Source organism: Sphingomonas kaistensis (assembly GCF_011927725.1).
In the GTDB taxonomy this organism is placed as follows: domain Bacteria; phylum Pseudomonadota; class Alphaproteobacteria; order Sphingomonadales; family Sphingomonadaceae; genus Sphingomicrobium; species Sphingomicrobium kaistense.
In genome coordinates this window covers 503921-560052 of record NZ_JAATJC010000001.1, presented here as the reverse complement: position 1 = coordinate 560052, position 56132 = coordinate 503921, and the positions used below count along the sequence as shown (strand labels likewise).

53 protein-coding genes, 1 tRNA gene and 2 rRNA genes (2 of these 56 running past the window's edge) are annotated in these 56132 nt (G+C 67.9%); 32 read left to right on the top strand and 24 right to left on the bottom strand.

Translation table 11 applies throughout. The annotated features are described in order from the left end of the window. The 3 genes from GGQ97_RS02660 to GGQ97_RS02650 form a co-directional block, all read left to right on the top strand. Positions 1-364: ribosomal RNA gene (locus GGQ97_RS02660) — 23S ribosomal RNA — on the top strand; it begins 2429 nt to the left of the window's first position. Positions 365-479: 115 nt separating this feature from the next. Next, positions 480-594 (top strand): 5S ribosomal RNA (gene rrf, locus GGQ97_RS02655). A 123-nt stretch (positions 595-717) separates the two neighbouring features. Continuing rightward, positions 718-794 (top strand) — tRNA-Met (locus GGQ97_RS02650). Between the two features lie 499 nt (positions 795-1293). Here GGQ97_RS02650 and GGQ97_RS02645 read toward each other — a convergent pair. Beyond that, complete coding sequence (locus tag GGQ97_RS02645; protein ID WP_168067510.1) at positions 1294-2637, bottom strand: MFS transporter; 1344 nt, start codon at positions 2635-2637, stop codon at positions 1294-1296. A 118-nt stretch (positions 2638-2755) separates the two neighbouring features. Between GGQ97_RS02645 and xth the strand changes: the two genes are divergently transcribed. From xth to GGQ97_RS02630, 3 genes are all read left to right on the top strand, one after another. Further along, positions 2756-3526, top strand: a complete 771-nt coding sequence (gene xth, locus GGQ97_RS02640) for an exodeoxyribonuclease III (protein WP_168067509.1) — start codon at positions 2756-2758, stop codon at positions 3524-3526. Next, the gene (locus tag GGQ97_RS02635; protein ID WP_209022780.1) at positions 3523-4539 is read left to right on the top strand and encodes an ATP-dependent DNA ligase; all 1017 of its coding nucleotides are present in this window, start codon (positions 3523-3525) and stop codon (positions 4537-4539) included. Before xth ends, GGQ97_RS02635 begins: the two co-directional genes overlap by 4 nt. Before the next feature lie 82 nt (positions 4540-4621). Next, positions 4622-6193 carry a response regulator gene (locus tag GGQ97_RS02630; RefSeq protein WP_168067508.1) on the top strand — a complete coding sequence of 524 codons (1572 nt, stop codon included), beginning with the start codon at positions 4622-4624 and terminating at the stop codon, positions 6191-6193. Here GGQ97_RS02630 and GGQ97_RS02625 read toward each other — a convergent pair. Next, entirely contained in the window at positions 6190-7089 is a 900-nt protein-coding gene (locus tag GGQ97_RS02625; protein ID WP_168067507.1) for an arginase family protein, read from the bottom strand. The two genes, GGQ97_RS02630 and GGQ97_RS02625, sit on opposite strands and share 4 nt — an antisense overlap. A 36-nt stretch (positions 7090-7125) precedes the next feature. On the opposite strand from GGQ97_RS02625, the gene hutI reads away from it, so the two are divergent. Together hutI and hutU are read left to right on the top strand one after the other, a co-directional pair. Next, on the top strand, positions 7126-8328 hold the full coding sequence (hutI, locus tag GGQ97_RS02620) for an imidazolonepropionase (RefSeq protein ID WP_168067506.1): 1203 nt from the start codon (positions 7126-7128) through the stop codon (positions 8326-8328). Further along, complete coding sequence (gene hutU, locus GGQ97_RS02615) at positions 8325-9983, top strand: urocanate hydratase (protein WP_168067505.1); 1659 nt, start codon at positions 8325-8327, stop codon at positions 9981-9983. The genes hutI and hutU overlap by 4 nt, the downstream gene beginning before the upstream one ends. 132 nt (positions 9984-10115) lie before the next feature. Here the strand turns inward: hutU and GGQ97_RS02610 are convergent, their stop codons facing one another. Next, positions 10116-10832: a M50 family metallopeptidase gene (locus GGQ97_RS02610; protein WP_168067504.1), complete on the bottom strand. Its 717-nt coding sequence runs from the start codon at positions 10830-10832 to the stop codon at positions 10116-10118. 138 nt (positions 10833-10970) lie between these two features. On the opposite strand from GGQ97_RS02610, the gene hutH reads away from it, so the two are divergent. Genes hutH through gpmA form a run of 3 tightly spaced genes read left to right on the top strand, consistent with a single transcriptional unit; the run spans position 10971 to position 14333 of the window. Beyond that, positions 10971-12485: a histidine ammonia-lyase gene (gene hutH, locus GGQ97_RS02605; protein WP_168067503.1), complete on the top strand. Its 1515-nt coding sequence runs from the start codon at positions 10971-10973 to the stop codon at positions 12483-12485. A gap of 26 nt (positions 12486-12511) precedes the next feature. After that, positions 12512-13639, top strand: coding sequence for a M14 family metallopeptidase (locus tag GGQ97_RS02600; RefSeq protein ID WP_168067502.1), 1128 nt, complete (start codon positions 12512-12514; stop codon positions 13637-13639). A gap of 4 nt (positions 13640-13643) precedes the next feature. Beyond that, complete coding sequence (gpmA, locus tag GGQ97_RS02595; RefSeq protein WP_168067501.1) at positions 13644-14333, top strand: 2,3-diphosphoglycerate-dependent phosphoglycerate mutase; 690 nt, start codon at positions 13644-13646, stop codon at positions 14331-14333. 16 nt (positions 14334-14349) lie between these two features. Here the strand turns inward: gpmA and GGQ97_RS02590 are convergent, their stop codons facing one another. The 4 genes from GGQ97_RS02590 to lepA form a co-directional block, all read right to left on the bottom strand. Continuing rightward, the gene (locus GGQ97_RS02590) at positions 14350-15357 is read right to left on the bottom strand and encodes an outer membrane beta-barrel protein (protein WP_168067500.1); all 1008 of its coding nucleotides are present in this window, start codon (positions 15355-15357) and stop codon (positions 14350-14352) included. Between the two features lie 65 nt (positions 15358-15422). Next, positions 15423-16439, bottom strand: coding sequence for a ferritin-like domain-containing protein (locus tag GGQ97_RS02585; protein WP_168067499.1), 1017 nt, complete (start codon positions 16437-16439; stop codon positions 15423-15425). A gap of 40 nt (positions 16440-16479) precedes the next feature. After that, on the bottom strand, positions 16480-17424 hold the full coding sequence (locus GGQ97_RS02580; RefSeq protein WP_168067498.1) for a ferritin-like domain-containing protein: 945 nt from the start codon (positions 17422-17424) through the stop codon (positions 16480-16482). A gap of 354 nt (positions 17425-17778) precedes the next feature. Then, positions 17779-19602 (bottom strand): translation elongation factor 4, encoded by a 1824-nt coding sequence (gene lepA / locus GGQ97_RS02575; RefSeq protein WP_168067497.1) that lies wholly within the window; start codon positions 19600-19602, stop codon positions 17779-17781. 78 nt (positions 19603-19680) lie between these two features. On the opposite strand from lepA, the gene GGQ97_RS02570 reads away from it, so the two are divergent. Further along, positions 19681-20151, top strand: coding sequence for a TspO/MBR family protein (locus tag GGQ97_RS02570; RefSeq protein ID WP_168067496.1), 471 nt, complete (start codon positions 19681-19683; stop codon positions 20149-20151). A gap of 128 nt (positions 20152-20279) precedes the next feature. After that, positions 20280-23078 (top strand): M16 family metallopeptidase, encoded by a 2799-nt coding sequence (locus GGQ97_RS02565; RefSeq protein ID WP_168067495.1) that lies wholly within the window; start codon positions 20280-20282, stop codon positions 23076-23078. 67 nt (positions 23079-23145) lie between these two features. On the opposite strand, the gene GGQ97_RS02560 is transcribed toward GGQ97_RS02565, so the two are convergent. Both GGQ97_RS02560 and purE read right to left on the bottom strand, forming a co-directional pair. Next, positions 23146-24201, bottom strand: coding sequence for a 5-(carboxyamino)imidazole ribonucleotide synthase (locus GGQ97_RS02560; RefSeq protein ID WP_342448429.1), 1056 nt, complete (start codon positions 24199-24201; stop codon positions 23146-23148). After that, positions 24198-24671, bottom strand: a complete 474-nt coding sequence (gene purE / locus GGQ97_RS02555; RefSeq protein WP_168067493.1) for a 5-(carboxyamino)imidazole ribonucleotide mutase — start codon at positions 24669-24671, stop codon at positions 24198-24200. Before purE ends, GGQ97_RS02560 begins: the two co-directional genes overlap by 4 nt. Before the next feature lie 126 nt (positions 24672-24797). Between purE and GGQ97_RS02550 the strand changes: the two genes are divergently transcribed. After that, entirely contained in the window at positions 24798-25379 is a 582-nt protein-coding gene (locus GGQ97_RS02550; RefSeq protein ID WP_168067492.1) for a GGDEF domain-containing protein, read from the top strand. Here the strand turns inward: GGQ97_RS02550 and GGQ97_RS02545 are convergent. Next, positions 25376-26590 (bottom strand): ABC transporter permease, encoded by a 1215-nt coding sequence (locus tag GGQ97_RS02545; RefSeq protein WP_168067491.1) that lies wholly within the window; start codon positions 26588-26590, stop codon positions 25376-25378. The genes GGQ97_RS02550 and GGQ97_RS02545 overlap by 4 nt on opposite strands. Further along, positions 26587-27525, bottom strand: a complete 939-nt coding sequence (locus tag GGQ97_RS02540; RefSeq protein ID WP_168067490.1) for an ATP-binding cassette domain-containing protein — start codon at positions 27523-27525, stop codon at positions 26587-26589. The genes GGQ97_RS02545 and GGQ97_RS02540 overlap by 4 nt, the downstream gene beginning before the upstream one ends. Before the next feature lie 40 nt (positions 27526-27565). Between GGQ97_RS02540 and queG the strand changes: the two genes are divergently transcribed. Beyond that, on the top strand, positions 27566-28618 hold the full coding sequence (queG, locus tag GGQ97_RS02535) for a tRNA epoxyqueuosine(34) reductase QueG (RefSeq protein WP_168067489.1): 1053 nt from the start codon (positions 27566-27568) through the stop codon (positions 28616-28618). Here queG and GGQ97_RS02530 read toward each other — a convergent pair. Beyond that, a complete protein-coding gene (locus tag GGQ97_RS02530) occupies positions 28602-28952 on the bottom strand; it encodes a hypothetical protein (RefSeq protein ID WP_168067488.1) in 351 nt (116 codons plus the stop codon). The genes queG and GGQ97_RS02530 overlap by 17 nt on opposite strands. Before the next feature lie 119 nt (positions 28953-29071). Between GGQ97_RS02530 and GGQ97_RS02525 the strand changes: the two genes are divergently transcribed. Next, positions 29072-30064 carry an adenosine kinase gene (locus GGQ97_RS02525; RefSeq protein ID WP_168067487.1) on the top strand — a complete coding sequence of 331 codons (993 nt, stop codon included), beginning with the start codon at positions 29072-29074 and terminating at the stop codon, positions 30062-30064. A gap of 79 nt (positions 30065-30143) precedes the next feature. Here the strand turns inward: GGQ97_RS02525 and GGQ97_RS02520 are convergent, their stop codons facing one another. Further along, positions 30144-31727 (bottom strand): amino acid permease, encoded by a 1584-nt coding sequence (locus GGQ97_RS02520; protein ID WP_168067486.1) that lies wholly within the window; start codon positions 31725-31727, stop codon positions 30144-30146. Positions 31728-31829: 102 nt separating this feature from the next. Beyond that, positions 31830-32207: an HIT domain-containing protein gene (locus tag GGQ97_RS02515; protein ID WP_168067485.1), complete on the bottom strand. Its 378-nt coding sequence runs from the start codon at positions 32205-32207 to the stop codon at positions 31830-31832. A 51-nt stretch (positions 32208-32258) separates the two neighbouring features. Between GGQ97_RS02515 and GGQ97_RS02510 the strand changes: the two genes are divergently transcribed. The 11 genes from GGQ97_RS02510 (at position 32259) to GGQ97_RS02460 (ending at position 43954) form a co-directional block, all read left to right on the top strand. Further along, positions 32259-32744: an SspB family protein gene (locus tag GGQ97_RS02510; protein WP_168067484.1), complete on the top strand. Its 486-nt coding sequence runs from the start codon at positions 32259-32261 to the stop codon at positions 32742-32744. Positions 32745-32841: 97 nt separating this feature from the next. Beyond that, on the top strand, positions 32842-34233 hold the full coding sequence (gene fumC, locus GGQ97_RS02505; RefSeq protein ID WP_168067483.1) for a class II fumarate hydratase: 1392 nt from the start codon (positions 32842-32844) through the stop codon (positions 34231-34233). Between the two features lie 107 nt (positions 34234-34340). Next, the gene (locus GGQ97_RS02500; RefSeq protein ID WP_168067482.1) at positions 34341-35045 is read left to right on the top strand and encodes an ImuA family protein; all 705 of its coding nucleotides are present in this window, start codon (positions 34341-34343) and stop codon (positions 35043-35045) included. Then, a complete protein-coding gene (locus GGQ97_RS02495) occupies positions 34966-36501 on the top strand; it encodes a Y-family DNA polymerase (RefSeq protein WP_209022779.1) in 1536 nt (511 codons plus the stop codon). The genes GGQ97_RS02500 and GGQ97_RS02495 overlap by 80 nt, the downstream gene beginning before the upstream one ends. Next, entirely contained in the window at positions 36501-39932 is a 3432-nt protein-coding gene (locus GGQ97_RS02490) for an error-prone DNA polymerase (protein ID WP_168067481.1), read from the top strand. Before GGQ97_RS02495 ends, GGQ97_RS02490 begins: the two co-directional genes overlap by 1 nt. A 79-nt stretch (positions 39933-40011) precedes the next feature. Continuing rightward, positions 40012-40413, top strand: a complete 402-nt coding sequence (locus GGQ97_RS02485) for a DUF2147 domain-containing protein (protein ID WP_168067480.1) — start codon at positions 40012-40014, stop codon at positions 40411-40413. A 37-nt stretch (positions 40414-40450) separates the two neighbouring features. Then, entirely contained in the window at positions 40451-41440 is a 990-nt protein-coding gene (galE, locus tag GGQ97_RS02480) for a UDP-glucose 4-epimerase GalE (protein ID WP_168067479.1), read from the top strand. Positions 41441-41450: 10 nt separating this feature from the next. After that, positions 41451-43076: a M28 family peptidase gene (locus tag GGQ97_RS02475; protein WP_168067478.1), complete on the top strand. Its 1626-nt coding sequence runs from the start codon at positions 41451-41453 to the stop codon at positions 43074-43076. A 9-nt stretch (positions 43077-43085) separates the two neighbouring features. Continuing rightward, positions 43086-43358: a hypothetical protein gene (locus GGQ97_RS02470; RefSeq protein WP_168067477.1), complete on the top strand. Its 273-nt coding sequence runs from the start codon at positions 43086-43088 to the stop codon at positions 43356-43358. A gap of 67 nt (positions 43359-43425) precedes the next feature. Beyond that, entirely contained in the window at positions 43426-43551 is a 126-nt protein-coding gene (gene ykgO, locus GGQ97_RS02465) for a type B 50S ribosomal protein L36 (protein ID WP_029941846.1), read from the top strand. Between the two features lie 118 nt (positions 43552-43669). Further along, positions 43670-43954: a hypothetical protein gene (locus GGQ97_RS02460; protein WP_168067476.1), complete on the top strand. Its 285-nt coding sequence runs from the start codon at positions 43670-43672 to the stop codon at positions 43952-43954. A 32-nt stretch (positions 43955-43986) separates the two neighbouring features. Here the strand turns inward: GGQ97_RS02460 and GGQ97_RS02455 are convergent, their stop codons facing one another. Both GGQ97_RS02455 and purT read right to left on the bottom strand, forming a co-directional pair. Next, the gene (locus tag GGQ97_RS02455; protein ID WP_168067475.1) at positions 43987-44397 is read right to left on the bottom strand and encodes a hypothetical protein; all 411 of its coding nucleotides are present in this window, start codon (positions 44395-44397) and stop codon (positions 43987-43989) included. Positions 44398-44399: 2 nt separating this feature from the next. After that, positions 44400-45578, bottom strand: coding sequence for a formate-dependent phosphoribosylglycinamide formyltransferase (gene purT, locus GGQ97_RS02450; protein ID WP_168067474.1), 1179 nt, complete (start codon positions 45576-45578; stop codon positions 44400-44402). A gap of 47 nt (positions 45579-45625) precedes the next feature. Here purT and GGQ97_RS02445 point away from each other — a divergent pair, with 47 nt between their 5' ends. Continuing rightward, a complete protein-coding gene (locus tag GGQ97_RS02445) occupies positions 45626-46522 on the top strand; it encodes a peptidylprolyl isomerase (RefSeq protein WP_168067473.1) in 897 nt (298 codons plus the stop codon). 67 nt (positions 46523-46589) lie between these two features. On the opposite strand, the gene GGQ97_RS02440 is transcribed toward GGQ97_RS02445, so the two are convergent. From GGQ97_RS02440 to GGQ97_RS02430, 3 genes are all read right to left on the bottom strand, one after another. Then, a complete protein-coding gene (locus tag GGQ97_RS02440) occupies positions 46590-46850 on the bottom strand; it encodes a hypothetical protein (RefSeq protein ID WP_168067049.1) in 261 nt (86 codons plus the stop codon). Between the two features lie 80 nt (positions 46851-46930). Beyond that, the gene (locus GGQ97_RS02435) at positions 46931-49408 is read right to left on the bottom strand and encodes an FtsX-like permease family protein (protein ID WP_168067472.1); all 2478 of its coding nucleotides are present in this window, start codon (positions 49406-49408) and stop codon (positions 46931-46933) included. Beyond that, positions 49405-50076, bottom strand: coding sequence for an ABC transporter ATP-binding protein (locus tag GGQ97_RS02430; protein WP_168067471.1), 672 nt, complete (start codon positions 50074-50076; stop codon positions 49405-49407). Before GGQ97_RS02430 ends, GGQ97_RS02435 begins: the two co-directional genes overlap by 4 nt. 58 nt (positions 50077-50134) lie before the next feature. Between GGQ97_RS02430 and GGQ97_RS02425 the strand changes: the two genes are divergently transcribed. After that, on the top strand, positions 50135-50797 hold the full coding sequence (locus tag GGQ97_RS02425; RefSeq protein ID WP_168067470.1) for an arylesterase: 663 nt from the start codon (positions 50135-50137) through the stop codon (positions 50795-50797). Between the two features lie 4 nt (positions 50798-50801). On the opposite strand, the gene GGQ97_RS02420 is transcribed toward GGQ97_RS02425, so the two are convergent. Further along, positions 50802-51116, bottom strand: a complete 315-nt coding sequence (locus GGQ97_RS02420; RefSeq protein WP_168067469.1) for a PilZ domain-containing protein — start codon at positions 51114-51116, stop codon at positions 50802-50804. 233 nt (positions 51117-51349) lie between these two features. On the opposite strand from GGQ97_RS02420, the gene GGQ97_RS02415 reads away from it, so the two are divergent. After that, positions 51350-52711 (top strand): L,D-transpeptidase family protein, encoded by a 1362-nt coding sequence (locus GGQ97_RS02415; RefSeq protein WP_168067468.1) that lies wholly within the window; start codon positions 51350-51352, stop codon positions 52709-52711. A gap of 88 nt (positions 52712-52799) precedes the next feature. On the opposite strand, the gene GGQ97_RS02410 is transcribed toward GGQ97_RS02415, so the two are convergent. Next, complete coding sequence (locus GGQ97_RS02410; RefSeq protein WP_168067467.1) at positions 52800-53507, bottom strand: murein L,D-transpeptidase catalytic domain-containing protein; 708 nt, start codon at positions 53505-53507, stop codon at positions 52800-52802. A 299-nt stretch (positions 53508-53806) separates the two neighbouring features. Here GGQ97_RS02410 and rpsU point away from each other — a divergent pair, with 299 nt between their 5' ends. Beyond that, positions 53807-54013, top strand: coding sequence for a 30S ribosomal protein S21 (gene rpsU / locus GGQ97_RS02405; protein WP_029941857.1), 207 nt, complete (start codon positions 53807-53809; stop codon positions 54011-54013). Positions 54014-54106: 93 nt separating this feature from the next. Further along, a complete protein-coding gene (locus GGQ97_RS02400) occupies positions 54107-54655 on the top strand; it encodes an FKBP-type peptidyl-prolyl cis-trans isomerase (RefSeq protein ID WP_168067466.1) in 549 nt (182 codons plus the stop codon). Between the two features lie 59 nt (positions 54656-54714). Here GGQ97_RS02400 and lepB read toward each other — a convergent pair whose 3' ends face one another. The 3 genes in view from lepB to GGQ97_RS02385 are tightly spaced (at most 34 nt apart) and all read right to left on the bottom strand, a layout consistent with a single transcriptional unit that may run on beyond the window. Continuing rightward, entirely contained in the window at positions 54715-55593 is an 879-nt protein-coding gene (gene lepB / locus GGQ97_RS02395; protein ID WP_168067465.1) for a signal peptidase I, read from the bottom strand. Next, entirely contained in the window at positions 55594-56004 is a 411-nt protein-coding gene (gene acpS / locus GGQ97_RS02390; protein WP_168067464.1) for a holo-ACP synthase, read from the bottom strand. A 34-nt stretch (positions 56005-56038) separates the two neighbouring features. Continuing rightward, positions 56039-56132, bottom strand: the end of a protein-coding gene (locus tag GGQ97_RS02385; protein ID WP_168067463.1) for a pyridoxine 5'-phosphate synthase. Its footprint extends 635 nt past the window's final position; only the last 94 of its 729 coding nucleotides appear in the window; the start codon falls outside the window, past its right edge — the gene reads right to left on this strand; the stop codon is at positions 56039-56041.

Genomic DNA, 56132 nt, shown 5'->3' with positions numbered 1-56132 from the left:
TCCTGGGGCTGGAGCAGGTCCCAAGGGTTTGGCTGTTCGCCAATTAAAGTGGTACGTGAGCTGGGTTCAGAACGTCGCGAGACAGTTTGGTCCCTATCTGCCGTGGGCGTCGATAATTGAGAGGAGTTGCCCCTAGTACGAGAGGACCGGGGTGAACATGCCTCTGGTGCACCAGTCGTTCTGCCAAGAGCGCAGCTGGGTAGCTATGCATGGACGGGATAACCGCTGAAAGCATCTAAGCGGGAAGCCTCCCTCAAGATAAGTTATCATCGAGCCGTGGAAGACCACCACGTTGATAGGCCGGGTGTGGAAGTGCAGTAATGCATGGAGCTAACCGGTCCTAATTGCTCTGTTCGCGCTTGAGAGTCCCACCATCATCGACAGTTCTGCTGATCGATGGGTGTGTCTTTCAGCTAGATGACGCCAAGAATTTGGTCAGTATCGATTTCTAGAACTTCTCTTGCCCGCCGGCTTCATAGCTTGGTGACCATAGCGTCTGTGACCCACCCGATCCCATCCCGAACTCGGCCGTGAAACCAGACTGCGCCGATGGTACTTCAGCTTAAGCTGCGGAAGAGTAGGTCGTCGCCAGGCTTTGTAGCCGGCGGGCACGAGAAGAAACCCATTCACATGTTGAAGTACGCCGCCGCTTGCCCTTTGGGGTGGCGGCGGCGTTCTTGTCTCAACGGCGGTCGCCTGCGGTCGCTGCGATATTGGCGCGGGGTGGAGCAGCCCGGTAGCTCGTCAGGCTCATAACCTGAAGGTCGTAGGTTCAAATCCTACCCCCGCAACCACCGATACAGAACAGCCCCCGAGCGAAAGCCCGGGGGCTGTTCTCGTTTGCGGTCGCGAAAGCTGTGCGCAGCGTCAGGGCCGTCGAGCGAATTCGATGGCGGCGGAGCGCACCCTCGTGGTGAGGATCGGCCCAAGGAAGCGCCGCTGTTTCACATTCAAGAGTTCGAAAGAGTGGCGGTATTTGGTGGCGCTGAAGCGGTGATCGTCGATCTCGCCTCGAGACTTGCCTTGCTACAGCCTTTGTCTGCGCCTGGCTCGCTGCCCATTTGCGTGGAGCCGGGCTGCCGTGAGGTGTTCCGTTCGGCAACTTAATGGACGCGAGCAAACGCCGTGCGCATGGCCGAGCCGCGTCCTGTAGCTCAGTGCTTTCGTGCCCGGATCCCGGCCGCCGCTCTGCCGCCGCAAGACTTGCTGCGGGAGAGAGGTAATTTCGTAGCTCTTGCTCACGAGCCGAGCCGATAATGGGTAAGTCCCTGAAGCACTCCAAGCCCGCTTGGCTCAATCCTCGACGATCGCGCTGCTGTCCCTGGTGTCCTTCATCCGGATGTAGACGATCAGCGACACGGCGATCATCGCGGTGACGTACCAGTAGAAGCCGCGCTCCCAACCGGCGTCCTTGAAGCGCAGGGCGACATATTCGGCCGTGCCGCCAAAGACGGTGTTGGCAAGCGCGTAGGGCAGCGCAACGCCGAGCGCGCGGATGTGGGCTGGGAACAGCTCGGCTTTCACCACCGCGTTGATCGAGGTGTAGCCGGTGACGATGACGAGTCCGCCCATGACAAGCAGGAAGGCGGTCAGCGGATCGCGGGTCGTCTCGAGCTTCGAGAACAGCGGGTAGGTGCACAGCATTCCGGCGAGGCCGAAGCCGATCAGCAGCGGCTTGCGCCCGATCCGGTCCGACAGCGCCCCCGCCAGGGGCTGCAGCAGCATAAAGATGAAAAGGGTCGCACCGTTGATCTGCGACGCGGTCTCACGGGAAAAACCCGAGGTGTTGACCAGGAATTTCTGCATGTAGATCGAGTAGGCATAAAAGGCGAGCGTGCCGCCGGCGGTCAGCAGCATGACGGTCATGGCCTCGCGCGGATGATGGCGGAACAGCGCCAATGCCCCCGACCTGGGGACGTCGCTGTTCTGCTGGGCGTTCTTGAAGCTTTCGGTTTCGGCGAGCCCACGGCGGATCCAGAACACCACGACCGCCAGCACCGCCCCGATGGCGAACGGGATGCGCCATCCCCAGGCCTCGAGGTCGCTTTCGCTCATCACCGCCTGGAGGAGGAGGAGCACGCCGATCGCGACCAGCTGCCCGCCGATCAGGGTGACGTACTGGAACGAGGAGAAGAAGCCGCGCCGCTTCTTGCCCGCCATCTCCGACAGGTAGGTCGCGCTGGCGCCATATTCGCCGCCGACCGAGAGGCCCTGCAGCAGCCGGGCGACCAGCAGCACCGCCGGCGCAAAGAGTCCGACGCTTTCGTAGGTCGGCGCGACCGCAATCAGCAACGAGCCCGCGCACATGAGGGTGACCGACAAGGCGAGGCCGCTCTTGCGCCCCCTGCGGTCGGCATAGATGCCCATCATCCAGGCACCCAGCGGCCGCATGAAGAAGCCGACGGCGAAGACAGCGGCGGCGCCAAGCAGCTGCGCCGTCGGATCCGCCGAGGGGAAGAAATGCGGCGCAAAGTAGAGCGTGAAGGCCGCGTAGGCATACCAGTCGTACCATTCGACAAGGTTGCCGGTCGCCCCGCCGAGGATCGCCTTGGGGCGCGCCTTCGACGACAACTGGTCCTGGATGCTCGTCTCAGCGGAAGTGTCGATCGCCGTGTCGGCCGTTTGCAAAGGGGACATGCCCGTCCCTTAGAACGGGAAGTCCAGCGCGGCGAATGAAGAAGCGCGGTTGGACCCTACCTCGCCTGTCGGCCCGGTTCGCGGGGGAGCTTCGGCGGTCGCTGGCGGTTCAACCTTCGTGCGGATCGCGACCTACAATGTGAACGGCGTCAACGGACGGCTGCCGGTGCTGCTCGAATGGCTCGAGGCGACCCAGCCGGATGTCGTCTGCCTGCAGGAACTCAAGGCGCCGGACGAGAAGTTCCCGCTCAAGGCGCTGGAGGAGGCCGGCTACGGGGCGATCTGGCATGGGCAGAAAAGCTGGAACGGCGTCGCCATCATGGCCCGCGGCTGCACCCCGGTGGAGACGCGCCGAGGGCTTCCGGACGACCCCGATCCCACGCAAAGCCGGTATCTGGAGGCCGCGGTCAACGGGGTCCTGATCGGCTGCCTGTATCTCCCGAACGGCAATCCCCGGCCCGGTCCCAAGTTTGACTACAAGCTCCGGTGGATCGCCGCGTTCGAGGCGCTTGCCGCCGAAGTCCTTCCGCTCGACCAGCCGGTCGTGCTGGCCGGCGACTATAATATCATTCCGACTGAGCGCGACGTCTACAAGCCCGAGCGCTGGACCGAGGACGCGCTGTTCGTGCAGGACGTGCGGGACGCGTTCGAACGCCTCACGAACGCCGGCTGGACGGACGCCCTGCGCCGCCTCCACCCCGACGAGCAGGTGTTCACCTTTTGGGATTACTTTCGCAACGCGTTCGCGCGGGACGCCGGGCTGCGGATCGACCACCTGCTCCTGAACGCCGCCGCCGCCGGGCGCCTCAAGGCGGCGGGGGTCGACAAATCGGTCCGCGCCTTGCCCAAGACCAGTGACCATGCACCGGCGTGGATCGCATTCGAATGACCGCGCCCGCGACGATGGAAGCGCTGCTGGTCGACGAGCTGCCGGCTGGATCCGAGTGGCGTTACGAGCCCAAATGGGACGGCTTCCGCTGCCTTGCGCTGCGGACCGGGGGCGAGGTCGCCTTGTGGTCCCGCTCGGGAAAGCCGCTCGGGCGCTACTTCCCCGAAATCGAAACGCTGATCGCGGGATTGCCTGCGGGCGACCTGGCGCTGGACGGCGAACTAGTGATCGAAACCGCGGACGGCCTCAGCTTCGACGCCTTGTCGCAGCGCCTTCATCCGGCCGAGAGCCGAGTCCGCAAGCTCGCCGCCGAGAGGCCGGCCTTGTTCATCGCGTTCGATCTCCTGGGCTGGGGCAAGCAGCAACTGGAGCAAACACCGCTGGCGGAACGTCGCCAGTGGCTCGAGCGGCTCGTACAAAAGGCGAAGGCGCCGTCGCTCCTCCTGTCACCGCAAACCGGCGACATCGCGCAGGCCCGTGACTGGCTGAAACGGAGCGGCGGAGCGCTCGACGGCGTCATCGCCAAGCGCAGTGACGAACCCTATCGCGCGGGTGAACGCGCGATGCTGAAGATCAAGCACCATCGCAGCGCTGATTGCGTCGTCGGCGGCTACCGCAGCGCTGCCAGCGGCGGGGGCGTCGCTTCGCTTCTGCTCGGCCTCTACGGCGACGAGGGGCTGCTTCATCATGTCGGCTTCTGTTCCAGCTTCAAGGCGGCCGAGCGGCGAGAGTGGGCGGCCGAGCTCGCTCCGCTGGGTGGCGGAGAGGGCTTCACCGGCAACCGGCCGGACAAGCCCAGCCGCTGGTCGCGTGAACGGACGGCGGAGTGGGTCCCCTTGCGCCCGGAACTGGTGGTGGAAGTCCTCTACGATCAGGTCACCAATGGCCGCTTTCGCCACGGTACCAGGCTGCTGAGGAGACGACCCGACAAGCGCCCCGACCAGTGCCGCTGCGAGCAGCTCAGCCATCCCCTGACTCCCGCTGGCCTGGCCGACCTGCTCCGGAACGGCTGAACCATGATTGGCATGTCGTCTCGATGACTCTAGGCTGGCTGCCTCGGCGGGCATTCCTGCCTGCCCCGTGCAGGATGTCTTCATGCTCGACTCCGCCAAGGCTTTCTTCTCCGGCGACTATGCGCCGCACGGTTATTGCCTGCTGTGGCAGCCCGAGCTGATCTGGACCCATGTCGTGTCGGACGCCCTGATCGCGGCGTCCTATTTCTCGATCCCGGTGGCGCTGGTCACCTTTGTCCGCAAGCGGCCCGACATCGAATTCGGCAAGATGTTCTGGCTGTTCGCCCTGTTCATCATGTCGTGCGGCCTGACTCACATCATGGGGATCTGGAACCTCTGGAACGGCGATTATGCCGCCGAAGCGACGATCAAGGCGATCACCGCAATCGCCAGCGTACCCACCGCCATCCTGTTGTGGCCTTTGCTGCCAAAGGCCCTGGCAATCCCCAGCCCCTCGATGCTCCAGAAGAAGAATGACGAGCTTGCCGCCGCGCTAGCCGAACGTGACGCCGCGCTGGAGCAATTGCGCGGCGAAGTGGCGCAGCGCGAACGGGCCGAGGCTGCGCTGGTGCAGGCCAACAAAATGGAAGCGGTCGGCCAGTTGACGGGCGGCATCGCGCATGACTTCAACAATCTGTTGCAGGCGATTTCGGGCAACCTCGAACTGATCAAGCTCGCGCCCGACAACAAGGACAAGGTCCTGCGCTGGGCCGCCAATGCCGCGCTTGCCAGCGAGCGCGGAGCCAAGCTCACCGGCCAGTTGCTGACCTTCTCGCGTCGCCAGCGGCTGGAGGCGACCGACATCGATGTCGGCAAGCTGCTCCGGGACATGTCCGGCCTGCTCCGCAACTCGGTTGGCCCGACCGTCGACCTACAGGTCGATGTCGGGCCGGATCTCGGCACCGTCCGATCCGATGCGACCCAGCTGGAGCTTGCCATCATCAATCTCGCCATCAACGGCCGTGACGCCATGCCGTCGGGCGGCCGCTTGCTCGTCCGGGCAGAGGTCGATGCGGCGGACCGCGTCGCGGTTCGGATCGTCGATCAGGGTGTCGGCATGACCCCCGACATCGTGGCGCGCGCGCTCGAGCCTTTCTTCACCACCAAGGGGCCGGGGCGCGGTACCGGGCTCGGCCTTTCGATGGCCTATGGCGTCGCGCGCGCTGCCGGCGGCGACCTGCGCATCGACAGCGAGCCGGGCGAGGGGACGGCAGTGACCCTGCTCCTCCCGCGCACCCCCGCCGCCGAGGCTGCGGCTCCGGCGGTGCGAGGGGGCGGGCAATCGGCCTCGCCGGGGCGCAAGGTCAACGTGCTGCTGGTCGACGACGATCCGGAGGTTCGCCAGGCGGTGGCCGACATGCTTCGCGCGGATGGTCACCGGGTGACCGAGGCCGAGAATGGGCCGCAGGCGCTGCTCGAGCTCGAACGCATGACCCCGGATCTGGCGCTGTTCGATTACGCCATGCCCGGGATGAACGGCGCGCAGCTTGCCGCCCGGGTGCTGGAGCAGCACCCCGACCTCAAACTGCTGTTCCTGACGGGCTATGCCGACAGCGACGCGATCGACAAGGCGGTGAATGGCCGCGCCCGGATCCTCAAGAAGCCGATCAGCGCCGCGGCCCTGTCGGCCTCGCTTGACGAGCTGTTGAGCTAGGCGCGGGATTCGAAGCCGGCGACGACCTCCGCCAGCCAGCGTCCGGCGGTCAGCGCGCTGAGGTCGGTCTGGTCGAGCGGCGGGTCCCATTCGGTGAGGTCGATCGCGCGGACCTTACGATGCGCGGCGAACAGGCGAACGGCCTTGAAGAAGTCATGGACGCTCATGCCGCCTGCCCGCGCCCCCGGGGCCCCCGGGAACTGGCTTCGGTCGATGACGTCGATATCGCAGTCGAGCAGGATCGCCTCGACATGCTCGAGGCACTCGAAGGCGTGATCGACGGTCCACGTCACGCCCATGCCGTGGAAATTGCCAAGGCTCACCGTGGCGGCGCCCTCGCCCTGGGCGAATTCGTGCATCTCGCGGCTGTTCGCCCAAGGCGCCAGCCCGATCTGCACAATGTTGCGTCCGGGCAGGCCGTCCTCGATCAGCGCCCGGACCGGATTGCCGTTCGACAAGCCGTTCTCAAGCCCGCGCATGTCGAAATGGGCATCGAGCGTGATCAGACCGACCTTGTCGAGCGGGAGCCCGAGCGCCTCCGCCATGCCCAGCACCCCCGGGCGGGTGACGGCATTATTGCCACCGATCAGCACAGTCAGCGAATGGCGCCGGACCGCATCCTTCACGGCCGACCGGATCGGCCCGGTCGCCGCCTCGATATCGAGGTCGCCGATCGCAGCATCGCCATGGTCGGCGATTGCGGAGCCGAGCTCGCGACCGGTGTCGATGTCGTACAGCCCGATCCGCTTCATCACCGCCCGAAGCCTCGCCGGGGCGAGGTCGCAGCGGCCCGGGGTGACCGATCCCGCGCCGAGCGGCGCCCCGACCAGTCCGATCGGGGCCGCCGCATCGGTGGCAAGCAAGAGGTCGGAGAGATTGGGCCATGCGCTGGTCATTGCCGCTGCTCTAGCACCCGCCTACAGGCTTGTCGCATGTGGGACCGCCTGCTGACCGACTGCCATGTCCTGACGATGATCCCGTCGCCCGGCAATCCGCTCGGCCTCATCAACAATGCCGCGATCGGCATCCACGACGGCCGGATCGTGCGGGTCGGCCGCCGGACCGAGCTGGCGGGAACCCGTGCCGGCGAAGTAGTGCCGCTCGGCGGTGCGTTCGTGACGCCGGGCCTGATCGACTGCCACACCCACCTCGTGTTCGGCGGCACCCGCGCGGGCGAGCACGCCCGGCGCCGCGCCGGCGCTACCTATGAGGAGATCGCGCGCGAAGGCGGGGGGATCGCCTCGACCGTGCGCGCCACCGCCGCCGCAAGCGTCACCGAGCTGCTCGACCAGAGCCGGCGGCGGCTGCACGCGCTGATGCGGGGCGGGGTGACCACGGTCGAGATCAAGTCGGGCTACGGCCTCGATCCCGCCGCCGAGCTTCGCCTGCTCAACGTCATCCGTACCCTGGCCCGGTCCGAGCCGGCGCGGGTGGTGCCGACCCTCCTGGCGCTCCACGCCCTGCCGGCCGGCGCCGACCGCGACAGCTTCGTCGACCGGATGATCGAGGATCTGGTCCCGACCGTCGCGCGGCTTGGGCTTGCGACGTCGGTTGACGCTTTTTGCGAAGGCATCGCCTTCACTCCGGCCGAGACCGAGCGCCTGTTTGAGGCCGCCGCCGCGCATGGACTGCCAGTCCGGCTTCATGCCGAGCAGCTCTCCAACCAGAATGGCGCAGCGCTTGCCGCGCGCCACAACGCCTTGTCGGCCGATCACCTCGAGCATCTCGATGAAGCCGGGGCGGCGGCGATGGCGGCGGCCGGTACCGTCGCGGTGTTGCTGCCGGGCGCTTTCTACACCCTGCGCGAAACCCGGCAGCCGCCGGTCGACCTTCTCCGCAAGCATGGAGTGGCGATGGCCGTCGCTTCCGATTGCAATCCAGGCACCTCGCCCAATCTGGTGCCGCAGCTTGCGATGAACATGGCGTGCAACCTGTTTGGCCTGACGCCGGAGGAGGCGATCGCCGGCATGACCAGCCATGCCGCGCGCGCGCTGGGGCTGGCCGATGAGGTCGGCTCGATCGCGCCGGGCAAGGCGGCCGATCTCGCAGTGTGGCGGATCGCCGAACCCGCCGAGCTCGGCTACTGGCTCGGCCTCATGCCGGAACGACGGATCTTCGGGGGAGTGGAACAGTGAACGACCGCCGCGACAATCAGCGCATCATCCGGGCCCGTCGCGGCCCCGAGCTGGTCGCCAAAAGCTGGCAAACCGAAGCGGCGGTGCGGATGCTCCAGAATAATCTCGACGACGAGGTGGCGGAGGATCCGCAGAGCCTGGTCGTCTACGGCGGCATCGGCCGCGCCGCGCGCGACTGGGCGAGTTTCGACCGGATCGTCGAGACGCTGGAGCGGCTGGAGGGCGACGAGACGATGCTGGTACAGTCGGGCAAGCCGGTCGGTGTCTTCCGCACCCACCCCGACGCCCCCCGCGTGCTGCTGGCGAATTCGAACCTCGTCCCCAAGTGGGCGACGTGGGAGCATTTTCACAAGCTCGATCGCGCGGGCCTGATGATGTACGGCCAGATGACCGCCGGCAGCTGGATCTACATCGGCACGCAGGGCATCGTTCAGGGCACCTTTGAAACCTTTGCCGAGATGGGACGCCAGCATTTCGGCGGTGACCTGTCGGGCAAGTGGATCCTGACCGCCGGCCTCGGCGGGATGGGCGGGGCGCAGCCGCTGGCGGCGGTGATGGCCGGCGCGCACTGCATCGCCATCGAATGCCAGGAAAGCCGGATCGAGAAACGCCTCGAAACCCGCTACCTCGACCGCCGCGCCGCGACCATCGACGAGGCGCTCGAGATCATCGCCGCGGCGACGGAGCCGACCAGTGTCGGCCTGCTCGGAAACGCGGCCGAGATCGTCCCCGAGATGCTCGCCCGCGGCATCCGGCCGGACGCCATCACCGACCAGACCAGCGCCCACGATCCGGTCAACGGCTACCTGCCAATGGGCTGGACCGTCGCCGAATGGATCGAGCGCCGCGAGCGTGACCCCGAGGGCACCGCGGCGGCCGCGCGCATCTCCATGGCGCGCCATGTCGAGGCACTGTTAAGCTTCAAGGCCGAGGGCATCCCCGTCTTCGACTATGGCAACAACATCCGCCAGGAAGCGCTCGACACCGGCGTCGAGCATGCCTTCGACTTCCCCGGCTTCGTGCCGGCCTACATCCGGCCCCTGTTCTGCCGCGGGGTGGGGCCGTTCCGCTGGGTCGCGCTGAGCGGCGATCCCGAGGACATCTACAAGACCGATGCCAAGGTGAAGGAGCTGATCCCCGACGACCCCCACCTCCACCGCTGGCTCGACATGGCGCGCGAGCGGATCGCGTTCCAGGGCCTGCCCGCGCGCATCTGCTGGGTCGGCCTCGGCCAGCGCCACCGCCTCGGCCTCGCCTTCAACGAGATGGTGCGCAGCGGCGAACTCAAGGCGCCGGTCGTGATCGGCCGCGACCATCTCGACAGCGGCTCGGTCGCGAGCCCCAACCGTGAGACCGAGGCGATGAAGGACGGCAGCGATGCGATCAGCGACTGGCCGCTGCTCAACGCCCTGCTCAACACCGCGAGCGGCGCGACCTGGGTATCGCTCCACCACGGCGGCGGGGTCGGAATGGGCTATAGCCAGCATGCCGGCATGGTGATCGTTGCCGACGGCACCGACGAAGCCGCGCGGCGGCTGGAGCGCGTGCTGTGGAACGACCCAGCCACCGGGGTCATGCGTCACGCCGATGCGGGGTATGAGGAAGCGGTGGCCTGCGCGCGGGAGCAGGGGCTGGACCTGCCGAGCCTCGGCTGAGGTCACAAAGTTCTCGAAGTTCCCATAGGGCGGGGTGTTCACGCCGGGATGCGGATGGTCGACGAAGTGAAAGAGCCTGGCAGTGACGCCGAGGGTAGCTGAGCAGGCGAAATCCTACTTTGCAACGGCGCTTCAGCGCCGAATTGCGACCTTCAGGCTCCACCACAGCAAGGCAAAACTCGCGACGCTGATGGCGGCGCCCCAGAACCAATAGGGGGCAAACAACGCATCGGCGATGGCGGCTGAATCCGAACGCCCGACCTTACCGTCGACATTGGCTTCGGACATGAAGAGATAGTCGAGCTGCGCCCATACGCTGATGACGGCCTGCACGCCGAGTAACTGGATCGCAAGGCGCTGGACGGCGGGAGACGCACGGTACGCGATCACGAGAATGATCGCGCCCATCGCTGGCAGGACCAACCATCCGACAAGGGTTCTGACCCAGATCGCGGTCGAGGCAATCAACAGGATCCCGAGCAGGCTGAGGCCACCCTGCGTTGCTTCACGGCTACGCGATGCAACGATGAGCAGCGCGCCGGCAATCGGAGGGCCTAACAGACCGCCTGCTGGGATCAGGGCGTGGGTAAGGCGGTAGGCGTCATAGCGCCGACCTGTGCTGGCAAGCCCGGACCCATTAGGAAAGATCAGCATTTCGTGGAATGCGTTACCGGTCAGCAAGGCTGCAAGGCCGTGCCCGAACTCGTGAAACCAGGTCGCGAGGATGGTGAAGGGGTAGAGGATGAACTGGCCGGGCGATGTCTGCCAAAGCAAAACGGAAGCAAGTGCAATTAGCATCATCATGGCGATGCGGACGTTTCTGTCTCGTTCTAGATTTCTGCTGCGCATTGGGTGTCCGGTGTGGTGAAGATACAAGCCTGCCTTGCGGGCAGACACCTTGTGAATAGCCCGGTCCTCTATCGAAAGGGTTAGCGGAGTAGGACCGCGCCTCTCCCGTTTCGCGGGCATCCGTTCTAAGGGGCGCCCATGCTTATCCTCGATCCCGAAGCCATCACCCTCGCCACCCTTCGCCAGCTGCGGAACGGGTCGTCCGCCCGCCTCGATGACGCCGCGCTTGGCCGCATCGACGCTTCCGCTGCCGCCGTCGCGCGCATCGTTGCCGGCGGGGAGACGGTGTACGGGATCAACACCGGCTTTGGCCTGCTGGCGCAGGAGCGCATTCCGCATGATCGGCTGGCCGAGCTTCAGCGCAACCTCATCCTCTCGCACAGCTGCGGTCTGGGCGAGGCGACGCCTCGGCACGTCACGCGGCTGATGATCGTGCTCAAGCTGCTCGGGCTGGGGCGCGGGCATTCGGGGGTGCGGCGCGAGGTCGTCGAGGCACTGCAGGCGCTGCTCGATGGCGATGCGATGCCGGTGATCCCCTCGCAGGGGTCGGTCGGTGCGTCGGGCGATCTCGCACCGCTGGCGCACATGACCGCGGCCTTGATGGGGCATGGCTGGATCGACCTCGCCGGCGAGCGCCTGCCCGCGGCCGCCGCGCTGGAGCGGATGGGGCGGGCGCCGCTGGAGCTCGGGCCCAAGGAAGGGCTGGCGCTGATCAACGGGACCCAGTTCAGCACCGCGGTGGCGCTCGACGCGCTGTTCGCGGCGGAGCGGGTGTTCGGGGCCGCGCTGCAGGCCGGGGCGCTGGCGGTCGATGCGCTGAAGGGCAGCGTCAAGCCGTTCGACCCGCGCATCTCGGCGTTGCGCGGACAGCCGGGACAGATCCGCGTCGCGGGCGAACTCAGCCGCTTGCTCGACGGATCGGCGATCGTCTCCTCGCACCATCGCTGCGGCCGGGTGCAGGACCCTTACAGCTTCCGCTGCCAGCCGCAGGTGATGGGCGCCGCGCTCGACCTGCTTGAGAATGCCGCGCGCACCCTGACCATCGAAGCCGCTGCGGTTACCGACAATCCGATCCTGTTCAGCGGCGAGGATGGCGACGACGCCATCTCGGGCGGCAACTTCCACGCCCAGCCGGTCGCCTTCGCCGCCGACACCATTACCCTTGCGCTGTGCGAAATCGCCAGCCTGTCCGAGCGGCGCATCTCGGTGCTGGTCGATCCCAAGATGAGCGGGCTGCCGGCGTTCCTGACCGACGACGGCGGGGTCAACAGCGGGCTGATGATCCCGCAGGTCACCGCCGCCGCGCTGGTGGCGGAAAACCGCAGCCTCGCCTTCCCGGCCTCGGTCGATTCGATCCCGACCTCGGCCGGCCAGGAAGACCATGTCTCGATGGCCCCGATCGCCGCGCGCAAGGCGGTGGCCGTGGCACGCAACGCGGCCGGCGTGGTGGCGGTGGAGCTGATCACTGCCGCGCAGGGGGTCGATTACCATGCCCCGCTGGCCACCTCCCCGGCGCTCGCCGCGCTGCATGGCGCGGTACGTGCGATCAGTCCGCGGCTTGAGGCGGACCGTTATTGGGCGGATGAAATGGCGGCGCTGCAGTCGGCGGTGCTCGACGGGCGGATGAGCGGCGGCTTTCTTCTTGGCCGCTGAGCGCTGAGCCCTTAAGGCGCGGCCCCATGTCCATATCCGTCAACAGCGCCTTCGACAGCGGCAACATCCGGCTGGTCAAGGCAGAGGGTTCGACCCTCGACCTCGAGATCGTCAACGACGCTCAGTCCGATTTCTACCAGTGGTTCCACTTCCGCCTGGCCGGCGTGCGCGGCCAGGCGCTGACGCTGCGGCTCACCAATTGCGCGAAGTCGGCCTATCCGATGGGCTGGCCGGGCTATCAGGCGCGGGTGTCGACCGACCGCGAGAATTGGGTGCTGGCCGACACCAGTTATGACAATGGCGTGCTGACCATCAACGCCGAGGTCGACAGCGACCTGCTGTGGGTGGCCTATTTCGCGCCCTATTCGATGGACCGGCACAACGACCTCGTCGCCGCACTGGCCGAGCTGCCGCAGGTGACCCACCGCGAGCTGGGCGTCAGCCTCGACGGGCAGGCGATCGATTGCCTGACGATCGGCGAGGGGCCGCTCACCGTTTGGCTTTATGCCCGCCAGCATCCGGGCGAGAGCATGGCCGAATGGTGGATGGAAGGCGCGCTGGAGCGGCTGGTCGATCCCGACGACGCGGTTGCCCGCGCGCTGCGTGCCCGCTGCACCTTCCACTGCGTGCCCAACATGAACCCCGACGGGTCCGCGCGCGGGCACCTGCGTACCAATGCGGTGGGCGTGAACCTCAACCGCGAATGGCATGCGCCGTCGGCGGAGCGCAGCCCCGAAGTGCTGTGCGTCCGCAATGCGATGGACGAGGCCAAGCCGGTGTTCGCGATGGACATCCACGGGGACGAGGCGATCGCCGCCAACTTCCTGGCGGGCTTCGAGGGTATTCCCAGCCTGACCGCGCGGCAGGAGGAGAAGTACCATCTGTTTGCCAACACGCTGGAGCGGATCTGCCCCGATTTCCAGACCAGCCAGGGCTATGAACTGTCGCGGCCGGGCGAGGCCAATCTGTCGATGAGCACGACCCAGCTTGCCGAGCGCTACGGATGCGTGTCGATGACGCTGGAAATGCCGTTCAAGGACCATGATCCGCTGGCCGACCCGGTCCACGGGTGGAGCCCGGAGCGGTCCAAGCGGCTGGCCCATTCGTGCCTCGACGCGCTGCACCAGATCCTGCCCGAACTGGAGGCGAAGTAAGGCCATGCCGACCCTCGTCCTGCTGCGCCACGGCCAGAGCCAGTGGAACCTCGAAAACCGCTTCACCGGCTGGTGGGACGTCGACGTCACGGAGAAGGGCGAGGCCGAGGCGCGGGCCGCGGGACAATTGCTGGTCGACAAGGGCATGGACCTCGACCGGGTGTTCACCAGCGTCCAGAAGCGCGCGATCCGCACCGCCAACCTGGCGCTGGAAGCGATGGACCGGATCTGGCTTCCGATGACCAAGGACTGGCGGCTGAACGAGCGCCATTATGGCGGGCTGACCGGGCTCAACAAGGCCGAGACGGTGGCCAAGGTGGGCGAGGAGCAGGTCAAGATCTGGCGCCGCAGCTTCGACGTCCCGCCGCCGCCGCTGGAGGCCGACAGCCCCTATGCCGCGCTGCAGGACGACCGGCGCTATGCCGGGATCACGGTTCCGGAGAGCGAAAGCCTGAAGGACACGATCGCCCGCGTCCTCCCCTATTACGAGGCGGAGATCGCGCCGGCGCTGAAGCGCGGGGAGCGGGTGCTGGTGGCGGCGCATGGCAACAGCCTGCGCGCACTGGAGAAGCATTTGTCGGGCATTTCCGATGCCGACATCACCGGGCTGGAGATTCCGACCGGACAGCCGATCGTCTACGAACTGGACGATAATTTGCAAAAGCGGGACCGCTACTACCTCAGCCAGAGGTAGAGCGGTCCCGAATTGATCAGCCGCGAACCGGAGCGACTTCCGGCGGAGGCGGCGGAGGCGGCGGCGCCTGGCACACGTCGGTCGCAAGGACCACGCTGCCATCCGGGCAAGTCTGGGTCTGCGGCGGCGGTGCAACCTCGACCGGCGGGGGCGGCGGCGGAGGAGGCGGGGGCGGCGGTGCCGCGTCACGGCCACCAAAGTTGAAGATCAGGCTGGCGAGCAGGCTGTGCGACCGGAACCGCTCGTTGAACTGGGTGTCCAGCGCGGCACTAGTCCGGCGCTCCACGAACACCGGCGACGAGGTCGTCCCGAGATTGAGAAGGTCGGGATTGCCCTGCACCACCGTGGTTTCGGAATCGCCAAGGTTGAGGCGATTGGTCCGGAAGTAACGATACTTAACGCCGAAATCGATGTTGTCCGACAGCGCGAAGCGCGCGCCGGCGATCAGCTGGTGCGCCCAGGCGTCGTCGCGGTTGCCGAGCAGCTTGGCCCGGGCCCGGCCGTAGCCGCCGCCGGCGTAGACCGAGAAACGGTCGTTGCCGAGATCGAGCAGGGCGTTGGCCATCGCCGAATAGATGGTCATCCGGCCATCGACATTCTCGGTGGTCAGCGCGCCGAAGCCCGGTGCGAAGGGATCGGGCGCCGCCGACGGACGGTTGAGCGCGGTGCTCAGCGTCGCCAACTCGGCGTCGCCGATGCGATACTCGTTGAGCTTGGCGCGCTTGTAGCCGAGCTCGACCTCGGTCCGGATGAAGCCGAAGTCATAACCCGCGATCGCGTCGACATCGTAGCCGCGCTTGTAGTCGACGCGGATGGCGCCGGGCAGGATCACGTCGGCGACGGTCGCCGGGCCGGCCGGAGTGGCCGGGGTCTGAACCGTGGTGAAGTCGGCGAACACGTCGGCGCGGTTGGTCTTGGCCGACATGATGCCGCCCTCCACGCCGAAATAGCCGCCGCTGTTCTGGGCTTGGGCAGGTGCGGCGACGCCGAACAGCACGGCGCTGGCCAGTAGGAATTTTCTCATCTTCATCCCCTGTCTCGTGGAAAAGGGGAGCCCGGCGCGTGACGGTCGGGCTCCCTCCTGATTGATTATCCTGCGGTGCTGACGCGGACGTTGCCGTTAACGCCGGCCGGGAAGAACCCGCCCTGCTGGGCCGCGGCGGCGGTCAGGTAGACGATGTTGAGCACATCGCCCGGCGTCCGGCTGTAGGCGATCGCATTGTTGTCGGTCGGCACGATGTTGGATGCCGCGCCGCGCATTGCCACGCCCTGATCGACGTCGGTCGGACCATCGAGGCTGTCGCGGGCGTCCGAGATCGACTCGGTCGCGGTGCGCAGCGACGGCGTCTGCAGCCCCTTGGCGTAGAGCACCGTCCGGACCAGCCCGGCGTGGTAGCTTTCGGCGGCGAGGATTCCGGCCGCTGCCTCGAGGAAGGTCTTGTTGGTGATCAGCGGCGAGGCACCCTTGTAGGCGGTGACGCCGACGTCCTCGAAGATGAACGCGCCGAGGAGGAAGTTCTCGTCATTGGCATAAGGGTCGAACGACTGGCCCGCACCGATCAGGCCGGCGGCCCGGGCCGCGGCGGAGAAGGCGCTGGTGGCGGTTGCGCTGATGTCGATCGCCGGCTGGGCAACCGCTGCGCTGCCCAGGGCCGAGCGAAGGAAGGCGACGTGCTGGCGCTCGTCGACCGCGATCTCGCGGGCATATTGGGCGACTAGGTTATCGGTGAAGGTGACCTGGCGGCCGCCGGTCACGGCGCCCTGCGTCCCGGTGCCGGTCAGGAGGTTGGCGGCAAGGCCGGTGCCGAACGCCGCGAACGAGTAGAATTGCGCCTCGAGATATTCGAGGTTCAGCGCGAAGTTGAGGATGTCGGCATCCGAAATCGTGCCCGGGTTGCTTCCGGTCGGCGGGTTGCCGCCCGGCGTTCCGGGCACCTGGATCGGCACGTCGTCATTGCCGCCGCCGCCGCCGCCGCCGCAACCGGCAAGGGCGCCGGCACCGACCAGCACCGCCGCAGTGCTGCTGGCGCGAAGAAAGGCACGGCGTGCGTCGCGTCGCTTGTCGCACGCGTCGAGCACTTCGTTGATGGTATCCTGTTCGATCATGTCACGTCTCCGGCCCGCCAAAGGGGCTGATTGAATCGGCTCAGTTGGCCTGGCTGGTGCGGATGTTGCCGTTCACGCCGGCCGGGAAGAACCCGCCTTGCGTGCGCGCCAGTTGCGTTAGGTAGACGATGTTCAGCACTTCGCCCGCCGAGCGGCTGTAGGCGAGGCCGTTGCTGTCGAGCGGCGCGATGTTGGAGGCATTGTCGCGCACGGCGATGCCCTGATCCTTGTCGGCCGGCCCGTCGAGGCTGTCGCGGGCGTTGGAGATGGCTTCGGTCGCCTGGATCAGCGCGGGGGTCTGGATGCCCTTGCGGAACAAGGTCGTGCGGACCAGCGCGGCGTGATAGGCTTCCACCGCGAGGATGCCGGCGGCGGCCTCGAGGAAGGTCTTGTTGCTGATCAGCGGCGCCGCGCCCTTGTAGGCGGTGACCCCGACGTCCTCGAAGATGAAGGCGCCCAGCAGGAAGTTCTCGTCATTGGCATAGGGGTCGAAGCTCTGGCCCGCGCCGACCAGGCCGGCGGCCCGCGCCGCAGTCGAGAAGGCGCCATTGGGATCGGTCCCGATGTCGATCGCCGGCTGCGCCACCGCGGCCGTGCCAAGCGCGTTGCGGAGGAAGGCAACGTGGGCCTGCTCGTCCGACGCGATCTCGTTGGCATAGTCACGCACCAGCGGGTCGGTGAAGGTCACCTGGCGGCCCCCGGTGACGGCGCCCTGGGTGCCGGTGCCGGTGGTAAGTCCGGCGGGAAGGCCGGCACCGGTCACGGCGTAGAGATAGAATTGCGCTTCGAGATATTCGAGGTTGAGCGCGAAATTCAGGATGTCGGCATCGGTGACCGCTGTCTGGGCGGTAACCGGCTGCCCGCCGAGGGTCAGGGTCAGCGGCGCCGCGATTGCGGCGGTGGCCGCAAGACGGAAGAAATCACGCCGCTCATTGCGTCGCTTTTCACGGCTTTCAAGCGCGTGAAGGGCCAAGTCTTCCTGCATGCGTGCACACTCCCTGTTGGAATCGTAAAAGAAGATACGGCCGGTCGATGCGCGCAGATGCACGGGCGCCCACCGCGCGCGAGAAATCGCGGCGCGAGATGCGATGGCCGAAAAAAGTGGAGTATGCGGCGCCCCGGCGGGGGAGCGCAAACGACGGACGAGCCGCCGGTGCCGGAGGGTAGGAAGCGGTACGCAAAAATAACGCTCCCCACACACCTGGGACACCAAGAGGGATGCCCAAGCCTGCCTCAGCAGAGTTGAGAGACAGAACTTGGATAAGAAGCGTTAGTTCCAGACGTTATACGGCATAATAATCGACTGTATTTGCCGTCGTCGTGACCCGTCAGTTGAGGATCAGTTCTCGTCACCCATCCGCAGCGCGGCGATGAACGCTTCCTGCGGGATGCTGACGTTGCCATATTCCCGCATCCGCGCCTTGCCTTTCTTCTGCTTCTCCAGAAGCTTGCGCTTGCGGGTGGCGTCGCCACCGTAGCACTTGGCGGTGACGTCCTTGCGCATCGCGCTGATCGTCTCGCGGGCGATGACCTTGCCGCCGATCGCGGCCTGGATCGGGATCTTGAACATGTGCCTCGGGATCAGCTCCTTGAGGCGCTCGACCATCCCGCGGCCGCGCTGTTCGGCGGTGCCGCGGTGGACAATCATGGAAAGCGCGTCGACCGGCTCCTCGTTGACCAGGATGCTCATCTTGACGAGGTCGCCCTCGCGGGTTCCGATCTGGTGATAGTCGAAGCTCGCATAGCCCTTCGACATGCTTTTCAGCCGGTCGTAGAAATCGAACACCACTTCGTTCAAGGGAAGCTCGTAGGTGAGCTGCGCGCGGCCGCCGACGTAGGTCAGGTTCTTCTGGATCCCGCGGCGGTCCTGGCACAGCTTGAGGATCGGCCCGAGATATTCGTCGGGGACGTAAATGACCGCCTCGATCCACGGCTCCTCGATGCTCGCGATCCGGTTGACGTCAGGCATGTCGGCCGGATTGTGCAGCTCGATCGTCTTGGCGTCCTCGGTTTTCGAATGGCTGAGGTGCAGGGTATAGACGACGCTCGGCGCGGTGGTGATGAGGTCGAGGTCATATTCGCGGGTCAGCCGCTCCTGGATGATCTCGAGGTGCAGGAGGCCGAGGAAGCCGCAGCGGAAGCCGAAGCCCAACGCCGCGCTGCTTTCGGTCTCGAAGCTGAAGCTGGCGTCGTTGAGGCGCAGCTTGCTGATGCTTTCGCGAAGCTTCTCGAAGTCGGCGGCGTCGACCGGGAACAGTCCGCAGAACACCACTGGCTGGACTTCCTTGAAGCCCGGGAGAGGTTCGGCGGTGCGGCGCTTGGCGTCGGTGATGGTGTCGCCGACGCGGGTCTGCGCCACTTCCTTGATCTGGGCGGTGATGATGCCGATTTCGCCGGGGCCAAGCTCGGGGAGAAGCTGCAGTTTGGGGTTCATCGCACCGACCCGGTCGACCAGATGGCGGGTGCCGGCCGCCATGAAGACGATTTCCTGGCCCTTGCGGATATATCCGTCGATGACGCGGATCAGGATGACGACGCCGAGGTACGGGTCGTACCAGCTGTCGACCAGCATCGCCTTCAAGGGCGCATCCGGGTCGCCCTTGGGCGGCGGAATGCGGGTGACGATCGCTTCCAGTACTTCCTCGATCCCGATCCCGCTCTTGGCGCTGGTCAGGACGGCGTCGCTGGCGTCGAGCCCAATCACTTCCTCGATCTCGGCCTTGACCTTGTCGGGCTCGGCCGCCGGCAGGTCGATCTTGTTGATCACCGGCACGATCTCATGGTCGTGCTCGATCGACTGGTAGACGTTGGCAAGCGTCTGCGCCTCGACACCCTGCGCGGCGTCGACCACTAGCAACGCGCCCTCGCAGGCGGCGAGGCTGCGGCTGACTTCATAAGCGAAGTCGACGTGGCCCGGCGTGTCCATCAGGTTGAGGGTGTAGGTTTCGCCGTCCTTGGCGGTGTAGGACAGGCGCACGGTCTGCGCCTTGATGGTGATCCCGCGCTCCTGCTCGATCTCCATGTTGTCGAGCACCTGGCCGTGGGTCATCTCGCGCTCGGTCAGGCCGCCGGTACGCAGGATCAGCCGGTCGGCCAGCGTCGATTTGCCATGGTCGATATGGGCGATGATCGAGAAGTTACGGATGTGGGATAGGTCGGTCATGTCGGGGGGAGCCGCTAGCAGGGGCGGCGCCTCCTGTCATCTGGACCTCCGGGTCCGCAGCGTGCCACAAGCAGCGGCATGAGCACGCCGGTCATCATCAGCTTCGGCGTCGCGATCCTGCTCGGCGTCGCAGGCGGCCTGCTGACCGAGGTAGGGGCCTGGTACCACGGGCTGCGCAAGCCGCGGCTCAACCCGCCCGACTGGCTGTTCGGACCGGCCTGGACCATCATCCTAGGGCTCGCCGCGTGGTCGGCCAGCATCGCCTGGGAAGCGGCGGATACCGATGGCGAGCGGCGGCTGGTGGTCCTGCTGTTCGGCGCCAATGCGCTGCTGCACCTGCTGTGGAGCCCGTTGTTCTTCAAGTGGAAGCGGCCCGACTGGGCGCTGGTCGAGGTGGTGTTCCTGTGGGCCTCGCTGGTTGCGCTGGTGGTCGGCCTGGCGCCGATCTCGCGGCAAGCCAGCCTGCTGATCCTGCCTTACCTGCTTTGGGTCAGCTTCGCCGCCTGGCTCAACTGGCAGATCGTCAGGCTCAACCCGCGACCCGCCTGAGGCTGCTCGGTTCCGCGCCGGCCACCGCCGCCCGTCGAAGCCCAGCCGCCGTTGGTCGATGAACGGGCGTTCACTTCGCGTTTTCCGCTCACTCAACCCGCCGAAGATTCTCTTGGAGCCTCAATCCCATGCGTGATTCCGTTCGACTTCCGCTGCTGCTCGCCGGAGCCTCGCTCGCAGCGCTCGCCACCCCCGCGTCCGCGCAAGGGCAGGGCGCCGCGCCGCTTCCGACGCTGGTCAAGGACGTCAAGATCCCCAACCAGACATTCAAGCTGCAGAACGGCCTGACCGTGGTGGTCCATGAGGATCGCAAGGCGCCGGTGGTCGCGGTCAGCGTGTGGTACAATGTCGGCTCCAAGGACGAGCCCACCGGGAAGACCGGCTTCGCCCACCTGTTCGAGCATCTGATGTTCAACGGGTCGGAGAACCTGCCCGACGATTACTTCAAGTATACCACGCAGATCGGTGCGACCGACCTTAACGGCACCACCAGCTTCGACCGCACCAACTATTTCCAGACCGTGCCCAAGGCCGCGCTCGACAAGGCGCTGTTCATGGAATCGGACCGCATGGGCTATCTGCTCGGCGCGGTGACCCAGGCCAAGCTGGATAACCAGCGCGGCGTCGTCCAGAACGAGAAGCGGCAGGGCGACAACCGCCCGGGCGGGCTGATCCAGTATGAGATCTTCAGCAACCTGTTCCCGGCCGGTCACCCCTATCACCACACCCCGATCGGCTCGATGGCCGACCTCGACGCTGCGAGCCTGGCCGACGTCCAAAAGTGGTTCATCGACAATTATGCGCCCAACAATGCGGTGCTGGTGCTGGCGGGCGACATCAACGCCGCCGAGGCCCGGCCGCTGGTCCAGAAGTATTTCGGTGCGATCAAGCGCGGTCCGGTGAACACCCCGGCGATGGCCAGCGTGCCGCCCGCCAGCGGCAAGACGATCGTGATGAAGGATCGCGTGCCGGCGGTCGTTCTCACCCGCACCTGGGCGATCCCCGGAATGCTCGACAAGCAGACCGCTGCGCTTGAACTGGGCGGCTCGGTGCTCGGCGGCCTCGCCAGCTCGCGGCTCGACAATGCGCTAGTCCGCAACGAGAAGCTGGCGGTGTCGGTGTCGGCCAGCGCGTCGCCGCAGCATCGCGTCGGTCTGTTCCAGGTCCAGGCGACCGTCCGTCCGGGCGTTGAGCCGGCCCAGGTCGAGAAGCGCCTCGACGAACTGATGGCCGACTTCATCGCCAAGGGTCCGACCCGCGCCGAACTGAGCCGTGCTGCGACCCAGGAAGTGGCGGGCACCATCAAGGGCCTCGAGCAGGTCGGCGGTTTCGGCGGCAAGGCCGTCGCGCTGGCGCAGGGCCAGCTCTACGCAAACGACCCCAACTTCTTCCGCAAGCAGCTTGATGAATATGCCCGGGTTACCCCGGCCCAGGTGCAGGCGGCGTTCCGCCAGTATCTGACCGCCGCCCCGCTCAAGATCCGGCTTGAGCCGGGTGAGCGCCCGGCTCCCATCGAGCCCAAGGGCCCGACCGCGCAGAAGGGCGTCGGCACCCCGCCGCCGCCCACCAAGCGCGACGTGCCGCCGGTCGGCGAATTCGCCGCGCTCGACTTCCCGACGATCCAGCGCGCGACGTTGTCCAACGGCATCCGCGTCAACTACGCGCAGCGCACGGCGGTCCCGGTGACCACCATGGCGCTGTCGTTCGATGCCGGCCAGGCCGCCGAAGCCGCCAACCAGCGCGGCCTCGCAGGCCTCGCCATGGGCCTGCTCGACGAAGGTGCCGGCAACCTCACCAGCCAGCAGATCGCCGAGCGCCAGGAAGAACTCGGCGCCAGCATCGGCACCGGTTCGTCGCTTGACCGCAGCACGGTAACCCTGTCGGCCCTGTCGGCCAATCTCGCCCCCAGCCTCGACCTGCTCGAGACCGTGGTCGAGCAGCCGACCTATGCCCCGGCCGAGCTGGAGCGTGTTCGCGCGCAGACGCTGACCGGCATCGCCGCCCAGCAGCGCGACCCCAACGGCATCGCCGCCCGCATCATCCCGTCGCTCGTGTGGGGTGCCAACCACCCCTATGCGATCGTCGGCAGCGGATCGGCCGATGCGGTAAAGGGCTTCACCCGCAACGACATCGTCGGTTTCCAGCAGGCGTGGCTGCGTCCGGACAATGCCGAGATCTTCGTGGTTTCCAACCTGCCGCTGTCGCAGCTGACTCCGCAGCTGGAGCGCCGGTTCGGCACCTGGGCGGCGCCGGCCGGCGTGGCCAAGGGGACCAAGAAGTTCATCGCGGCCCCGGCCCGTCCGACGTCGCCGACCATCTACCTCGTGAACGTGCCCAGCGCGCCGCAGTCGGTGATCGTCGCGGCCCAGAGCACCGGGGTCGACCCGCGCGGCGACATCATCGCCACCCAGGCCGGCAACGAAGTGCTCGGCGGCAACTTCCTGTCGCGCATCAACACCGACCTGCGTGAAACCAAGGGCTGGAGTTACGGCGTCCGCAGCAGCTTCGATGTCGCCCGCGAAGGTGTCGGCTATGCCATCACCGCGCCGGTCCAGGCCGATCGCACCGGCGATTCGATCACCGCGCTCAACAGCCAGGTGACCGACCTGCTGGGCGGCAAGGGCGTGACCGAGGACGAGCTGGCGCGTCTGGTCAGCAACAACGTCAACACGCTTCCGGGTCGCTTCGAGACGTCGAGCGCGGTGCTTGGGGCGATGATGTCCAACAGCCTGCTTGGCCGTCCGGACGATTATCAGGAGCAGCTGGCCACTCGCTACCGCGCGCTGAACCAGGGCGGGATCGACACGGCGCTGCGCCAGTCGATCGACCCCAAGGGGTTCACCTGGCTGGTCGTCGGCGACGCCGCCAAGGTGAAGCCGCAGCTCGATAAGCTCGGCTATCCGGTGCAGGTGATCGAGCCCAAGTAAGGGCCGGTCGTCGCTCGAAAGAGAAAGGGCCCGGGGCAGCGATGCTCCGGGCCTTTTTCGTTGCGGCTCAGCCGATGCGGGTGACGTGGCCCATCTTGCGGCCGGGCCGGGGTGCGCCCTTGCCGTAGAGGTGAAGCGCAGCGGCCGGATCGGCGGCAAGTTGGGGCCAGGCGTCGATCTCGTCGCCGATCAGATTGTCCATCGCCACGCGGGGACTGCGCAGCGCGGTGCTGCCGAGGGGAAGTCCGGCGATGGCGCGGATATGCTGCGCGAACTGCGAGGTCACTGCGCCCTCGATCGTCCAGTGGCCGCTGTTATGGACCCGGGGCGCGATCTCGTTGACCAAGGGGCCGTCGGCGCAGGCGAAATATTCGACCGTCAGCACGCCGACATGGCCAAGCCGCTCGGCGATCGCGCCGGCCTGCCGGCGGGCCTGGTCGACCTGCCCCTCGATCAGCTCGCCGGCCGGCAATTCGGAGCGGCGGAGGATGCCGTCTTCGTGGGTGTTGCGGGTCGAATCGTAAAAGGCGAGGCCGCCGTCGGCGCCGCGCGCCAGCACGACCGAGAATTCGGCCTCGAAGCCGATCGCCTGCTCGGCCACCAGCGGACGCCCGCCGAGGTCGTCCCACACCGCCGCGACGTCGTCTGCCGAGCGCAGCCAGGCCTGGCCCTTGCCGTCATAGCCGTCGCGCCGTGTCTTGAGGACCAGCGGCAGGCCGAGCGCCTCGACCGCAGCGGCAATATCGTCCGGCCCTTCGATCGCCCGCCATGCCGCGGGGCGCGCTCCGGCGCCTTCCACGAAGGCCTTTTCGGCGCAGCGGTCCTGCGCGATGGCGAGGCTTGCGGTGCCCGGACGAAGCTTGCCGGCGATGGTCGCGAGGGGGTCGACCGGCAGATTCTCGAACTCGTAGGTGACGACGTCGCAGGCGGCGGCGAAGCGCTCCAGCGCGGCGACATCGTCGAATTCGGCGCGGGTGAAGGCGGCGGCGACGTCGGCGGCGCAGGGCCGCTCATGGGGATCGAACACATGGACCTTGTAGCCGAGCGGCGCCGCGGCCAGTGCCAGCATCCGGCCGAGCTGGCCCCCGCCGATGATCCCGATCGTGCCGCCGGGCGCGATCACTCCGGGCTCTCGGCGACCGAATCGGTCTGGGCGGAGCGCCATGCCTCAAGCCTGCCGGCGAGCGCCGGATCGGCGAGGCCGAGGATGGCCGCGGCCAGCAGGCCCGCGTTGATCGCGCCAGCCTTGCCGATCGCCAGCGTACCGACTGGAATGCCGCCCGGCATCTGCGCAATCGACAACAGGCTGTCGAGCCCGGACAGCGCCTTGCTCTCCACCGGCACTCCGAGGACGGGTAGCGGGGTCATTGCCGCGGCCATGCCGGGAAGGTGGGCCGCGCCGCCCGCGCCGGCGATCAAGACCTTGAGACCGCGCGCTTTTGCGCCTGTCGCATAATCGTACAGTCGCTGGGGGGTACGATGCGCCGAGACCACCTTTGCTTCATAAGCGACGCCAAGCTCTTCGAGAATCGACGCGGCGTGTCGCATCGTTTCCCAATCGGACTGGCTGCCCATGATGATCCCGACGTCCATTCGCGTATCGCTCCCCGGTCGAACGGCCACTTCCCTAGGGGCGTGCCGCGATTCTGTCACCCGCTCCCAAAACAGCTTGATCTGCGTTATGGGCTGCTTGGCCGCCAGCGGAGTGGTTTGCACGGCATGAGTATTGGCAACGAGGTCGTCGGCGAGGACCCCACCGCGCTGTGGGCCGAGATCGCGCGTCTTCGCGCCACGGTCGCGAAGCTGGAGCAACGGGTCGGTGAGCTCGACCGGCTGGCCCATCAGGATGCGCTGGTGCCGCTCCCCAACCGGCGCGGTTTCGAGCGGCAGCTGGCAGGACTGATCGACCGGATCGAGCGCTATGGCGATGGCGGTGCACTGCTGTTCGTGGACGTGGACGGGATGAAGTTCGTCAATGACGGCTTCGGGCATGACGCCGGCGATGCCGCGCTGATCCACATCGCCGAACTGCTGACCGGCGGGGTTCGCCAGAGCGACACGGTGGCCCGCTTCGGCGGCGATGAATTCGCGGTGCTGCTGGAACGGGTCGACATCGACCAGGCGACCGAAACCGCGACCCGGCTGACCGACCGCATCGCCGGCAGCAGCTTCAGCTTCGGCGGGGTGTGCATCCCCCTCTCGGCGGCAATCGGGATCGCCGAAATCCGCGGCGACGACACCCCCGAAAGCGTGCTCGTTCGCGCCGACCGCGCGATGTACGAGCAGAAGGCCGCGGCCTAGGGCTGCAGGCCTGAAGGGATCTCCACGCGTTTCCACCAGCGCGGGCGCGGGCCGCTGCTGTTGAGGACCGAGCGGCGGAACCAGGCCGCCACCAGCTTCAGCATCAGCGCTACCCACAGGCCCTGCCACAACAGCGCCGCCAGGTGGGGCAGGACCGCGCCGTCCAGCGCTGCACGCGCCATCATCGCGAAGGGCGAGGACAGGGGAAAGGCGGCAGCGGCGATCCCGGCCGAGCCGTGCGGATCGCTGATCGCGAAATTGGCCAGCAGCAGCAGCCCGACCTGGCCCATGGTGACCGGCATCGACAGAGTCTGCACTTCGCGCGCGGTGCTGGCCTGCGCCCCGATCCCGAGGAAGGCGGCACCGATCAGCAGGTAGCTCATTCCGTAATAGAGCGCGCCGAGCAGCAGGAACAACGGCCAGCCGATGGCCGGCACCGGAAGCACCGCGAACAGCCCGGGCGCGAACAGCAGCAGGAAGCTGATAGCGACAGTCATCCACACCGCGATTCCCGTCAGGCTCATCGCCAGCATCGCGAACAGCTTGCCGATGAAGATCGATTCTACCGGCACCGCGGCGGCCAGCACCTCGATCACCTTGTTCGATTTTTCCTCGATCAACTGGCTGAGCAGCATGCCGGACAGCAGCAGGGTCAGCAGGAACAGCAAGGCTTGGCCGGCGCGTGCGGTGATCTCGCGTGCGTTGCGGGTCGCGCCGGCGGTTTGCCTGAGCTGGATGACTCCGATCTCGGGGATAGGGGTCGGCCCGTTCGCCGCGCGGTCGAGGATCAGCCGGACCTGCCCCACTATTGGATCGCTGCCACTGACCTTGCCGATCAGCGACGGCGCATTGAACGGATACTCGAGCACCGCAATCACCGAACCGTCAGTGTCGTTGAGGAGGCTCTTGTAATCGGTGCCCAGCGGCGCAGCCTTTAGCAGCGGTAACTGACCGGTGCCGGGCAGCGCAGCGAGTTCCATCCGCGCCCGTTCGACGCGGGCGAATTCAGCCGGCGCGGCGATTACCGCCACCCGGACCCGCTCCGTATCGCTGGCAACCTTGGCGCCGATGCCGCCGAACAGCACGCCGAGCAGGATCGGGAACAGCGGGCCGAGAAGGAAGAAAAGGAAGGCGCGGCTGAACACCGTCGCCGTATAGTCGCGCCGGGCGATGACGAAGGCGGCCTGGAGCTTGTTGAGGTGGCGGGTCATGCCGGCACCTCCTTGCCCATCTCGGCTGCGGCGGAGGCGCCGGCGATGGCGACGAAGGCGTCGTGCAGGCCCGGCCGCTCGATCGACAGCGTGTCGATCCCCGCGCCGCCGTCGATAAGCGCGCGGAGCAGAGGCTCCGGTCCACCTTCGGGAAGCTCGAACCGCCATTCGCGGCCGACTTGCCGCGCCCCGGCGGGAAGCGCGGCCCGCCAGGCGCCGTCCCCGGCTCGGGTCTGCAGCCGGACTACCGGTCGCAACCGGTCGCGCGCTTCGTCGACCGCGCCGGCGAAGGCGACCTTGCCCGCGGCGATGATCGCGATCCGCTCGCACAGCCGTTCGGCGTGGGCGATGACGTGGGTCGAGAAGATGATCGTTGCGCCGGCCTCGGCCTCCGCCCGGATCAGCGCTTCCAGTTTCTCCTGGTTGATTGCGTCCAGCCCGGAGAAGGGCTCATCGAGCACGATCAGGCGCGGCTTGTGGACCAGGGTGCCGAGCAGTTGGACGGTCTGCGCCATGCCCTTGGAAAGGGTGCGGATCGGCTTCTTCTCCCACTCGGCCAGGCCGCGATCGGCGAGCAGGGCGGTGGCGCGGCGGCGGCCTTCGGCGATCGGCAGTCCGCGCAGTGCGCCCATGAATGCGATCGCTTCGCGCGCGGTCATCGAAGGATAGAGCCCGCGCTCCTCGGGCAGGTAGCCGACCTCGTTGGCGGCGGTCAGCGGGGCCGAGCGGCCGAGCAGGCTGCGGGTGCCGCTATCGGGGTCGATGATCCCCAGCAGCATGCGCAGCGTGGTTGTCTTGCCCGCGCCGTTGGGGCCGAGCAGTCCGAAGATGCTGCCCGCCGGCACTTGCAGGCTCACCCCGTCGACCGCGCGCTTGGTCCCGAAAATCTTTACGAGGTCGCGCGCTTCGACTGCGGCCTCTGCTTCACGCTGCACTCGACTGGCCTCCCCGCACGTGCCCTTGTAGTGAGCGCCGGTGCTTGAACCCGCAAGCCTTAAGGAACGGATACGCGCCGAGGCCGAGCGGCTGGGTTTCGTGTCGTGCGGCTTCGCGCGTGCCGATGCGGTGCCGGAGGCGGGCGATCGATTGCGCGAGTGGCTGGCCGAAGGGCGCCACGGCGCGATGGGCTGGATGGAGGAGCGCGCCGGCCAGCGGGCCAGTCCGCAGGGCTTGTGGCCGGAGGCGAACAGCGTGATCGCGCTGGCGATGAGCTATGCCCCCGCGGGCGATCCGCGCGCGCTGGAGGCGGAGCCGTCGCTTGGCCGCATCAGCGTCTATGCCCAGGGCGCCGACTATCACAAGACGGTCAAGAAGGCGCTGAAGGCGCTCGCCCGCTTCATCGTCGACGCTTGCCCAAGCGAGCTCAAGGTATTCGTCGATACCGCCCCCGTGATGGAAAAGCCGCTCAGCGCAGCGGCCGGGATCGGGTGGCAGGGCAAGCATACCAATCTCCTGTCGCGCACCCACGGCAACTGGCTGTTCCTCGGCGTCATCTTCACCGAGCTGGAGCTGGAGCCCGACCTGCCGGCAAGCGATCATTGCGGCAGTTGCAGCGCCTGCATGGTGGCCTGCCCGACCGGGGCGATCGACGGGCCGGGCCGGCTCGATGCGCGGCGGTGCATTTCCTACCTGACGATCGAGCATTCGGGCCCGATCCCGCTCGAATATCGCGAGGCGATCGGCAACCGCATCTACGGCTGCGACGATTGCCTCGCCGCCTGCCCGTGGAACCGGTTCGCCGCGCAGGCGCAGGCCAATCGCGCCTTCCTGCCCCGCGCCGAACTGGTCGCGCCGGCCCTGGGGGATTTGCTGGCGCTCGACGACGCGAGCTTCCGCGAACTGTTCTCGGGCAGTCCGATCAAGCGGATCGGAGTCGGGCGCTTCCTGCGCAACTGCCTGATCGCGGCGGGCAACAGCGGCGACCTGGCGCTGGCGGCGCGGGTCGAGGCGCTGCGCGGGGACGAGGATCCGGTGGTGGCGGAAGCCGCCGAATGGGCCAGCGCCAGGCTCCTCAGCGGGTCAGGCTGACCACGCATCCTTCGACCGCCACCGTCTCGCCCGTTCCCGGCCGCCGCGCGTCGGCATGCAGCACAGTCGCCGCGCCGGCCCCGTTGACCGGCGGGTACAGATAGGTGTCGAGCACGCAGCTCGCATTCTGCCACTGCAGCTTGAGCCCGCTTCCCTCGCGCACCCGGAAGGGCGCCGGGCCGAAGCGGCCGAGCAGCTCGGCCTCGGTCAGCCCGCTGAGGTTGGTCCGTACCTCCGCCGGCGCCGGAACGCCTGGCGTCGGTGCTGGGGCGGGTCGGGGAGTGGTGGCGCAGGCCCCGACGAACAGGGCGGCAAGCGGAAACAGGCGGCGCATGGGCAGGGCTTTGTCATCACGGGGGAAGGGAGGCAATGGCTAGCGGCGCGGTCCCTGACCTTCCCTGAATGGCCGGATGGCGGTAGGGCGCGCGCCACTTCCAACAATCAGGACTGCCCATGACCGCTCCCCGCTACGACGTGCTCGCCATCGGCAATGCCATCGTCGATGTGATCGCCGATGCCGACGACGCCTTTCTCGAGGCGCAGGGTCTCGACAAGGCGAGCATGCGGCTGATCGACGAGGCCGAGGCCGAGCGGCTCTACGGCCTGATGGGTCCGGGCCGCGAGGCAAGCGGCGGGTCGGCCGGCAACACCGCGGCGGGACTTGCCGCGTTTGGCATCAAGACCGCCTTCATCGGCCAGGTCGCCGACGACCAGCTCGGTGCCATCTATCGCCACGACATCCGCAGCCTGGGTGTCGACTTCGACACTCCGGCCCGAGGCGACGTCGGCGCCACCGCGCGCTGCCTGATCCTGGTCACCGCCGATGCGCAGCGGACCATGAACACCTTCCTCGGCGCGGCGCAGCAGCTGTCGCCGGACGCCATCGACCTCGATGCCGTGCGCGATGCGGGCATCCTCTATCTCGAAGGCTATCTGTGGGACCCCGAAGTGCCGCGGGCCGCGATGGAAGCCGCGATCGCCGCTGCGCGCGAGGCAGGCCGCAAGGTCGCCTTTACGTTGAGCGACACCTTCTGCGTCGACCGCCACCGCGACGGCTTCCACCGTCTGCTCGACGAGAAGAAGGTCGACATCCTGTTCGCCAACGAGGCTGAACTGCTGGCGATGACCGGCGAGAGCGACTTCGAGGCGGCCCTCGCCAGCCTGTCGGCCAAGGTGCCGGTGCTGGCCGTCACCCGCAGCGAGCAGGGTGCGGTGGCGGTTGCCGGTTCGGAGCGCGCCTCGGTCCCGGCCGAGCCGATCGAGCGCCTGGTCGACACTACCGGTGCGGGGGACCTGTTCGCCGCCGGCTTCCTCGCCGGCCAGGCCCGCGGGCTCAGCCTCGAAGCCTCGATCCGTCTCGGCGCGATCGCCGCGGCGGAAGTGATCCAGCATTATGGCGCCCGTCCCGAGGCTGACCTCAAGGCGCTTGCTGGCGACATTCTCTAGGCCGCCGCTCAGCTGGGCAAACAGAAAGGGCCGGTGCATCGCTGCACCGGCCCTTCTTTTTTGGCCGAGGCCCGCGAGATTAGTCGCGGGTCACGGTGCCCCCGTCGGGATTGTCCTCGGGGAAGTAGGGCATTTCGCCGTCGGCAGTGACGGTGTGGCCCTTGCCCAGCTCGCTGTTGTGCATGCCGTAGATGAAATACAGCGCGGTCATGCCGAGCATGTACCAGATGAAGAACACCAGCACGTTCCACGGAACGGTGGTGATCAGGTACAGACAGGAGAGGATGCCGAAGATCGGCAGGATCGGATAAAGCGGCACCTTGAACCCGCGCGGCAGTTCCGGCGCGGAACGGCGGAGGTAGATCACCGACAGGCAGACGATGGCGAAGGCCGCCAGCGTTCCGACCGAGGTCATGTCGCCCAGCACGTTGATGTCGAAGAAGCCGGCGGCGATGGCGGTGATGATGCCGACCAGGATGGTGTTGATGTACGGCGTCTTGAACCGCGGGTGGACCGTCGCGAACACCTTCGGCAGCAGGCCGTCACGGGCCATGGTGTAGAAAATGCGGGTCTGGGCATACATCAGCACCAGCACGACCGAGGTCAGGCCGATGATCGCGCCGATCTTGATGATCTTGGCCAGCCAGCTCCAGGTCGGGCCGAAGTTGTCGACGACGACGGCGACGGGGTCAGGCACGTTGAGCTGGGCGTAGGGCACCAGCAGGGTCATGATCGCGGCCACCAGCATGTAGATGACGGTGCAGACGATCAGCGACCCGATGATCCCGAACGGCATGTCGCGCTTGGGATCCTTGGCTTCCTGCCCGGCGGTCGAGACCGCTTCGAAGCCGATGTAGGCGAAGAAGACGATGGAGGCGGCACGCATGATGCCGTCGACGCCGAATTGCCCCTCGCCGGTGTTTTCCGGAATGAACGGGGTCCAGTTGCGGGTGACGAGGTCACCGAAGTTGGACAGGACGATCAGGCCGCCGACGACGATGAAGGCGACCAGCACGCTGACCTTGATCGCGACGATGGCGTTGTTGACCTTGGCCGATTCCGACACGCCGACCACCAGCAGGACCGACAGCGCAAGGCAGATCAGGAAGGCGGGGAGGTTGAACAGGGTGACGACCTCGGCGCCGTTGATTAGCACCGGCGCGCCTTCCTTCATTAGCGTGTAGCCGGCGGGCCCGGTGAATTGGGGCGGAATGACCAGCCCGAAGTCGGCCAGCAGACTGACGACGTAGCCGCCCCAGCCGACCGCCACGACCGATGCCGCAAGCCCGTATTCGAGCAGCAGCAGCGCGCCCATGATCCAGGCGACGAATTCGCCCAGCGTGGTGTAGCCATACGTGTAGGCCGACCCCGAGACTGGCAGGGTCGAGGAGAGTTCGGCGTAGCAGAGGCCCGCGAACGCGCAGACGATGCCCGCCACCACGAAGCTCAGCAGCACAGCCGGGCCGGCGTGCAGGGCGGCGGCGCTGCCGGTGCGGACGAAGATGCCCGCGCCGATGATGCAGCCGACGCCGAGCAGCAGCAGGTTCCACTTGCCCAGCGTCCGCTTGAGTTCGCTCGACGCGGACTCCTGCTGAACTTGAGCGATCGACTTGCGGGCGAACATTCGCCCAATCAGTGTCTTCTTTGGCGCGGCACTGGCCATGAAGGCTCCCCCGAGAACTTGGATGTGAAATCGGCGCGGAGCCTAGCGGCTAGTTCCGCCTGTGCAATCCCTCTGTCACATGCCCGCCACAGGGGTCCGGCTTCAGCGCGCGAGCATCGGTCCCAGCGGCTGACCACCGAACAGGTGGACATGGAGGTGCGGCACTTCCTGGCCGGCGCGCTTGCCGCTGTTGGCGAGGATCCGGTAGCCCTGCGGTTCTGCACCGACCAGCCGGGCGGTCTCGCCGATCGCCCGGACGAAGCCGGCGATTTCCGCTTCGGGCGCGGTGGCCGCGAAATCGTCCCAGCTGACGTAGGCGCCCTTGGGGATCACCAGCACGTGCACCGCGGCCACCGGATTGATGTCGTGGAAGGCCAGGGCATGGTCTGTTTCCAACACCTTGCGGCACGGCAGCTCGCCGCGCAGGATCCGCGCGAAGATGTTGCTGTCATCGTACGGCTGCTTGTGATCGATTGGCATGAACGCGTTTCCCGGTTGACCCTGTTGGGCGCCTCGCTACCAGTTCGACGCATGGCCGACGAGAGTCCAGAAAGCCTGATTCCCTATGACGAGATCGTGCAGGAAGCGCTGCGCGATGTGGTCGGGAGAGTGCTGTCCTCGGTCGAGAAGGGCGGATCGCTTCCGGGCGGCCACCATTTCTACATCACCTTCCGCACGCGGATGGCAGGGGTCGAGATTCCCAAGCATCTCGCCCAGCGGTTCCCGGACGAGATGACCATCGTCATCCAGCACCGTTACTGGGACCTGCATGTCGCGCCCGACTTCTTCACGGTGGGTCTGAGCTTCGGCGGCGTGCCCGCGATGCTTCGGGTCCCGTTCGCGGCGGTGACCGATTTCGTTGATCCGGCGGTCGACTTCAGCCTCAAGTTCCAGGCCAATGGGGCCGAGAACGATGGCCACGAAGACCATGACGACGCCGAAAACGACGTCCCGGTCGCGGTGCCGGTGGAAGACGGCTCCAACGTCGTCTCGGTGGATTTCACTCGCAAGAAATGAGCCTGGGGCCGGCTGGGCTTGATCCGGCCATCGCCATCCTCTTTAGCGCTCTCCGACAGCTAACAGGCAGCCCGCGCCACCGGGCTACGGAGAACGCATGACCAACACCCGCACCGAAACCGACAGCTTCGGCCCGATCGAGGTTCCTGCCGATTGCTATTGGGGGGCGCAGACCCAGCGCAGCCTCGGCAACTTTCCGTTCGGGGAGCGGGAGCGAATGCCGATCCGGCTGGTCCACGCGCAGGCGATCGTGAAGCAGGCGGCAGCGCGGGTGAACCGCAAGCATGGCCTCGACGGCAAGCTTGCCGATGCGATGGAAAGCGCCGCTTCGGCCATCATTGCGGGTCAGCACGACGATCAGTTCCCGCTCACCATCTGGCAGACCGGCAGCGGCACCCAGACCAACATGAACGTCAACGAGGTGATCGCGGGCATCGCCAACGAGGCGCTGGGACAGGGCAAGGGCGGCAAGAGCCCGGTCCACCCCAACGATCACGTCAACAAGAGCCAGAGCTCCAACGACAGTTTCCCGAGCGCGCTTCACGTCGCGGCCGTGCTGGCCGCCGAGCAGCAGCTTTATCCCGCGCTCGAGCAATTGACTGCTGCGCTGGAGGCCAAGGCCAAGGCGTGGGACGGGATCGTCAAGATCGGCCGCACCCACACCCAGGATGCGACCCCGCTGACGCTGGGCCAGGAATTTTCGGGCTATGCCGCGCAGCTGGTCAATTGCCGCAAGCGGATCGAGGGCGCGCTCGAAGGCAATCTGCGCAAGCTCGCGATCGGTGGCACCGCGGTCGGCACCGGGCTCAACGCGCCCGCCGGCTGGTCGGACGACATGTGCGCGGCGATCAGCGACATTGCGGGCAGCCGGTTCGAGCCCGCCCCCAACAAGTTCGCCGAAATGGCCGCGCGCGATGGCCTCGTCTTCTTCCACGGCGCGCTCGCCACGCTGGCGGTGGCGCTGACCAAGATCGGCAACGACATCCGCTTTCTCGGCTCCGGCCCGCGCTCGGGCCTCGGCGAACTCAGCCTGCCCGAGAACGAGCCGGGCAGCTCGATCATGCCGGGCAAGGTCAATCCGACCCAGGTGGAAAGCCTGACGATGGTCTGCGCCCAGGTGATCGGCAACGGCCAGGCGGTGACCGTCGGCGGGATGCAGGGGCATTTCGAATTGAACGTGTTCATGCCGCTGATCGGTTCCAACGTGCTGCGGTCGGTCGAACTGCTGTCGATCGCGATGGTCAGCTTTGCCGAACGCTGTGTCGAAGGCATGACCGCCAACGAGGCGCAGATCGCCGAGCTGGTCGGGCGATCGCTGATGCTGGTCACCGCGCTCGCGCCCGAGATCGGCTACGACAATGCCGCGACCATCGCCAAGCATGCCCACAAGAAGGGGCAGACGCTGAAGGAGGCCGGGCTCGAGCTCGGGCTGGTCGATGCCGAGACCTTCGACCGGGTGGTCCGGCCCGAGACGATGATCGGGCGGTAGAGCGCCGTCCTCGCAACGCTGCTTCGGGTTGTCGAGTCGCCCGATTGACTCTGTTCGCGGACTCGCGCGAATAAGAACAAAAGCAGAACAACAGCGTTGCGAGTCGTGTGGATCCAAGGTTTCGCCTGGTCGCCGGCGGGGAATCCCGCGCGGCTGAAGAGGGAAGTGGCAACACGTCCCTGCCGGTGGCGGCCGTCCCGCGGCCGGGTGGCGCGCCCACCCTGTCCGAACTGTTCCCCGCCTTGCCCCGCGACGCCGGCTGGACCGGCTTCGTCCTTGCCCACCTCCATCCCGCAAAGCCCTTGCTGTGGGTGCAGGAAAGGATGGCGATCCTCGAGGCCGGGAGGGTCCACCCCGCGGGCCTGGGTCCGCTCGGCCCCGGGCTCATCCATGTCGAGGCGCGCGACGCCAAGGCTGCCTTGTGGGCAATGGAGGAGGGCCTCCGATGCGCGGGGATAGGCGCGGTGATCGGCGAATTGTGGGGCGATCCGCAGGCGCTCGACTTCACCGCCACGCGGCGGTTGGCGGTGGCGGCGGAGCGGACGGGGGTCGCCTGCTGGCTGGTCCGGCTGCAGGGCGCGGCCAACCTCAGCGGCGCGCGCGAACGCTGGCGGCTGGGCAGCGCGCCGAGCGAGGCCCATCCGCTCGACCCCAAGGCGCCCGGCGCGCCGCGCTGGGAGGCCGACCTGTTCCGCTCGCGGCGCCAGGCCCCGGCCCGCTGGATCGTCGGCCTTGACCCGGCGGATCTGCTCCCTGTGGCTGCCGAACCTGTCGATCGAGCGCTGGGCGGGGCTTCACGCCGACGGGCCTGAAGTCGCGCTCGCCCGCCCACTGGTGCTGACCGCCGAAGGCCGCCACGGGCCGGTGATCCATGCCGTCACTGCCGCCGCCGCAGCCCGCGGCGCGGCGCCGGGTACGCGGCTGACCGACGCCCGTGCGCTCGACCCCGCGCTGGAAGCGGAAGCTGCCGACCTTGTCGGCGAAGCGGCCTGGCTGCGCGCCGCCGCCCGCTGGGCCAGCCGCTGGTCGCCGCTGGTCGAGGTCGACGGCGCCGCCGCCCTGCGCCTCGACGTCACCGGGATCGCCCACCTGTTCGGCGGCGAGGCGGCGCTGCTGGCCGACATGGAGCGGCGCTTCGACGCCATGGGCATCACCGCCCGCGCAGCCATCGCCCCGACTGCCGGCGCGGCCTGGGCGCTGGCGCGTTACGCCCCCGCGTCGCCGATCGCCGCCGAGGGGCTGGCCGCCATCCTCGCCCCGCTGCCGGTTGCCGCCCTGCGCCTGTCGCCGCTCGCCACCCGCACCCTGACCCGCCTCGGCCTGAAGCTGATCGGCGACCTTGCCGGGGTGCCGCGCAAGGCGCTCGCCCGGCGCTTCGGCAAGGACGACCATCCGCTCGACGCGCTCGACCGCGCGCTGGGCCGCACCGCCGAACCGCTCACCCCGCTGCCCGAGGACCCGCCCCCGCGCGCACTGCTGCCGCTCAAGGAGCCGGTGCTCCACCCGGAGGCCCCGGCCGAAGCCCTGCGCCTGCTGATCCCGCGCCTTGCCGCAGAGCTTGCCGACCGCCGGCTCGGTGCCCGGATCCTCGCGCTCACCGCCTTCCGGGTCGACGGCAGTTGCTGCGAACTCCAGGTCGCGACCTCGATTCCTTCCCGTGCGCCCGATCACCTCGCCCGGCTGCTCGGCGGCGTGCTCGAGCGCGAGGGGATCGACCCCGGCTTCGGCATCGACGCCTTCGCGCTGGAGGTCCGCTGGTGGGAACGGCTCGACCCCGCACAGGAAGGGCTGGTCGGCGAGCCCGGCGGGGAGCAGGCGGTAGCGGCGCTGATCGACCGGCTGAGCGTCCGTCTCGGCGCCGCCAAGGTGCGCCGCCCATGCCCGGTCGAAAGCCATCTACCCGAACGCGCCGCCGGCTGGGCCGACGGGGTCGATGCCGCCGAACCTCCCCGGCAGCCCGGGCACCAGGCCGGTCCCCATCCCACCCGCCTGCTCGACCGGCCCGAGGCGATTGCGGTCATCTATGCCACTCCCGAAGGCCTCCCCCGCCGCTTCGTGTGGCGGCGCCGGGTCCATGACATCGCCCGCGCGCAGGGGCCGCGGCGGATCGCGCCCGAATGGTGGCGCTCGCCCTCCACCGCCCGCCTGCGCGATTATTACAAGGTCGAGGACAGCGACGGCCGGCGGTTCTGGATCTTCCGCGAGGGCCTGGTCGGCGACGGCCGTGGCGGCCCGCCCGGGTGGTTCGTCCACGGGCTGTTTTCCTGATGCCCGAACAGGAAGGCTTTGCCCGCCGCAAGCTGGTCCGCGAGGACGGCCCGGCCCCCTTCATCCGCAAGGCGCCGTTCGTGGAGCTGGGCGTCACCACCCCTTTCTCCTTCCTGCGCGGCGCATCGGATTCGATCGAGCTGGTGCTGACCGCGCTCGAACAGGGCATGGACGCGATCGGCGTCGCCGACTGGAACACGCTGGCCGGGGTGGTCCGAATGCACAGCGCCTGCCGGGGCGCGGGGTTGAGGCCGCTGATCGGCGCCCGGCTGGTGGTCGACGCACCCGCCCCGCTCGCGGGAGGAGCCGGGGGCGGGTCGGTCGTGCCGATCCGGGGAGGTTCGCCTAACCAGGCCCACTCCCCGGCACCCACCGGCGAGCCGGAGGGGGCGACGATACAGCTCCTCGCCTACCCCCGGAATCGCGAAGGCTATGCCCGCCTGTCGCGCCTGCTCAGCCTCGGCCAGGGCCGCGCCATCAAGGGGGAGTGCGAGCTTTCCCTCGCCGACGTCGCCGCCCATGCCGAGGGGATCGCCTTCATCGCCTGGCCGGGCGAGGATCTCGATGCGTTCGAAGCCCAGCTCCCCGCGATCCGCGAAGTGCTGCCCGAGCTTCGCCATCTTGCCGCGACCCACCTCTACCGCGGCGACGACCTTGCCCGGATCGAGCGGCTCGACCGCCTCGCATGCTCGTTCGGCGGGACCATCCTCGCCTCGGGCGACGTCCATTACCACACCGCCGCCAAGCGGCCGCTGCAGGACGTCCTGACCTGCATCCGCGAGAAGACCACGCTGGCCGAGGCCGGTTTCCGCCTCCACGCCAATGGCGAACGTCATCTCAAGGGGCCGGAGGAGATGGCGCGATTGTTCGAGCGTTGGCCCCACGCGCTCGCCGCTACCCGCGCCTTTGCCGACGCGCTCGACTTCAGCCTCGACGAACTCAAATACGAATATCCGCGCGAGAGCGTCCCCGATAACCTCAGCCCCCAGGCGCATCTGGAGGTGCTGACCTGGGCCGGGGCGGAGGAGCGCTATCCCCTCGGCATCCCCGACAAGGTCACGGCGCAGCTTCGCCACGAGTTGCGGCTGATCGAGAAGCTGAACTTCGCCCGCTACTTCCTGACGGTCCATTCGATCGTCGCCTTTGCCCGCGGCTGCGAGCCGCCGATCCTGTGCCAGGGCCGCGGCTCGGCCGCCAACAGCGCGGTCTGCTATTGCCTGCAGATCACCGCGGTCGACCCGGCCGACACCGATCTCCTGTTCGAACGCTTCATCTCCGAGGAGCGCAAGGAGCCGCCCGACATCGACGTCGACTTCGAGCATGAGCGGCGCGAGGAGGTGATCCAGCACATCTACGAGAAATACGGCCGCGACCGCGCCGGGCTGTGCGCCACCGTGATCCACTATCGCCCGCGCTCGGCGATCCGCGAGGTAGGCAAGGCGATGGGCCTGTCCGAGGACATCTGCGCCGCCATCTCCGGCACCATCTGGGGGTGGGGCGAGGACGTCACCGAGACCCATGTGGAGGAAGCCGGGCTCGACCTCACCGATCCGCACCTCGCCCGAACGGTCAAGCTTGCCGAGCAGCTGATCGGCATGCCGCGCCACCTCAGCCAGCATGTCGGCGGCTTCATCCTGACCGAGCGCCCGCTGATCGAAACCGTGCCGGTCGGCAACGGCGCCATGCCCGACCGCACCTTCATCGAATGGGACAAGGACGACATCGAGGAACTGGGAATCCTCAAGATCGACGTGCTCGCGCTCGGGATGCTGACCTGCATCCGCAAATGCTTCAGCCTGATCGAGGAAGTCCACGGCCGCCCGCTCGACCTCGCCACCGTCCCCCGCGAGGAGCCTCGGGTCTACGACATGCTGTGCACCGGCGATTCGCTGGGCGTGTTCCAGATCGAAAGCCGGGCGCAGATGAACATGCTCCCGCGGCTCAAGCCCCGCTGCTTCTACGACCTGGTGATCGAAGTAGCGATCGTCCGCCCCGGCCCGATCCAGGGCGACATGGTCCACCCCTTTCTCAAGCGCAGGCAGGGCAAGGAAAAGGTCGAATATCCGCGCCCCTCGCCCGACCACGGCCCCCCGGACGAGCTCGAACGCATCCTCAAGCGGACGCTCGGCGTGCCGGTGTTCCAGGAACAGGCGATGAAGATCGCGCTCGACGCGGCGAAGTTCAGCAGCGCCGAGGCCAACCAGCTCAGGAAGGCGATGGCGACCTTCCGCAGCCGCGGCACTATCGACCTCCTGCAGGACAAGATGGTCGAGCGGATGGTGGCCCGCGGCTATGAGCGCGAGTTCGCCGAACGCTGCTTCCACCAGATCCGCGGCTTCGGCGAATATGGCTTCCCCGAAAGCCACGCGGCCAGCTTCGCCCACCTCGTCTATGTCTCCAGCTGGCTGCGCTGGCGCTACCCCGCGGCCTTTGCCTGCGCGCTGCTCAACAGCCAGCCGATGGGCTTCTACGCCCCGGCGCAGATCGTGAAGGACGCGCAGGCGCATGGCGTTCCGGTGCTGGCGGTGGATGTGAACGACAGCGGCTGGGATTGCAGCCTGGAAGCCCCGCCGGGTGCGCGGGGTCGGGGCGACACCGCGCTTCGCCTCGGTCTCCGCCAGGTCGAGGGCCTTCGCGCGATGGATGCGGCGCGGGTCGTGGCCGGTGCGCCCTACAGGAGTGTCGAGGAGCTGCACCGCCGCGGCGGGGTGCCGCCCCATGCCATCGTCAAGCTGGCCGAGGCCGACTGCTTCCGCTCGATGGGCCTCGACCGGCGGCAGGCGCTGTGGGACGCCCGCGCGCTCCGCCCGGTGCCCGAACTGCCCTTGTTCGCCGCAGCGCGGCTGGCCGGGAGAGGGGCCCGCGAGGAAGGTGACGAGCGCGACAAGGCGGTGCTTCCCGCCATGCCGCTGCCTGAGCATGTGGTCAGCGACTACCAGACCATGCGCCTCAGCCTGAAGGCGCACCCGATGCAGTTCCTGCGCGACCATTATGCGGCACGCGGCTTCGTCCGTGCCGCGGACCTGCGCTCGATCCCCTATGGCAAGCGCGTCAGCCTTGCCGGGCTGGTGCTGATCCGCCAGCGGCCGGGCAGCGCCAAGGGGGTGTGCTTCATTACGCTGGAGGATGAGACCGGGACCGCCAACCTGGTGGTCTGGCCCGATGCCTTTGCGGCGCAGCGGCGGGTCGTGATGGGCGCCCGGCTGATGGTGGTCCACGGCCTCGTCCAGCATGACGAGGCAGTGTGCCACCTGATCGCGAGCCGGCTGGAGGACGACAGCCCGCGCCTCCGTACGCTGAGCGACAGCCAGGCCTTCGATCCGCAGGTCGGTCGCGGCGACGGGGCAGGACCGAGTCGCCCGCCGATGGCCCGCCACCCGCGCGACGCCGAAATCATCCCCAAGGCGCGGGTCGTCGACTGTCCGACCTAGCGATCAGGGCCAGGATCGCCACAATCCTGCCACTCTTGAGCAAGCTTAAGTCAAGGGTGGAGCGTTTAATGATCCCCTTATGCGCACGATGATTCTCTCGCTTGCCGCCGCCGCGACGTTGGCGATCCCGGCGCCCGCCCTGGCCGCGAGCCCGATCGAGGGCCTGTGGACCAACCACAAGAAATCGGTGGTGGTCCGGATCGCTCCGTGCGGCCGCAACTGGTGCGGCGAAGTAGTCAGCGCCAATGCCCGCGAGGAAGCCAAGGCGGCCAAGTACGGGATGGACGACCTCGAGGGCGAAACCCTGCTGACCGCGCTGCGCCCGACCGGCGCCGCCCGCTGGAAGGGCCAGGTCTACGTGCCCAAGCTCGGCCGCAAGGTCGGCAGCACCGTCACCATGACCTCGCGCAACCAGATGAAGGTGTCGGGCTGCTTCGCGGGGATCATCTGCAAGACCCAGCTGTGGAGCCGGGTCGGCTAGGCTTTCTTTGACCGCGCCGCCCGGCTAGCGCCGTGGCATGAGCAAGCCCACCATCCTCGTCACCGGCGGCGCCGGCTATATCGGAAGCCACGCCGTCCTCGCGCTGCACGACGCGGGCTGGCCGGTGGTGGTCGCCGACAACCTCTCCAACGGCCGCCGCGAGGCGATTCCGGAGGGTGTCCCGCTGGTCGAGGTGGATGTCGGCGATGCAGACGCGATGGCAGGCCTGTTCGCTGCGCACCCGATCGCCGCGATCATGCACTTCGCGGGCTCGATCGTGGTCCCGGACAGCGTCACCGACCCCCATTATTATTATCGCAACAACACCGTCGCCAGCCACAGCCTGATCGGATCGTCGATGAAGGCGGGGGTTCGCCACATCCTCTTTTCCTCGACCGCCGCCGCCTATGGCGCCCCCGAGACGGTGCCGGTGGACGAGGACAATGCCACTCGCCCGATCAATCCCTACGGCTGGTCCAAGCTGATGACCGAGCAGATGCTCCGCGACATCGCCGCTACCGGCGCCTTCAACTATGGCGCGCTGCGCTACTTCAACGTCGCCGGCGCCGATCCGCAGGGGCGCTCGGGCCAGGCCAGCAAGGGCGCCACGCACCTGCTCAAGGTCGCGTGCGAGGCCGCGGTCGGCAAGCGCACCCATGTCGATGTGTTCGGGACCGATTACCCGACCCCCGACGGCACCTGCATCCGCGACTATATTCATGTCTCCGACCTCGCCAGCGCCCACGTGCTGGCGCTGGAAGCGCTGATGGCGAGCCCGGCCGAGAGCTTCACCCTCAACATCGGCTACGGTCGCGGCACCTCGGTGCTGGAGATGCTGGACGCGCTGGACGCGGTGAACGGGGCGCCGGTGAAGCGCGTGATGGGCGAGCGCCGCGCCGGTGACCCGCCGCAACTGGTCGCCTCCAACCGCCGGTTGGTCGAACGCCTGGGATGGGAGCCACGCTACGCCGATACCGCGACGATCATTCGAAGCGCGCTCGAATGGGAGCGCCGCCTCGCCAGCTGAGGATCACCCGTTGCGCCCCATCACCTTTGCCGCCCTGCCGCTTGCCTTTGCGCTGATCGGCGCCGCCCAGCCCGCCACCACGCTGCCGCAGAGCAGTGCCGCTGAGCGCGTCCGGGCCCATGTCACCTTCCTGTCCAGCGACCTCCTCGAAGGCCGCGACACCGGCAGCCGCGGGCATGAGATCGCCGCCAGCTATGTCGTGAGCCAATTGCAGGCGCTGGGACTGAAGCCGGGCGGCGACAAGGGCAGCTGGTACCAGCAGGTGCCGTATCGGCGGGCGACGCTGGATGGCGTTCCGACCCTCAGCTTCACCAGCCGGGGCGGCTCGGTGCCGCTGACTCACGGCGCCGACGTCACGGTGCGGCCGAACCTGGTCACCCGGAACATGAAGGTGAACGCCGGCCTGGTTTTCGTCGGCTACGGCATCGCCGATCCGGTGCTGGGCATCGACGATTATCGCGGCGTCGACGCCAAGGGCAAGATCGTGGTGGCGTTCAGCGGCACCCCCAAGGGGCTGCGCAGCGACGTGTCGGCGCATTTGGGCCAAGTGAAGCCGCAGACGGCCGCCGCCCGCGGCGCGGTCGGCTATGTCGAGATTCCTGCCAATCCGCTCGGCAACTGGGGGCCGCTTGTGACGAGCGCCGCGCGCCCGGTGACCAACTGGGCCGACGGGAAGGGTGGGTCCGGACAGGGCCGAGCCGCCCCGCTGCTGCGCATGAGCTTCAGCAAGGCGACCGCGGAGCGTTTGTTCGCCGGTGCCCGCCAGACCCTGGCCGCCGCGCAGTCCGAGGCCGCGGCGGGGAGGCAACCCAAGGGCTTCGCGCTGACCGGCCAGCTGCGCGTGGACGCGACCAGCAAGTGGGAGGACTTTACCAGCCCCAATGTGGTCGCCGTTCTTCCCGGCACCGATCCCAAGTTGTCGAATGAATATGTCGCGCTGATGGGTCACCTCGACCACATCGGCGTGCGCAAGGGTGCCAAGCCGGGCGAGGACGCGATCAACAACGGCGCGCTCGACAATGCCAGCGGCGTGTCGACCATGCTGGAGACGGCACGGTCGTTCGTCGCTTCCGGCCAGGCGCCCAAGCGCAGCCTGCTGTTCCTCGCGGTGACTGGCGAGGAAGTGGGCCTGACCGGCGCCGATTATTTCGCGACCAACCCGACCGTTCCGCTGCCGCGTATCGCCGCGCTGGTGAACCTCGACATGCCGCTGTTGCTCTATCCGTTCCGCGACGTCATCGCCTTCGGAGCCGAGCACAGCAATATCGTCAAGGCGGTCGACGCGGCCGGGCGGGCGATGCAGGTCAGCACCACCGCCGACCCCATGCCGGAACAGGGCCTGTTCACCCGCTCCGACCATTATCGCTTCGTCACCCGCGGGGTTCCGAGCGTGTTCCTGATGACCGGCTACGCCAATGGCGGCGAGGCGCAGTGGAAGAAGTTCCTCGGCGGCTGTTATCACCATCCGTGCGACGAGGTCGGACAGGGGATCGACTGGGAGGCGGCGGCGCGCTTCGGCGAGCTCAACTATCGGATTGCCCGCCAGCTGGCCGACGCGCCCGAGCGCCCGCGCTGGTATGCCGACAGCTATTTCGGGCGGACCTTCGGCGGCAGCCAGCCCAAGCTGGCGCGATAGGGGAGACAAGTGGAGCAGGAGCAGGCCGTCTTCGACTGGAAAGACCTGCTGCTGGCCGGGGGGCTGTTTCTCATCATCTTCCTTCCGCTCGATTTGGTCATCGAATGGTTGGCGGCTCGCTGGGATATCACCATGCTGCACGCCCGCTACAGGCAGATGGACGTCGGCACGGCGTTGGCCGTCGCTCTTAGCCTCGTCATCGCATCCAGGCTCTTCGATGCCCTCGGGTCGAAGCGGGTGAAGCGGCCGACGAAACTTGACTCAGGGCCGCCCCTCCCATAGGGGCGCTGGCCGAAGCCCGAAGGGCGTCAGCTGACAACCAGACATTAGAGAGACGGGTCCACCCGCCATGAAGATTCGCAATTCGCTCAAGAGCCTCAAGGATCGTCACCGGGATTGCCGCGTGATCCGTCGTCGTGGCCGGACCTACGTCATCAACAAGACGAACCGCCGCTTCAAGGCGCGCCAGGGCTGAGCCTACTGAACCGTGCCCGAACGGGACGGTTCGCTTCATCGTCAGGATAGGGCGGTCCGTCGTCATCGACGGTTCATGTCTATCGTCCTATTGAAGGCTCTCGTTAGGAGCCGATTCGATGCGCTTGTTCATGCCTGCCACCATTGCCACCGCCATTTCCGCGGTCGGGCTCGGCCTTGCGGCCGTGCCGGGTGCGGCGTCGGCGCAGTCGACCGGCCAGGGCTGCGTGTCGCCGCCCGGCATGAACTACATGATCTGCAACGGCCAGCGCGTGCCCAAGCCCGGCAACCGCGTCGCCAGCCCCGGTGGCGGCTGGCGCGAGGAATCCAAGCAGGGCAATTGCATCGTCGTCCGCGAGAAGACCGCCAACGGCGAATTCAAGGAAAGCCGCCGCTGCGACTGACCCGGCAGGGTCCGCCCGCCGTTGGTTGAGACCTAGGACGTCTTCGTAATCCCGCGCGCGGTGCGTCCGGTCGGATCTTCCGCAATCTTGCATTCGGGTAGCTGGAAACGCTGATTGTCGCTGCACGGGCGGACCTGCGCGGTGCCGTCGGGCCCGACGAAGATTCCCCAGCTGCGCTTGTCGTCGCAGTCCGCCGACCACATCGACAGCTTCTTATATTCGGTGACGTAGCCAGATCGCTCGACCCGGCGGCAACGCAGGCCGCTGGCGAGGATCGCACGCTTGAGCGCGATGTTACGGTTCATTTCGTCGAGCTGGTGGAGCGCGTTCTGCTCCTCGCTGCGGACGGCGATCTCCGGCTGTTTGCTCGCCGCCTGATCGCTTCCCCCGCTTCCGCAGGCGGTGAGCACCAGTGCCGGCAGGGCGACAAGCAGCAGACGCATTCTCACTTCTCCTCGTCATAGGCGATGGTCACCCGCGCTGCGGCCGCCTTGGCGGCAGCCACTGCGTCCTCGACGCTCGCCGCCCTCGCCAGGGCGACGCCCATGCGCCGTCCGGGAAGGGTTTCCGGCTTACCGAACAGTCGAAGGTCGACCGGGGTTTCCGCCGATCCAGCGGCAAGCGCCGCGCCCACCCCTTCGAACCGGAATTCGCGGCACGATCGGTCGGCCAGGATCACCGCCGAGGCGCTCGGACCCCGCTGGACGATGGTGCCGACCGGAAGGCCGAGGATGGCGCGCAGGTGCAATTCGAACTCGTTTGGGTCCTGGCCGATCAGCGTCACCATTCCGGTGTCGTGCGGCCGGGGGCTCAGTTCCGAGAAGATGGCGCGGTCGCCGGCGATGAAGAATTCGACCCCGAACAGCCCGCGTCCGCCAAGCGCCTCGACGATCGTCGCCGCCTGCCGCCGGGCGTCCTCCAGCACCGCCGGGGACATCGCGGCCGGCTGCCAGCTTTCACGATAATCGCCGGCTTCCTGGCGATGGCCGATGGGCGCGCAGAAGTGGATTCCGTCGGCGGCTGCCACCGTCAGCAAGGTGATCTCGCTGTCGAAGCGGATGAATTCCTCGACGATCGCCATCGGCCGGTCGCCGCGCATCTTCTCGATCGCATAGGCGAAGGCGGTGCGGACCTCGGCCTCGGTGGTAGCGGTGCTCTGGCCCTTCCCCGACGAGGACATGACCGGCTTGATGACGCAGGGGAGCCCGACCGCCTGCGCCGCGGCAAGCGCTTCGTCCTCGGTCTCGGCAAAGCGATAGCGGCTTGTGGTCAGCCCCTGTTCCTCGGCGGCGAAGCGGCGGATGCCGTCGCGGTTCATGGTCAGCCGCGCCGCCTTTGCGGACGGGACCACCTGCCAGCCCTCTTCCTCCAGCGCCGCCAGCGTAGCGGTATCGATCGCCTCGATCTCGGGGACGATGAAGTCCGGACAATGCTTCTCGACCGCCGCCCGCAGCGCCGCGCCGTCGAGCATCGAGAAGACTTCCGCCGCGTCGGCGACCTGCATGGCGGGGGCATTGGGGTAGCGATCACAGGCGACGACCGCGCAACCGAGGCGCTTGGCCGCGATCGCGAACTCACGGCCGAGTTCGCCCGACCCCAGCAGCATGAGCTTGGCAAGGAACATCGGACAAGTGCCTACCGCAACCGCGCATCACGCGATAGGCTGCCCCCATGAGCATCCTCCTCGCCCTCGCCGCCGCTGCCCAGGCACCCGCCGCCGCCAAGCCGCTGACCCCTTCCGAGATCGTCGCGCAGGCGCCGGCCGCCGCATGGAGCGAAGTCAGTCCGGACGACCTGATGGTGATCGACTATCAGGGTGGCGCGCGAACCATCATCGAGCTCGCACCCGCCTTCGCGCCGGTGCATGTCGCCAACATTCGCGCCCTGGCGGCCGCCGGCTACTGGCGCGGTGCCAGCATCTACCGGGTGCAGGACAATTACGTCACCCAGTGGGGCGTCAACGAAGGCGGTCCGCCGATCCCGGCGAGCGTCGTCAAGAAGCCGCCGGCCGAATATGACCGGGCGGTACGCGGCCTCACCATCCGACCACTCGGCCATTCCGACGCCTACGCCCCGCGGGTCGGCCATGCCCAGAGCTGGCCGGTTGCCTGGAACCCCGCGACCGGCCGCGGCAACCTCACCCATTGCTATGGCATGGTCGGGGTCGGCCGCGACATGGCGCCCGACACCGGCATGGGCGGCGAGCTGTATGCAGTTATCGGTCATGCCCCGCGGCATCTCGACCGCAACATCGCGCTGGTCGGACGCGTGGTCGAAGGGATCGAGCAGATGTCGGCGCTGCCGCGCGGGACCGAGGCGCTGGGCATCTACAAGGCGGGAACGGTGGCGCGAATGATCGCCAACGTGCGGCTCGCCTCGGCGATGCCGGTGGCGGAACGGCCGCGCTTCCAGGTCATGAAGACCGACAGCGCCACCTTCTCGGCCTATGTCAGGGCGCGGGCCAATCGCAAGGATGCCTTCTTCAACATCCCCGCCGGCGGGGTCGACCTATGCAATGCGCCGGTGCCCGTCAGACGGACACCGGCGCCTTCGTCTTCCTCGCGTTAGTCGTCCCCATCCGGCGGCGCGGCGGCAAGCTGCGCCCCGTTCCTGTCTTGCCGGTGAGGACGTGGGATTACGCCGCCCAGGCGTGTCCGTGATTGCGGTTGCGATGCTGGATCACCGCCGGTCCATTGTGGTGACGGGTGCTGGCTTCGGCGAGCGGCAGGGCCGTTGCGCAAAAGGCACATTCCGCCGACACACGACCGATCAGCCAGTGCGTCCGGCCACAACCGGGGCAGTGATTCACTTCATGCTCGCGATAGACTGCATGGTAGCCGCGCCCCTTGGGGTCGTGCTTCAGGCCCAGCTCTCCGAGGGTCGGGAAATTGGTCATGATCAGGCAATCCTTTCAGCCCGGCATAACGGCGATGCGCCGGCGAAGGTTCCCTTTGATCGGAGGTGCCTAGCCCCGAATCAGATGGATCGAAGGGCTGTTGCAGGACGGGCACGCAGGGCCGGCCAGGCCGCCACAAGGGCGGTCAGGACCGCCACCGCCATGCCGGCCAGCGGCAGGGTCAGGAGGCTTGGCCAGTCGGGCAGGAACGGCAGTTCGAACAGCCAGGTGACGACCCCGTAGGCCGCCGCCGTACCGGTCACGAAGGCGAGGGTGACGATCCCGCCGGCCATTGCCGCAAACTCTATCCCCTGCGCGGCCAGCACCTGCGCGCGGGTGGCGCCGACCAGCTTCAGGAGCACGCTTTCGCGGGTCCGGGTGCGGCGGGTGGCGGCCACCGCGCCGGCCAGCACCGTCACTCCGATCACGATCGCCACCAGGGTCGCAAGCCTGATCGCGTTGTCGAGCCCTTCGAGGATGGTCGTGACCTGCGCCACCACGTCGCTGACCCGGATGGTGCTGACCATCGGCAGCCCGGCGGCAAGCGCGCGTTCGAACCCGAGGGTCGAGGCGCCACGTTCGGGCGAGGCGGTTGCCATCAGCGTGTAGGGGGCCTGCTCCAGCGTACCCGGTGCGAAGATGATCGCGAAGTTGAAGCCGAGGCTGCGCCAGTCGATCGTTCGGAAGCTGGCGATGCGCGCTTCGATCGGCGACCCCAGCACTGCGATGGTCATGGTGTCGCCGATCTTGAGGCCGAGCGCCCGGGCCGCCTCGATGTCGAGGCTGACCAGCGGCGGTCCGGCATAATCGGCGGGCCACCATTCGCCCTCGACGACCTGATTGGCCTCCGGAAGCTCGCGGGCGAAGGTCAGGCCGCGGTCGCCGCGGAGGATCCAGGCGCCTTCGGGGATCGCCTTGAGCGCCGACACCGGCTGGCCGTTGAGCGCGGTGACCGGCCCGCGCAGAGACGGCACGAGGCGCAGGTCGGCGCCGGGCAGTTCGCGCGCGGCAAGGTCGCGGAAGCGAGCTTCCTCGGTCGCCGGGATGTCGAGCATGAACAGCGCCGGCGCCTTGGCCGGGATGTTGCCGGCAAGCTCGGCGCGGACGCTTCCGCCGATCCCTGCAAGAGCGACCAGAAGCGCCAGCCCGAGGCCGAGCGCGACGCTGAGCCGGACGGTGGCGGCGCCCGGGCGGTGCAGCGCGGCGAGGCCCAGCCGGGCGACCGGACCGCCCCGGCTGCCGAGGCGGCGGGCGGCCAGCGCGAGCAGCTTGCCGGCCCCGGCGAACAGAAAGGCGAGCGCGACCCCGCCGGCGATGGTCGCGGCGGTGACCGCCTCGTTGCCGGAGGTCAGGATCGCCAGCGCGGATACCGCGGCGGCGGCAAGCAGCGGGACGAGAAGGTCGCGGCGATCAGGGCTGCCCTCGTCGACATCGCCGCGCAGGACCGCGGCCGGCCGGGCGCGGGCGGCACGCGCCAGCGGGACCCACGCCGCGGCCAGCGTGACCAGCAGCCCGAATACCGCCGAGCGGCCCAGTGCGCCCCATTGCGGGCTGGGGTCGGGCGCGACGGGAAGAAGGTCGGCGGCGGCGCGACCGACGATCGCGGGCACGGTGGCGCCGACCAGCGTTCCGAGCAGGATCGCGACCAGGGCGAGCAGGGTGACGCTGGTGCCGAGCATCAGCGCGAGGTCGCGGGTGCGGGCGCCGTGTACCTTCAGGATGGCGATGGTCGACCGGCGGGAGGCGGCAAAGGCGCTGGCGGCCGAGGCGATGCCGATGCTTCCGATACCAAGCGCGCCGAGCGCGATCAGCAGCAGCATCTGTCCGGCGCGCTCGGTGAACCGGCGGGTGCCGGACGCGGCTTCGCTCCTGTCGGTGACGCGCCAACCGCCCTCGGGAAAGCGCTTCTGGAAGGAGCTTCCGATCCCCTCGTAGGAGGCCCCGGAGGGAAGCGCGACGCGGTAGCTGCTGGTGTAGAGGCTGCCCGGCTGGACCAGCCGCGAGGCGTCCAGCCCGGCGCGGCTGACCAGCACCGGCGGCGCCAGCGCGAAACCCGAGGGCGCCGGCAATTTCTCGATGATCCCGCTGACCCGGTAATCGCCGTAGCCGATGCGCAGCGGGCTTCCGAGGCGAAGCGAGAAGCGCTCGGCAAGTTCGCGCCCGATCGCGGCGTCGGTCGCGGCGGCCGGCATCCGGCCGGAGGCGAGCGTCACGCGGCCGGCGGCGGGCCACCCCTCGTCCACGCCAGACAGGTCGACCAGAGCGGTCTGCCCGCCGATCTGGGCGGTGCTGCGCAGGGTAACGCTCTCCCGCACGGTGCCGAGGCGGGCGATCGCCTCCCGTTCCGCGGGCGTCGCGCTGCGCTGGGCGACGCTCAGGGCGAGATCGCCGCCCAGCAGCTCGCGGGCCTGTCCCTCGATGGTCGATTCGATTGCGCTCGACAGGCTGGTGACGGCCGACAGCCCGGCGACCGCGATGGTCAGGCAGGCCAGCAGCAGCCACAGGCCGCCGACCCCGTGCGCGAGGTCGCGCCGGCCAAGCCTGAGCCCGGCACTCACGCCGCCAGCCGCCCGTCGGCGATCCGCAGCACCCGCCCGGCACGCTCGGCGACGGCGGGATCGTGGGTGATCACCACCAGCCCCGCGCCCGCCGCCGCGACGCGGTCGAACAGCAGGTCGATGATCCTGGCCCCGGTGGCGGCGTCGAGATTGCCGGTCGGCTCGTCGGCCAGCAGCAGGCGCGGGGCAGGGGCGGTGGCGCGCGCGATGGCGACCCGCTGCTGCTCGCCGCCCGACAATTGCGCGGGATAATGGTTTTCGCGCGCCGCCAGTCCGACCGCGGCAAGCTCGGCCTGGGCGCGAGCGCGGGGGTCGGGGGCGCCGACCAGCTCCATCGGAACCATCACGTTCTGCAGCGCGGTCATGGTCGGAAGCAGGTGAAAGGCCTGCAGCACCACGCCGATCGACCGGCCCCGGAGACGCGCCAGCTGGTCCTCGCCAAGTGCGCCCATGTCCTCGCCAAGCACCCTGACGCTGCCGGCCGAGGCCTTTTCCAGTCCGGCGACGACCGCCATCAGCGAGCTCTTGCCCGAACCCGAGGCGCCGAGGATCGCAACCGTCTCGCCCTCGTCGATGCGAAGGCTGACCCCGCGCAGGATCTCCGTCCGGGCCCGCCCTTCGCCGAGGGTGAGCTGGACGTCTTCGAGCTGGATCAGGGGATTTGTCATGTCGACGGGGGAGCTAGGAAGCTTGAAGGGTCGCCGCAATGGCCTAGATGGTCAGGCCATGATCCGCTGGATGTTTCCCTTTGCCCTCGCCGCCGCCGCCGTTCCGGCCGCCGCCCAGGCCCCGATCGCGCGCGCCGCGGCGGACGGGCCGCTGATCCTGGCCTTCGGCGACAGCCTGACCGCCGGCTATGGCCTTGGTCGCGGGCTGGGCTTCGCGCCGCAGCTGGAGGACGCGCTTCGCCGTCATGGCGTCAAGGCGCGGGTTCATGACGCGGGCGTGTCGGGCGACACCACCGCAGGCGGCCGTGCCCGGCTTGCCTGGACGCTGCAGCGGATGGGCGCCAAGCCCGATCTGGCGATCGTCGAGCTGGGTGCAAACGACATGCTGCGCGGGGTCGATCCCAAGGTCACCGAAGCCAATCTCGACGCGATCCTGGCCGAATTGAAGCGGCAGGGCATTCCGGTGCTGGTCGCTGGGATGCTTGCGGCGCCGAACCTCGGTCCTGACTACCGCCAGCGCTACGAGGCGATCTTTCCGACGCTCGCCCGCAAATATGATGCAGAACTTTATCCGTTCATCCTGCAAGGCGTCGTGGGCAACCGCGCCTTGCTGCTGGGCGACGGCGTGCATCCCAATTTCGAAGGGATCAAGCGGATGGTGACGGGAATCATGCCGACCGTCCAGCGCGCGCTGGCCAAGGCCGGACCAAGGCAGGGCTAGGCGGTCAGCCGCCGATCTGGCCGAGCGCTTCCTCGCTGAGCGGTTCGGCGAACTGCGCGCCGAGCTTGCCGGCGGCGGTCCAGCGCACGATCGCGCTGGCGCGTTCGCGGCCCGGCAGGATCAGCCACACCCGCGCGCCGACCTCATGCTCGGTGCTGGTCTCGGCCATGAAACCGTCGCTCGAGATGTTGAGCACACGGGCTTCGGTACCGGTGGTGCCCATTTCGCGAACATGCGCGTCGAGCTCGACGGCCGAACGCGGCTGACCGCGGCGCTCGGCGCCGGACGGGTCTTTGGCGATGCGGGCATCGATCGGCACGTTTTCACACTCCTGGAGGGGGTCGGACGAAGGGTTTCCACCGATCGGCCGGCTGGGCGCTATGGCGCATCCTCCGGCGAAACGCCAGACCGGGCTAAGCCGTGGTGGTTGCTGGACAAACGGAGTCGCGGAGGGTGCGGATGTTGCCCCGCGGACACTGGAGAAAGACGTTCATCTTCGGTAACAGGGGACAAGGGCAGAAGGCCCGTCGAATTGGTAGGGGTATGCAAGTGATGCGCGGTCGAGCGGCGATAACGGTAATGCTGATGGTGAGTGCCGGTTCGGCCTGGGCGCAGACCCGCCCGGCGGCGCCTGTCACGACCACCACCACCAGGCCGCTCGGCGCTGCGGCGCAGGTCCAGCCGGCGGTTGACCCGCTTGCTCCCCGCGCCGCGACCCCCGCCCCGGCCGTCACGCCGGCGCCGGCCGGTACAACCACCACGGTTGCCGAGCCGCTTGCGCCACTGCCCGTTCCCGAAGTGCCGCCGGCAATCTGGTCGGCTGCTCCCGCCGCGGAGCTGCTCGGCTTTGTCCGCGCGATCGGCAGCGAGGGCCTTGACCCGCGAGACTACAGCCCGGCGCTGCTGGAGGCGGCGCTGAAGACCGGCGATCCGGCGCAGATCAGCGCGGCCGCCAACACCGTCTGGCCGCTGGTCGTGCGCGACCTCGCGCTCGGACATGTCCGCGGCGCTGCGCGCGTGCAGTGGTTCGTCCGCGATCCCGACCTGCCCGAAGGACGCACCCGCCAGTTGCTCGATGCGGCGCTGGCCGGGGGCAGCGTCACCGCGACGCTCAACGGCCTGCTTCCCAACCATCCGCAATATGGCTCGCTGAAGAATGCGCTGGCCAAGGCCGATGCCAAGGATGCCGGGACGGTTGGGGCGATCCGCCTCAACATGGATCGCTGGCGCTGGCTGCCGCGCGACCTCGGCAATCGCTATATCATCGTCAACGTGCCGGGCGAGCACGCCACCCTGGTCGAGAACAGTGTCACGCGCTGGAAGCATCGCGCCATCGCCGGCGCGCCCAAGACCCCGACGCCGCAATTGTCGGTGATGGCGACGGGCGTGCACCTCAATCCGTGGTGGGAAGTGCCCAAGAGCCTGTCGGCGAGCGTCGCGGGCAAGGCCGGCTACGTCGCGGTCAAGGGCAAGGACGGCAAGGTCCAGCGCTGGCGCCAGCCGCCGGGGCCGAGCAATGCGCTGGGCAAGATCAAGTTCACCATGGCGAACGAGCATGCGATCTTCCTGCATGACACCAACAATCGCGGACTGTTCGATTCGCAGAACCGCTTCTTCAGCCACGGCTGCATCCGGACCGAGAATGTCCTCGACCTCGCGGCGGAACTGCTGAGCGATGATGGCGGCGACTGGGACCGCGCCAAGATCGACGCCGCGCTGGACAGCAAGAAGACGGTCATGCCCAGCTTCGTGAAGCCGGTGCCGGTCTACATCGTCTACTTCTCGGTCGCCGCGCTGACCGACGGCAGCATCGTCAAGTACACCGACCTCTACAAGCGTGACGCACCGGTCCGCGCCGCGCTCAACGACCGCGACGGCGGTGCCAAGCCTCCGGTCCGCTCGGCCTCGCGCTGATCCACGCAACAAAAAGGGAGCTCCGGCTGGTCGGCCGGAGCTCCCTTTTTTCATGGCTTCAGCGGAGTGACCCGCCGGCAGAAGCGGATCAGGCCAGCTTGTCGGCGTAGATCATTCGCCCATCGCCCAGCGTGCGCATCACTTCAAAGTGACTGTCGCGGCCAAAGGCAAAGCAGCCTTCCGACCGGCCGAGCTTGCCGTGGATCCCGATCATGTCGGGTTCGGCATACCACGCCTGGTGCGCGACGATCGCGCGGCCGAGCGCATTGTTGTTGGTCCAGTCGAGCCCGTTCAGCCGCATCGAGAGGCCGTATTTGCCATGGTAGAAGTCGGCGGTGGAATAGGCCCCGTTGGACGTCGCATTGCTCCCGAAATCGTTGGAGAAATGCTCCAGGAAACCGGTGTGCCCGCGATCGGAACCACGACCGTGGGCGACGCGGTGGCTGGTGACCTGGCCGGTTGCCATGTCGACGACGTGAAAGCGCGGATCGCGGCTGGGCGAGGAGAAGTCGGCGATACCGATCCGGTCGGTATGGCGCAGCGTCATCCGATGCCGCTCGAGCGCGGCCTTGGCCCGCGCAAACAGTTGCGCGTCGACGCCGATCGGCCCCGTCGGGCTGGTCGACACGGTTGCGACGGGCGCAGCGGGAGCAATCGGCACGAGCGGCTCGCCAATCAGCGGCTTCTGCCCGGCAAGAAGCCCGGGCAGGTCGGCAGCCAGCGCCGCTCCGGAAAGGAGCGCGGCACCGCCACCAAGACCCAAATGGCGCAGCACGTCGCGGCGATTGATCGTCACCCAAGGCCCTCCTGTTGAAACTGGAAACAAGAAAAGCCTATACACGGCAATAGGTTAACAGGCGATAACCATTGCCGATTCCGGGCGCGCCGGGCAGTCGTTTCGTCGCACGGCGGCCCCATGGGTTGTCGAATCGGCCATCCGCTGTTAGGGGCTCCAGCTTCCGGCGCGACCCTGGTTGCGCGAGGAGCCGCTTTGGTCGCCTGCAGTACGTCCCCCGGGGACAGCAGTGCGATGCCTAGCCGTCCAGAGAAGGACGGCGTGGGCGCAACCTTTGAGACATGGAGTGACGGACTTTTATGCAAATCATCGTTCGCGACAATAACGTCGACCAGGCGCTGCGCGCGCTCAAGAAGAAGCTGCAGCGCGAGGGCGTCTACCGCGAGATGAAGCTGCGCCGTCACTACGAGAAGCCGTCGGAGAAGCGCGCCCGTGAGCGCGCCGCCGCGATCCGCCGCGCCCGCAAGCTCGAGCGCAAGCGCGCCGAGCGCGAGGGTGCACGGTAAGAGCGCCGAAACGCTTTTCCTTGACCCATACGGAGGCCGCCCCTTACCGGGCGGCCTTTGCATTTGTGCCTCCCGCCACAGGATGATCGTCTGATGAGCGCCACCCAGGTTCCCCTTATCCCCGTCGCCCGCTCCACCCGGCTGCGGCTTGCCTTCGGGCTCATCCTGCTGGTCATCGCCGGCGCGGCGCTGGCGTTTGCCGGTGCCGGCCAGATGGGCCCCAAGACCACCGCCACCGGCGTGCAGATCCGCACAATCAAGGCCGGCGAGGGTGCCATCATCGGGCCGCAGGACGGGGTGATCATCGATTATGTCGGGACGCTGCCGGACGGGACCAAGTTCGACGAAGCGCAGGATGCGCCGCTGCTGGTTCAGCAGGTGGTGCCGGGCTTCGCCGAAGCGCTCCAGAACATGCAGCCGAACGGCCGCTACAAGGTCCGTATCCCGGGTGAACTGGCCTATGGCGCAACCCCGCCGCCGGGCTCGCCGATCCCGCCCAACAGCCCGCTCGACTTCGAGATCACGGTGAAGCGCGTGGTCCAGAATGCGGCCGCGCAGCTTGGCGCCCAGGGTGCCCAGCCGCTTCCACCGGGCGCCGAGGTTCCCCCGCCGCCGGGTCCGGGTCCCGAGCGGGGCCAATAAGCTTCAGGTAAAAGGGCGACGCCCGGCACCGCTGCCGGGCGTCGCCAACTCTCGGGGGCTTAGACCCCGCTGCGCAGGCTGGTGCCGGCGCGTCCACCGCGCAGGCTGGTCAGCCAGCTGATCGGGTTCCACCAGCTCGCCGATCCGTCGAGGCTGAAGGTGATGAACTCGGCCCGACCACCGATATTCTCCCACGGCACCGGTCCGCCGAGGCCGTTCTCCACCGGTCCGAGCGCGAAGCGGCTGTCGGCGCTGCGGTCGCGATTGTCGCCCATCAGAAAGACATGGTCGGCCGGGACCTTCACCGGCGGATAATCGTCGCCGATGCTCTGGCCGAGGTCGACGGTATCGTAGACGGCGCCGTTGGGAAGCGTTTCGCGGACGATCGGGAGCGAGCAGGCGAAACCGCCACCCGGCTGCTGGACCAGGCGGCCGGCGAACTGCTCGACACCGCAGGGCGCATTGTCGTCGACCGGAACCATCCGGTCGGGCAGGCGCTGCTGGCGAACCGGCACGCCGTTCAGGATCAGGCGGCCGCCGCGCACCTCGACCGTGTCGCCGGGCAGGCCGATCACCCGCTTGATGTAGTCCTCCCGGAGGCCCGGCGGAGTGACGATGACCACGTCGCCGGCCTTGGGCAGGCTGCCCCACAGGCGGCCCTTCTGTTCGGGCCAGAGGTGGAAGCTGGGCGACACCCATGACCAGCCATAGGCATATTTGCTGACCACCAGCCGGTCGCCCTTGAGCAGGCCGGGCATCATCGATTCCGACGGGATGTAGAAGGGCTTGGCGACCAGGCTGTGGAACAGCAGCACCGCCACCAGCACCCAGAAGATGCCCTTGATCTCACGCCACAGGGCGGAGTCCTTCTTGGCCTCGGCCGGAGCGGTCACCGGTGCATCGGGCCCGTTGGCCTGGTTGAGGACGGTCTCGCTCACTTAAGTCTCCGCAATCGGCACGGCTTCCAGGATGACGAAGGCCTGCGCCCAGGGATGGTCGTCGGTCATCGTCAGATGTACCCGCAGGGCGTGGCCCGCAGGGGTTAGCGCGTCAAGACGCGCCGCGGCGCCGCCCGTCAGCTGCAGAGTGGGCGCGCCGCTTGGCAGATTGACCACCCCGATGTCCTTCATGAACACGCCGCGCTTGAACCCGGTACCGACCGCCTTGGAAAAGGCTTCCTTGGCCGCGAAGCGCTTGGCCAGCGTTCCGGCGGCGGTGAACGGACGGCGGGCGGCCTTGGCACGTTCGCGGTCGGTGAAGACCCGGTTGAGGAAGCGGTCGCCGAACCGATCCAGCGAATTCTGGATCCGCTCGATGTTGCACAGGTCCGAGCCCAGGCCGACGATCACGTTCTCTCTCCCTCCCGGGAGCGGGAGGAGGGCGTCATCGGGCGCTGTCCATCAGGTCGCGCATCCGCCGGATGCTGGTGTCGAGCCCGACAAAGATCGCCTCGCCGACCAGGAAATGGCCGATGTTG

Coding starts and splice junctions, on each gene's coding strand:
- GGQ97_RS02645 (WP_168067510.1), bottom strand. CDS start 2,637: ATGTCCCCTTTGCAAACGGCCGACACGGCGATCGACACTTCCGCTGAG.
- GGQ97_RS02635 (WP_209022780.1), top strand. CDS start 3,523: ATGACCGCGCCCGCGACGATGGAAGCGCTGCTGGTCGACGAGCTGCCG.
- GGQ97_RS02630 (WP_168067508.1), top strand. CDS start 4,622: ATGCTCGACTCCGCCAAGGCTTTCTTCTCCGGCGACTATGCGCCGCAC.
- GGQ97_RS02625 (WP_168067507.1), bottom strand. CDS start 7,089: ATGACCAGCGCATGGCCCAATCTCTCCGACCTCTTGCTTGCCACCGAT.
- hutI (WP_168067506.1), top strand. CDS start 7,126: ATGTGGGACCGCCTGCTGACCGACTGCCATGTCCTGACGATGATCCCG.
- GGQ97_RS02610 (WP_168067504.1), bottom strand. CDS start 10,832: ATGCGCAGCAGAAATCTAGAACGAGACAGAAACGTCCGCATCGCCATG.
- hutH (WP_168067503.1), top strand. CDS start 10,971: ATGCTTATCCTCGATCCCGAAGCCATCACCCTCGCCACCCTTCGCCAG.
- GGQ97_RS02600 (WP_168067502.1), top strand. CDS start 12,512: ATGTCCATATCCGTCAACAGCGCCTTCGACAGCGGCAACATCCGGCTG.
- gpmA (WP_168067501.1), top strand. CDS start 13,644: ATGCCGACCCTCGTCCTGCTGCGCCACGGCCAGAGCCAGTGGAACCTC.
- GGQ97_RS02590 (WP_168067500.1), bottom strand. CDS start 15,357: ATGAGAAAATTCCTACTGGCCAGCGCCGTGCTGTTCGGCGTCGCCGCA.
- GGQ97_RS02585 (WP_168067499.1), bottom strand. CDS start 16,439: ATGATCGAACAGGATACCATCAACGAAGTGCTCGACGCGTGCGACAAG.
- GGQ97_RS02580 (WP_168067498.1), bottom strand. CDS start 17,424: ATGCAGGAAGACTTGGCCCTTCACGCGCTTGAAAGCCGTGAAAAGCGA.
- lepA (WP_168067497.1), bottom strand. CDS start 19,602: ATGACCGACCTATCCCACATCCGTAACTTCTCGATCATCGCCCATATC.
- GGQ97_RS02570 (WP_168067496.1), top strand. CDS start 19,681: ATGAGCACGCCGGTCATCATCAGCTTCGGCGTCGCGATCCTGCTCGGC.
- GGQ97_RS02565 (WP_168067495.1), top strand. CDS start 20,280: ATGCGTGATTCCGTTCGACTTCCGCTGCTGCTCGCCGGAGCCTCGCTC.
- purE (WP_168067493.1), bottom strand. CDS start 24,671: ATGGACGTCGGGATCATCATGGGCAGCCAGTCCGATTGGGAAACGATG.
- GGQ97_RS02550 (WP_168067492.1), top strand. CDS start 24,798: ATGAGTATTGGCAACGAGGTCGTCGGCGAGGACCCCACCGCGCTGTGG.
- GGQ97_RS02545 (WP_168067491.1), bottom strand. CDS start 26,590: ATGACCCGCCACCTCAACAAGCTCCAGGCCGCCTTCGTCATCGCCCGG.
- GGQ97_RS02530 (WP_168067488.1), bottom strand. CDS start 28,952: ATGCGCCGCCTGTTTCCGCTTGCCGCCCTGTTCGTCGGGGCCTGCGCC.
- GGQ97_RS02525 (WP_168067487.1), top strand. CDS start 29,072: ATGACCGCTCCCCGCTACGACGTGCTCGCCATCGGCAATGCCATCGTC.
- GGQ97_RS02520 (WP_168067486.1), bottom strand. CDS start 31,727: ATGGCCAGTGCCGCGCCAAAGAAGACACTGATTGGGCGAATGTTCGCC.
- GGQ97_RS02515 (WP_168067485.1), bottom strand. CDS start 32,207: ATGCCAATCGATCACAAGCAGCCGTACGATGACAGCAACATCTTCGCG.
- GGQ97_RS02510 (WP_168067484.1), top strand. CDS start 32,259: ATGGCCGACGAGAGTCCAGAAAGCCTGATTCCCTATGACGAGATCGTG.
- fumC (WP_168067483.1), top strand. CDS start 32,842: ATGACCAACACCCGCACCGAAACCGACAGCTTCGGCCCGATCGAGGTT.
- GGQ97_RS02490 (WP_168067481.1), top strand. CDS start 36,501: ATGCCCGAACAGGAAGGCTTTGCCCGCCGCAAGCTGGTCCGCGAGGAC.
- GGQ97_RS02485 (WP_168067480.1), top strand. CDS start 40,012: ATGCGCACGATGATTCTCTCGCTTGCCGCCGCCGCGACGTTGGCGATC.
- galE (WP_168067479.1), top strand. CDS start 40,451: ATGAGCAAGCCCACCATCCTCGTCACCGGCGGCGCCGGCTATATCGGA.
- ykgO (WP_029941846.1), top strand. CDS start 43,426: ATGAAGATTCGCAATTCGCTCAAGAGCCTCAAGGATCGTCACCGGGAT.
- GGQ97_RS02460 (WP_168067476.1), top strand. CDS start 43,670: ATGCGCTTGTTCATGCCTGCCACCATTGCCACCGCCATTTCCGCGGTC.
- GGQ97_RS02455 (WP_168067475.1), bottom strand. CDS start 44,397: ATGCGTCTGCTGCTTGTCGCCCTGCCGGCACTGGTGCTCACCGCCTGC.
- purT (WP_168067474.1), bottom strand. CDS start 45,578: ATGTTCCTTGCCAAGCTCATGCTGCTGGGGTCGGGCGAACTCGGCCGT.
- GGQ97_RS02445 (WP_168067473.1), top strand. CDS start 45,626: ATGAGCATCCTCCTCGCCCTCGCCGCCGCTGCCCAGGCACCCGCCGCC.
- GGQ97_RS02440 (WP_168067049.1), bottom strand. CDS start 46,850: ATGACCAATTTCCCGACCCTCGGAGAGCTGGGCCTGAAGCACGACCCC.
- GGQ97_RS02430 (WP_168067471.1), bottom strand. CDS start 50,076: ATGACAAATCCCCTGATCCAGCTCGAAGACGTCCAGCTCACCCTCGGC.
- GGQ97_RS02425 (WP_168067470.1), top strand. CDS start 50,135: ATGATCCGCTGGATGTTTCCCTTTGCCCTCGCCGCCGCCGCCGTTCCG.
- GGQ97_RS02415 (WP_168067468.1), top strand. CDS start 51,350: ATGCGCGGTCGAGCGGCGATAACGGTAATGCTGATGGTGAGTGCCGGT.
- rpsU (WP_029941857.1), top strand. CDS start 53,807: ATGCAAATCATCGTTCGCGACAATAACGTCGACCAGGCGCTGCGCGCG.
- GGQ97_RS02400 (WP_168067466.1), top strand. CDS start 54,107: ATGAGCGCCACCCAGGTTCCCCTTATCCCCGTCGCCCGCTCCACCCGG.